Here is a 57,671-nt window from a genome sequence, read left to right on the forward strand (position 1 = left end):
CATACTTTTTCTGAGAAAGTTAGGGCAATTTTTATTACTTTAATAAGAGATGAATTCATAAGATATTCTTTATCAGATGATAAAAGAAAGCATGAAGCATTATATGAAAAAATAAATATGAATATTGATTTGGAGGCAACAATTGGAGATAAATTGTATAAAGGAGGATTATTTAGTAAGTCAATTAAACAATCAGATTTTGAGGACTTAATGTATGAGTTGATAGATTCATTTATTGTTCAGCTAAAAGATGAAATAATAGAGCAAATTAATCTTCAAAAGAGGCATATTAAAGAGGTCAATGATGATTATTTGCGATACAAACAGTGGAAAGTAGAGTCTGAAAGAGATACTATTAATAATACGGAGAGAGTGAACTTAATAGACAAAGAAATCGCGAGCATTAAAGAGAAAATAGTATTGATAGAAGAAAGAAAAGAGGCTGATAAACAAATTATTGATGGCTATCTTCGCATTGCGCATAAGGAATTTTTAAAATATGAAAACAGCTTATTGAAGATGTTTGATTCAGATGAACTTTCAACTGAAGAAAAAGTTATTCTCCTTATATATTTATGTTTGATTGAAAAAGACTTTCAAAGTATAACTGAAATGGGGTGAAGATAAAGATGAAAGACTCAACTACGGGGGAGATTAGTAATTTATTTCAGGAATTGATAGTTTCAAAAATAAAAGACGAAATTGATGTGTTAAAAGGGGAAATAGACGAAATAAAAGAATCAAGTGGAATTTGTGAGGAAAAAGTTGAAAAACTACCAAAATCAAGTTCTATTAGACAAATTGTTGAAGGAGAACAAACAAAGGTACTAGATCTTATAAATAATCTTGCAAAGGATTCAAAGAGTGAAAAATATTTACGAGATATCGTGGCATACCTGAAAAAGCAATACTCATTTTCGGAAGAAAGAACATTATGTTTGGTATTGGATGAAATGCAACGAAAGGAAAATGATATTTTTGACGAAATATTACCTATAAAATCTTTTACTGAAACAAATAACATTGAAAAAAATCTGAATTTATTGATTGAGTATGTTACTAAACAATTCTACTTTGATAATGATAAGTATCTTTGCGATTTTTTGAAACAGTTTTCAGAGGAGACAAAAGATAAAATTGCATATGTTATTGATACTCAAGAGTCTTTTGTTGAGAAATATGATTCTATAATTAAAATATTAAATCAGTATAAAGATTGTATATTGACAAGTATACATGCAAATAATGAGTGTCTGGAGTCAATATCTGAGCAGCTTAGGGAAACTCAAAGAGCAATTAAGAATAATGGAGATAGCATAGAGACTATCATTGATAAAAGTAGAGATGATGAAGATAAATTAAGTTCCATTCAAGATCTACTTGGTAATATTTTAAAGAATACAGAGAATTCAAGTTCACTACTTGATAAGGTTATTCAAGATGTTGGCTCAAAGTCAGAAATAGTAGAATCACTTCATTTTTTGAATAGTAGTATTTATGGTGAAAAAACTAATGCTGAAGTAGAGTGGTCTGTAAAGAATAGTCTTGTCGAGGTAAATAAAAATATAGGGGAATTGGCAATTAAAAGTGAGCATCTTGACGGAATTATTTGTGCTTATAATGAAAAATATGAGTGTCTTGAGAAAAATAAAAAGATGTTGTTTATCTTTCTTGCTGTTGGGAATTTTGTTTCTGCCATAGGTGTGATAATATTATTATTACTTCAAATATTCTAAAAATGTTGGTGAATGTAGTAATGATAAAATTTATGCAATCCTTTATAGGTAAAAATAAAAAAGCAATGCAAAAAGATATGATGTTCTGCAACAGCTGGAATTAAATAAAAATATATATCAGGAGCAACCAACATGACAATAAAACCAATCTACAAAACCTGTCCTATATGTCTGAAACAGTATTCGTGGAATCCTGATATAGGGCAGATGTGGTGTCCTAATTGTGGAAAAAAGGGAATACCGGGTATTAATGAGATACCTATAAACATTTTTAAGAAATCAATCTGGAAAAAGAAAAAATAATATCTGAACTTTATTTTACCCTGCCACATCCTGTCACCCTCCGGCGGTACACTTTAGACATCAAATAAAGTGAACAGCCAAAGGAGGATATGACTATGGGATTTATGGACAAGTTAAAGGAAACAGCAGGAAAGGCTGCAGAGAAAGCTGGTGCGATGAAGGATTCAGCAATGGATACTTATGGCAAGATGAAAGAGGCTAATGAGCAGAAGAAAGCTGAGAAGCAGGCTTATACAGCGGCTATGGAGCAGGAAGTGAATGAATACTCAGCGAAGCTGATTGAGAGTATTACTGCAGAGTATGCTGAAGGAGGTGCGAAGTTCTGGGGCGAAGGCAACAGGGCTGCGATTGACAAGTTTACTAAGGATTATTATGAAATGCTTGTGCTTCCTGGCAGCAGACCTAATATTTCATGCCTTACAATGTCGCCATACATTGATGAAAAGGCAATGAAGAAGTTTGCTGATAAGGGTGGTGTCGATTTGCAGGGTGCAGTTCCACATATTTTTATTAAAGATGGCAATGACGCCGGTATGGTTATCACTGAGGATTTCATCGCATTTAAGTTCAGATACGAGAAGGACAGCAGTTTCTGGGTTAAGGGCAAGATTCCGACAGCCAGTATCAATACATTTGTAATGGAGATTAATGATTCTGCTGCAAATGTGATGGTTAACGGAGTTAAGCTGACTACAATCAGCATTAAAGGCTCTTACAGACAGGATTTTATGTCACTTAATTATTATTTTGAGTGCCTTGGAAAGCAGGATTTCACAATTGACAGGCAGGAGGTCAACGACCAGATAAGAGCCAAGATTGGTGATAAGATATATGCGCAGGTTAAGAAGTACTTTATTGATGATGACGAGCAGCTTCTTTTCTATGCAGGCGGCTTGGATTCACTTGCAGCGGTAGATTATGTTGCGTGTACTGATAATCAGCTGATATTTGTGAATAGGGAAATGCTTGGAGCAACGGCTAATGTCAAGCAGTTTTATTTTGAAGATGTGACAAGCATGTCAACGATTCAGAATTCTACATCAAGTGATTTTCTGACGGCAGTTATTGATACTGCACTTACAGCTGCATTTAAGCTATGCGATTTAGAGGTTTCAGTTGCTGGTTCTAAAGAGGTTATCAATACCCTGTATCTTGCCGAGGCAACACGAATAATTGCAATCTATCATGAGATGAGAAAAAATGCAAAGAAAGCCGCAGCACAGCCTATTCAGGTTCAGGCAGCTCCAGCGCAGCCTGACGCATTGGAGCAGTTGCAGAAGCTTGCACAGTTAAAGGATGCAGGAATTATTTCTGAAGAGGAATTCGCCGCGAAGAAAGCGGATTTGTTAAGTAAGATTTGATGTGAATAATATATGAATAAATAACAACTCCCATAAGCGTTGACTGCTTATGGGGAGTTGTTGTTTAAATATTTTCTTAATAAAGCGACCGCATTTTTTCTATCTCATCTTTGATTTCTTTAACAAATTCATCAGGAGCAATTACTTTAACCCATGAGCCCTGACTTAACAGGAATATTTTGATTCCGTTGCCGTAGACTTCCGCTTCGATGAGATATTTGTTATCATAGCGGTCAATTACTTTGGCGGTTGGCAGACGGTCAAGAATAGCCTGGAGTGATGGTCCGGTGAATTCAAATCTGATTTTTCTGAGTGGTCCCGGCCACATGAACTGGCTTCGTTTGCGGAGCAGTCCCTCATCAAATTCAACATTTTTAGGAAGTTCAAGCTTTTCTCTGTGAACAGTCATATCACAGATTCTGTCGATTCTGAAATATGTAGGTGTATCAGATAATGTGTCTTCACATTTGTATGCAATCAGATAGAAGTAGTATTCACTAAACATTATTGATACTGGTATGATTCTGTGCTTGACTTTGTTACGGTTCATTTTGTAATAATTGATTGTGATTGCACGCTGTTCCTGAATGTAGTTGGAGAGTTTCCATACATTATCAATCACGCTGTCGCAGTCTGAGCCGACTTCCTCATAGTTAAACATTTCTTTGGCAATAAGCTGTTCAAGGTGTTTTTTGTCTGAATAGCTTGTGTGTGTTTTCAGTTTTCCTATTATTGTGAGCAGTTCTTCATGGCTGAACGCCCTGCTTCCGATAAGCACTTTAGCTATGGCGAAAAGTTCTTTATTAGAAAACAGATTGTCCATCTCTAATGTGTAGCAGTGGTCTGAAGCAGAGTATTTTAACTCGGCATTGCCAAGAATATCGCGATAGTCGGCAAGGAATGCTTTCAAATCGTTAATATCTCTTGTTATGCTTCTTGTTGACACATTACTTTCGTCGGCGAGTGCGGCTACCGAGAGTGACTCACCCTTTAAAGCCCGAAACAGCAGCTTAAGGACTCTGTCAGCTTTGTAATTCTTATATTCATTATCCATATCCGATGCCTCCTGATATTGATTATACTATATTTTACAGACAATATGGTACATCAGATTAGCGACAAAGCCTGTCATACTAAATTTATTTATAAATATTTTGCTGTGACATAGCATGTCAGTCCGGATTAATACAATGATTATATAAAAATTGAGGAGGAATGATGGATACAGAGCGAAAAATGCGTTATATCAATGAGCGTAAAAGGCAGCAGCGCAGGGAACATAAGTTAAGAAAATTTACAACCTTATTTCTCATATACTGGGTTGGGGTTAGCCTGACTATTATGATCTTTTTTAAATACAAGATTAATGAATTGTACGAGCTTAACAGGAAGACACAATTACAGATTGAGCTGCTTAAAGAGCAACTTAATAATTACAATGAGAAGGACATCAGGAAAAGCAACGGTGGAAAGTATAATACCTGGACTGATGAGGTGTGTGATAATAAATAGAATATACCCTATGGAATTTTCAATCACATAGTAATATAATATGTAAGCCACCAGTCCTGGGAGGGGTGCTGCGAAAGCGGTACTATCGGAGTCTAGGTCCAATCATATTATTTTTCCCGTAGAACTCGCGATAGCTGGGGGCTTTTTTATTATGATGGAGTACGAATTTAACATGGAATTACTTGATATCGTTGATGAGAATGGAAAGCCAACAGGCGAGACTGTTGAGCGTAAGACTGCACATAGTAAGGGAATCAGGCATAGAACGGCGCATGTGTGGATTGTAAGAAAGTCTGATGAGGGAGCAGAGGTACTGTTGCAGAAAAGGGCTATGAATAAGGACTCATTTCCTGGAAGATATGATACTTCTTCGGCGGGACATATTCAGGCTGGTGATGAACCGGAAGAATCCGCTATAAGAGAATTGCATGAAGAGCTTGGAATTAAGGCTTCTGTTGATGATTTACAGTTTGTTGATACATTTGTAATCCAATATGAAAAAGAATTTTATGGCAAGATGTTTAAGGACAGTGAGATTGCATTTGTCTATGTATACACGAAGCCAGTCAATATAGATGAACTTACATTGCAGAAGGAAGAGTTAGACGGCGTTGAGTGGTTCAACCTTGAATATGTCTATGATGAGTGCAGAAAGCATAATCAGAAATTCTGTGCACCAGTTGGCGGCTTGGAGATTGTAAGAAGGTTTGTCAGAGGTACCGGATTATGATTTCAAGAAATATGTACAAGATAGGTGCTGTGTTAATGGCACTGGTGACAGCATTTACAGTGACAGGATTGTCGGGCTGTAAGAGCAGAACGGTGTCTAATGAAGTGACGACAGAGTATGACACACCAGATGATTATAATGATGAAAGACTGGGTGTAACATATGGAAATGTTGATGAGATAAGCTATTATTCACCGACAACCGGAAGTGAACGTAAGGCTTGTGTATATCTTCCAAGAGATTATGATGAATCACAGAGTTATCCGGTTGTGTATCTTCTGCATGGAATGAGCGGAAGTTATTCTGAATATAACAGAATTGGCGCTTTGTATGTTGCACAGAATGCAGTTGATGATTACAACAGGAATCCTGTGATTATGGTGAGCTTTACTGTATTCACAGATGCTGATGGTGATCAGGAGTCAGACTATGATTTCTCTGAACTTACAGCAAAATATGATGCGTGTGAGTATGATGTTATTAATACTTTGATTCCTTATATTAACGAGCATTATTCTACCAGAACGGGAAGAGAGAATACGGCGATAGCAGGATATTCACTTGGCGGAAGAGAATCGCTTTTCCTGTGTTTTGCACATCCTGATGTGTTTGGATATGTAGGTGCATTTGCCCCGGTAGGGGGAGTGGTTGATACAGGAAGTGGAGAAAGAGTTTATGGAAACAGAGGATTTCTTCTGCCTGAACTTGTTAAGGATGGAGGGCAGCAGCCTTTGGTTACTCTTATTGTAACTGGTGACAGTGATCCTTACTGTAAGCAGTCTGCCATTAATTATTCGGATTATATGACAAGTCATGGGATTAACCACATTTTCTATATAAGACCGGGAGCACATGAGGTCAGTGTATGGAATAATGGATTATACAATTTTATCAGAAGAATATTCTGATGCTTGAAGTTACGGCTGATATGTGAGATAATGTGCCGGGTTAGTCGGGTGAGACATGCTGGCTGCCACACATAAAGACGATTATGGAGGATTACATTATGTCAGATATACATAGCGTAGATGTTGAGGATGATCAGTTTGCATACCGTTATGATACACAGCTTCTGATTGACAGAAGAGATGAGGATTTGGATGAGGATGTTATTGCTGATTATATTACAGAGCATTTTGAAGGAAACTGCCTGATTGCAGCGGGTGATGAGGACCTAATCAAGATTCATTTCCATACTAATGAGCCTTGGAAGGTGCTTGAATACTGCAGTACTATTGGTGAGATATACGATATTGTTGTTGAGGATATGATTCGTCAGTCAGCAGGGCTTCATGGCTGATAAGCCGCTTGTCATCGATAAACTGCCTGTTTGTATAAGGCAGGATTTGACGTGATACCTATAGGTAGTCGTATTGATGATAGATTTATAGGTTGAATTTCATCGATTTTTGATTTTTTAAGAAGATTTTATTATGAAATACCCATAAGATAGCATGTAAATGTTGTTTTATGGGTATTTTTGAATTGTGAAATATTTGTTAATTAATTGACACAGATATGTCTATGAATTAAAATATATACAGCAAAATTTAATATAATAACGACATGAAATTTTGTGAATACATTTGAACAAAGATGATTAAATAGATGCGGCTATTTATTATAATTGCTAAAGACGGGAGGAAGTTATCATGAAACACAATTATAAGAGAATTACTGCACTAGCTGGTATGACAGCGTTGCTTGTTTCAATGCCGGTATCAGTATATGCAGGACAGGTTAAGAATGCTTACACTGATAATCTATCAGGTGTATTGGGGAGTATTGATACATCTTCTTTGAAGCAGAATGTAATTGTTAAAGGAAGTGATATTGTAATCGATTCTGATATTGATGACTGGGATGATATCACTGAGAGAAAGTCAGATGCAGCAGGGGTTAAGTCATGGAAAGTGGCTGTTTCATCTGATTATTCAAGATTATATTTTATGTATCAGGGAACTGTACAGACAGAGTGGGATTATAGTTATATGGGAAATAATCCAGTCAGTATTACTTATACTGATGGAACAACCGGAATGGCTGAGAAGATTCAGTTTACTGGATGGAAAGACAGTGCACAGGCTAAGAATGCGTGGTATGGGGATATAGCGGATTCTGAGACAGTTACTGCTAATAAAGCACATGGCAATACAGCAGGACCATATGTTGTAGAGTCATCTATTCCTATGGATTTCTTCAGTAATTCTGATTTTAAGATAACATTTGCAGGAACTACGGTAGATATTAAGGATATTGAAGTCCTTGATGGCAATAAAGTTGATAAAGACGAGACAGAAGCTGTATATAATGGAATAGTTATAGATGGTGAATTTAAAGACTGGGACGCAGTTAAGAAATATGATGTATCATGTCCTAATGAAGCACATAGAGGATGTCTGTCTGAGACAGCAATGATGTTTGATGGTGATTATGTATATGTGTATGTTAAGGATGGTGCTGATGGAAGTGCATCAGGTGCCGGAACTCATAGCAATGGCAGATACTCTATAACTACAGACCTTGGCAATGAACTTGTATTCCAGCTTGACAGCAAGGGATACGTTAATGGTGTAGATGGAGTTGACTGCAGACATGTTGGGGATGAGTGGGAGATAGCAATTCCTAAGAGTGCACTTCCAGCATATAATAAGACCTTATCATTTGGATTATATCAGGCAGAACCTTTTATAACAGGTATGTCTAATATCAAAGGTGATGATTCAGATGAGGATAAGACAATATATGATATTAAGTATGATGGATTGTATGGCGACTGGGATTATTATCCTCATACAAGAATAGATTATGCAACGGCTGGAACACAGCAGGACAGAGTTGATGCGTCAGGTGCATTATTTAGTGATGGAAGTACAGTCCTTGGACATGTATATTCAACTATGCCTGAACATCTTAATGAAGCAGGTGGAGAATTTACACAGGCTGTAACTTTCAAGTTTAATGATAGTTATAATCAGGTATTATATCCAAGATTCGTAACAGTTGACGAACAGGGTAATATCAACTGGAATGCTAAGCTTGGTGGTCTTAGTGAAGGTACATATGAATTCTATATGTTTGATACAAGTGCCTGGGGAATTTCTAAGAATATTAATGAACTTAATGATGCTGATATATGTTATGGAAAGATGACTGTTACAGTCGGTAGTAACAGAGATGAGTGTGAATTCTATTTTGACCTTGAAAAGGTTGCACAGAAGCTGGGTTGTGATGCAAGTGATTTCAAGCAGATAAGTGCACAGTTTGGAAGACTTGGGCAGCAGTGGATTAATACAGCAGGTGCTTCATCTGGCGCATGGTTTGGACTTTTCATATGTATAGCTGCCACATGTGGTGTAGTTGTACATCAGAAAAAGAAAGGTAGTAAACAGGTATAAGCAATGAATCCTATTATAGCAGTTATTATTATAATAATATGGCTTTATATACTTTCTGTAATGAAAAGGGCAAAACTTCATGCGTGGAGTTTCATGTGGGGAAGTCTTGGATTATTTGTAATAATGATGATAACGATACAGCCAGTGCTTACTATGCCTCTGGCAAGATGTGTTGCGGCAATGGCTGGTATCGTAGGTGATATAACTGGAGCGTTTACGGCATACTTCAAATATGGAATAATATTTATTCACACAGGAGTTTCATCAACGACATTACTTATTGATTTTGAATGTTCGGGAATTATTGAGATTATGGCATTCCTGTCATTACTCATATTCTTTAATGTCTATAACTGGAGCGAGAAGCTTATGATAGGCATAGTTGGATTCTGTTACATTACGTTGTGTAATGTATTAAGAATCATTATGATATGTCTGGCTGTACATTATCTCGGAATGGGAGCATATTATGTTTTCCATACATTTATAGGCAGAATCTTCTTCTATGTGCTTAGTGTTTATCTGTATTTCTATGTGTTTACGAAACCACAGATTGTTAAGATGAAAGTAGGAAACTTCTCATATGGTAAAAATAATTCTTAATTCATTCCTTTTCTGGGGTGGCTGGATAATTATTCCTTTTATTATGGAAATTGTTCCTGCGTTGGGAAGTGTTTTTCTTCTTATCAGAAGGAATTTACGTCACAAAATTCATAAAAAGGAACTTACAGTTTATCCCGAGATTACACTTATAATACCAGTATATAATTCAGCTGATACGTTGTATGGCTGCATTAAGTCAATTAATGACAGTACTTATCCGAATGAAAGGATAAGAATTTTTCTGGTTAATAACAAAGGTAAAGATAATAGTTTTGATATATTTGCAAAGTGTCAGCAGGAATTCCCTGATCTTCTTATGCAGTGGATGAATTCTGAGCAGGGTAAATCAAGAGCTCTCAATCTGGCTCTTTACAATAGTGAAGGTAAATACATTATCAATCTTGACAGTGATGGCATGCTTGAGAAAAGTGCACTTGCCAATATGATTACAAGATTTGAAAATGATACATCAATTAACTGTATGACAGGCTCAATTCTTACAGTGCCTGAACAGATTAAGAAGTATAAGGCAGGTCCATCGCGGCTTCTTCGTGAACTGGAATTTATGGAATATGCGCAGGCTTTCCTGGCAGGAAGGAGTTATGCATCAGAGCTTAATTCAGTATATACATTGTCAGGTGCATTTTCTGCATTTAGAAAATCAGCTGTTTTGAAATCATGGATGTACAATACTGATACTATCTGCGAGGATACACATATTACATTTCAGATGAGATATTTACAGAATGAGCGTGTCGAAGTATGTGAAGATGCATTGTTTTTTGTTGATCCAATAGAGAATGTCAACAAATTATATACACAGAGACAGAGATGGCAGAGAGGAAGTCTGGAAGTTTCCAAGATGTTCATGGACAAGACATTCAAGGTAAAGAATCTCTTTACTAATATAAGTGTCAAAACTCTGTTGTACGACCATACATTTGCATTTCCAAGACTTATATGGTATCTGGCACTTATATGTCTTATTGTTGCAGGATATTCAGGTAAGACAGTACTGATATCTACCGCAATTATATTTGGCTTATATACACTTATCGGTTATCTGTATTTCATTACTGTGGCATATTTTCTAAGAATTAATAAAGATATCAGAAAATACTATGTAAGTCATTGGTGGTGTATATTGCTTCTGCCATTCTTTAATCTGGCTGTTTTCTTTATAAGAATGGCGGGGATTATTAACAGTATTGAGACAGACAGTTCATGGAAAACAATGAATCTGTCAGAAGAATGTAAGGCATTTGCTGATGTAATAAGACATGATTTTATAAAGCCTGTTAATGCTATAAGAAAAGTCAGGGAAACTCTTAATTATGAAGATATTTCTGGTGAAGATGATGAGAAAGCGGGAGAACACAGAAAAGAGGCATAATATGAAGACAAAGAAGAAAGAAAGCGGGAAGCAGATTAAGAAGAATAAGAATGTAATGATTATTACCACAATCTATGTGCTTTGTTTTTCAATTATAGCAGGAATATTTGCTTATACGAGAATTAACCAATATGAGCGTGGAGTGCTTGAGGTATGTGCAACGCAGCAGGATGCGTATGTGCAGCTTGTTCTGGATCAGATTAACCTTAAGAATAACAGAAATGATGAACAGATTATCAATGATATATTAGGAACAATGAATTCTTCATCTAATAAGTACTGGACATTCTCTAAGAACCAGTCAATCCTTTTTATTAAGGATGTATTGGAAACTAACAGATACAAGGGTGTAACAACTGCAACATATTATGATTCTAAGAGTGCGGCACGATTCCTGAATAGTCTTCAGAATGATAAAGTAACACATGATTTTATAGAGATTAACAATAATAAATATGTTGCGTCTGGTGTTGCATTTGAATATAAGAATCAGACATATAAGCTGTGTCTGCTGACTGGCAAGGGAGCTATTCTTGATAATAACAGTTATATGCAGATTAAGATACAGATGCAGACATATGTAATTATATTGCTTTTTGTGCTTATTATTACAGCTATGTATCTTGCACATTCATTAAGAAAAATGCAGAAAAAATACGCAGCTTCACAGAATACAATAGCACAGCTTAACGGAATGGTATCCAAGATGAATAATAAACTTCTTGAGAAAGATTTCTATGACACACGTAATAATGTATGGAGCAGTTCAGCTATTATGCCTTTCCTTGATAAGCTTATTGCAAGGGATGCTTATCCTGTTACATTCATGCATATAGCATGTGTGGATAATAGTGAACGCGAGAAGTTCATAGCAAGAGCTAATTATATTCTTGATAAGAATGTGTTAAGATTCACATATGACGACAGGGATGTTGTGTTAATCTTTGTCGGAATGAACAGAAGACATTCAAGACTGAGCATCCAGCTACTTATGGAAGAGTCAATGCAGATAATGTATGCAATGACTATCAAGAAGAAAGATGATGTAGACAAATTAAGAATCAAATATGATGAAACATAAGAATAATACATGGAGGCAGCATTATGGCGGTTAATATATACAGAGAATACAGACTGAAATTTTATCTTAACATGAGACATTATATCATCATCAATGATGCTAAAGGAGAGACACATCCGCATACATGGGAATTTGCACTTGATATCAAGTTTTCCAGAAACTCATTTGTGGAATTTAATATATTTGAAGATGGAATAAGTAAGTTTCTTGAACAATTTCAGAATAAGATTCTTAATGAAGTTGAACCTTTTGATTCAATGATGCCGACATTAGAGAATGTTACAGATTATTTTGCGGAAGAGTTCTTTAAGATTATATATAAGACAGGTGGAATGCTTACATGTGTTGAAGCAAGTGAGACTCCTACTAGAAGTTATATTGTCAACATATCAGAGCAGGAGAAGAATTCTATTCTGAATAAGAAGGCTGATGCAAGAATAATGTCTGAAGTAATGGATGCGGTTCTGGATGATATTATTAATTAGCTGATGTTGTTAAGACAGATTGGAGAAGAATGTGAAGAAGAAAAATAAGGCGACGTACCTGCTGTTTCTTATGCCATTCGTGTATTTGCTGACAGCATGGCTTGTTATATGGCTTATCAATGCAAATGGAGTATATCCTTCTGGTTCAGATACTATGTATCATGTGTATAGAGGAGATTATGTATATAATTCTATTAAATCAGGAAACCTGTTTCCATTATATGACCCTATGTGGTATAACGGCGTTGAACTGTTAAGGTACTGGTCACCACTGCCAGCTTATGTTATGGCATTATGTCAGTTTATTGCGGGTGGAAGTCAGTTTGGAGCATATCTGGTATTTGTAGGAGTAGTGTGCTTTTTCGGAGCATGTGTATGGCCATTTATAGGAAGAGGCTTTAATAGGCCTTTCCTTGGAGCATTTATAGGACTTTTATGGTTCTTCATGCCTAATAACCTGTATGCGGTATTTATAGAGGGAAATCTTGCCAGGAGTCTCAGTATGATATTCCTGCCTGTATTTATATATGCAGTGTATAAGTATCTTGAGAATCAGAGATTAAGATATGTCTTACTTATGGTATTTACATTTGTACTGATTGCACTGTGCCATCTAGGTTATGCAGGTATGATAGCAATTGCTGTGATATTATATGGAATTGTCTATATGTTCCAGGGTGGTAAAAAGAAAGCTGTACTTGATGTTATAATATCAATGATTATAGGATTCATGCTGCTTGGAATATGGATGGTGGCTTCTTTAAGAGGTGGAATAACATCACTTGATAATTCTGAGAATATGGCTAATTTCTTCCAGAGTATATGGACATCAATTAATCCTGTTGGAAGATTAACAGGTAAGAGTGAAAGCTTTTATTATGGATTTTCAGCTGTATTTGTTATTATATCTGGTATTTTGTTCGGATATAAGAAATCAAGAACCGGATTTATAACAGGTTTGATTATATTATTGCTCACAACCGACACAGCATATATTGTGCTTAAGCATCTGCCAGGAAGTCAGTATTTATGGATGTTAAGATTCATTTCTATTGCATTATGCATGATTCTTATGAGCTTTCTTATGTGGGACAGGCTGAAAAAACTATTTGTGGTAATGCTTTGTGTATTACTTGTGGCAGATACTATTCCATCATTAAGCCTTATTACAGGTGAACAGAATAATGTGTCAGCTGACGAGCGTATGTCGGCTGTCCAGAACAAGACGCTTATAACTAAAGCACAGTCAGTTACCAGACAAAGACTTGCATTGATGGATGAAAGTATACTTGGTGCAACTGGTTCATGGCTTGTTTCGGATTATGGCAATCCTGTTGCTTCAACATTCGGAGCAGGAAGAGAAGCAGCCAACACTTCTAAGAATATTGTTAATCTTAACAAAGCATTTGCACAGGGAGATTTTCTATGTGTGTTTGACAGATGCTTAGAGCTTGGAGATGATTCTGTACTGGTTAAAATGTCGTTGCTTGAACATTACAATAATTCTCTGGATGATGTTGAAAAAGCTGCTAATGCAGTCGGTTACAAGAGAGTAGAGAAGAATGAGCAGTATGTTCTGTATCATATTGATACTCTGGATAGCTGGGGTGTGGTAAGCAGTTACAGGGCTATTGCAATAGGAACAGGGGCAGATATTATATCAATGCAGTTTCCAGCCGTTGAGACGGCTGATTCGGATAATCTTACAGATTATACATATGAAGATCTGTGTGGATATAAAGAAGTGTTCCTTAATGGTTTCACATATGATGATAGAGAAATGGCTGAAGACCTCGTACTTCGCCTTAGTCGCGCAGGTGTTAAGGTGATTATATATGCAGATGGAATTCCACAGGATAAAGCTACACATAGCCAGTCATTCCTTGGAGTGACATGTAGTGCGATAACATTTCATAATGGATATCCGGATATGGATACAAGAATTGGAACGATATATCCTGATATGTTCCCGCAGGGACATACAACATGGAATACTGTATATCTTGACGGACTTGATACAGTATGGGGAACATTCTATGATAATGGTTTCAGCCTTGATTTTTATGGAACAGTTAAGAACGATAATATTATAATGACTGGTCTTAATCTGACGTATTTTTATAGTCTTACAGATGATCAGGCAATAGGGCAGCTCCTTAGTAATATGACGGGTATCTCATCAAATGAGCTTCCTGACAGAAAAATTGTTCCATTAAATGTTGAGTATGGAAAGAACAGAATAACAATAACATCTGATAATGACAATGTTGATACAACACTTGCTTATCATGATATATTTGGCAAATCATCAGGTATAACAAGCAGAAATAATCTTCTGTATGTGAATAAGGGAACAACGGTTATTAAACTTAAGTACCCTTATCTGTGGCAGGGAGCTGCGGTTAGTATAGCTGGAGTTGTATTGCTGGTTGTATGGATGATTGTTAAGAGAAAGTCACAGAAGAAGCAGACAACAGATGTTTAATATAACTAATGAGTCCATAGATATGTAGATTGTGTATACATATCTATGGACTATTTTAATTATGCTAAATGTATCTATCTTATGAAAAGATAAGCTGTATATCCTACATACATAAGGATACATGCAGCACCTTCCCATCTGCTCATAGTCTTCTTGGTAAATGCGAAGAGAAATAATACAATTCCACTGGCAAGAAGTATGATACAGTCAATAAGTGATTCAGAAAGAACGTGAAGAGGCTGTATCGCAGCAGACATTCCTAAGATAAATAATATATTAAATATGTTAGAGCCGATTGCATTGCCAAGCGCAAGTCCGCTGTCTCCTTTCCTTGTGGCAACTATAGAAGTTACAAGCTCGGGCAGGGAGGTTCCGATTGCGACTATTGTAAGACCTATGAAATTCTGGCTTACGCCAAAGTTAGCAGCTATGATACAGGCTTTATCTACAACAAGATTACCACCGAATATTACAGCTATAAGACCACCGGCAATATAAAGCAGACTCTTAGGCAGAGGCATTATTTTACAATCCTCAGCTTCTTCCCTGTTTTTAAGTGCTGATATTATCATGCATGTGATGTAAGCTGCCATTCCGGCAAGGAGAATAATGCCTTCAATTCTTGAAAGTCTGCCATCAATAAACATAAAGCAAAGAATAGCAGTTATTATGATATTAACAGGCATATCACGCTTGAGAATGTCACGGTTAGTAGAAAATCCTGCGATAAATGCACAGATACCTACAACGACAAGACCATTAAAAATGTTAGAACCGACAACATTGCTGATTGCAATGTCATTACTGCCAGAGAGGGCAGCGTTAATACTAACAGATGCCTCAGGGGCACTGGTTCCCATTGCAACAATGGTAAGTCCTATGATAACGCTTGGTACTTTAAGGATTTTGGCAAGGGAAGAACTTCCCTCCACGAAGAAATCCGCGCCTTTTATTAATAGCACGAAACCGATGAGTAGTAACAAATATTCCATAATAAGCTCCTTTCTTGCGATAAAGGAATGGAATAATATAAAAAGAGACCTTTATCGCATCAAAAATGAATTGATAAAAGTCTCGTTAATTGTAATAATAACCGGCTGTTCAGCGTGATGACGATTACTATTGCACCGGATACGATGCTAACTACTCCCTCTTATTAATATTATACTAATATATATATGTAAATGTGTCAATTAATTATTATAATTTGGATTATGAACAGATGAAAACTGACCAAAAAAAATTGTCGAATTATGTCGTACGAAAACTGTCAGTCTGATTAGTAATCAGCAGCTTTTTGTATTATAATAGAACATATTTTAAAAATATGTAGGAGAGGGAAAGTAAGTGCGTAGGATTAAAAGCTTTTTGATTATAATATGTCTGTTGAGCATATATGCAGCTTCTTTTTATGGTTGTGAAAAAAAAGAAAGGTCAGACGGTCACAATAATGAGACAGAATTACCGGAAATAGTCATAGGAAGTGATAACTATCCGCCATATAATTATGTTGATACAGATGGCAATGCTACTGGAATTGATGTTGAGCTTGCTACGGAAGCATTTAAAAGAATGGGTTATAAGGCCAGATTCATATATATTGACTGGGAAGATAAGAAGAATCTTCTTGCTGACAGAACAATTGATTGTGCATGGGGAAGCTTTAGCATGGACGGCAGGGAGAATGAATACAGATGGGCAGGACCTTATATGATCAGCCGTCAGGTTGTTGCTGTGAATATGGAAAGTGATATATATTCTCTTGAGGATCTGGAAGGAAAGACGATTGCAGTACAGACTACAACAAGACCTGAGAAGATATTTCTTAGCAAGACTGATGAGCGTATCCCGGCTATAAGGTCATTAATAGCTTTGCAGAAAAGAGAACTTATATATCCTTTTTTAAGCAAAGGCTATGCAGATGCTCTGGCAGCTCATGAAACTGCAATATGCCAGTACATGGAAGATTATAATATTAAGTTCAGGATTCTTGACGAACCATTAGAGACAGTAGGACTGGGAGTAGCATTTGACAAAAATGATGACCGTGGGATAGAAAAGCAGCTTACAGAAATTCTTAACCAGATGAGGAATGATGGTACAGAGAAGAAGATAATCAGCAGATATATTTCTGATGCTGATAAATATCTGGAGGTGGACAGTTATGGGAAATAATACCATTACCAGAAAGAAAAGAAAAAGAATATGGCCGATTGAGATTATAGCAGGTCTGTTTATAATGATGATTGTGTTTTTTATTGCTGTAAATGTTGATATAAAAACTACACAGGAAACACTTTCAGATACTGCGCATTATATCAATGAACAGTGCAACAGCTTTACAAGACATAATCTTGCGTCAGAAACCAAGAGCCTGCTCAGGGTAATTGAAAGTGCACAGCAGATAAAACATAATATCACATATGAACGCAGCCTTTCAGATAAAGATATATTTACAGAAGAATTTATCAAAAAGAATATGCAGGAATGTTATCTGACGGCAGTTATAATCATGGATTCAAAAGGTAATCTTATAGCACAGGAATATACAGATGAATATGGTGCAAATGAGCTTAACGAATATCTTGACAGTACTTCACTTATTGATGTTGTTGATAATACTGAAAAAACATACGCAATAAGAATTGACTGTGAAGATGGTTCATATGTTGACCTTGCAGCATGTGGTATGGCAGATTCAAGTGGGATAGTTGTTGTTTATTACCACACACCGGCAGAGTATGTTAATAATTACAATCTTTCATTTACACATATATTATCAGGTTATGATGACAGGGAAGATGGAAAGATTGTTGTTACAAAGGGAAATCAGATAATAGCGTCTAATGATGACAGTATGGTTGGTGAAGATGTTGACAAATATAATGTAATTAAGAAGATAAAGGAGACCGGTGCAAGTGGAAAAATAGTACATGCTGATAGTAACAGAAGGTGGGGCTCGCATAATTATGGTCTTATGGAACGTGGCAGAGATTATTATGTGTATGTTTATATGCCGGAAAGAAATGTTTTTAAGACAACACCAAGAAATATGCAGTATACATTTGTTGCCTATATGTTTGCTGTACTTGTGCTTAATATGATGCGCTGGAAAACGGTTCAGGGATATGAGCGTGAACAGTATGAAATGCAGCAGCAGTATGCAAAGACACTGCAGGAAAAAAATGAACAGCTGCAGGAGGCAGTACGCCGAGAGGAAAAGGCTAATGCTGCCAAGACTGATTTCTTATCAAGAATGACACATGATATAAGGACGCCGCTTAATGGCATAATTGGTCTGTTAAGAATTGATGAGAGTCATAAAGAAGATACAGATATGATTAATACTAACAGAAAGAAGATGTCAATAGCTGCTAATCATCTTTTATCACTTATTAATGACATTCTCCAGATGAGTAAGTTAGAGGATGGCCAGATTGAGCTTTCAAGAGAGATTGTGGATCTTAACAAGCTTGCAAAGGATATTATTACTATAGTTGAACAGCGTGCCTCAGATTCAGGTGTCAATCTTAAGTATGACAAGGTGGCAGGAAAAGTTATGTACCCATATGTATACGGAAGTCCTCTGCATTTACGCCAGTTATTTCTAAATATATACGCTAACTGCATCAAATATAATAAAGCAGGAGGAATGGTTTCAACATATTTTAAATGTATTGGAACACAGGATGGAATTGTTACATATGAATGGACTATTACTGATACGGGAATTGGCATGAGTGAAGAATTTCTTGAACATATATTTGAACCATTTGTACAGGAAAAGACTGATGCCAGAAGTGTTTATCAGGGAACAGGACTTGGGATGGCTATTGTTAAGAGTCTGGTTGACAAAATGAATGGAACAATTAGTGTCACAAGCAAGGAAGGGGAAGGCTCAACATTTGTAATCAGAATTCCTTTCGAGATTGCAAGCAAAGTTGAAGAAACGAATGTCGATAAGGAAAAGAGCAGTAATGATATTTCGGGAATTAAGATTCTGTTAGCAGAGGATAATGAACTTAATGCTGAGATTGCACAGACTCTTCTGGTGGATGAAGGCGCTAATGTTACTGTTGTCAGTGATGGTGAGCAGGCTGTCAGGGAATTTACAAGGTGTGCACCACATACGTATGATGTGATTCTTATGGATATTATGATGCCAAAGCGTGACGGAATTGCAGCGACCAAAGCTATAAGAGCTATGGAAAGACCTGATGCTGTGGAGATTCCGATAATTGCAATGACAGCCAATGCATTTGAGGAGGATGCCAGAAAATGTGTTGAAGCCGGAATGAATGCACATCTGTCGAAGCCTTTACAGATGGATGTTGTAGTTGGTACAATTGCAGAGTATTATAAAAGATAATTATGCAGGATAAAGGAGCCTCTGCATAATACAATAACTGATAAAAGGGGATAGCTATGATATGTAGTAATTGTGGAGCAGATATAGGAGATAACGAGACTGCATGCCCATATTGTGGTGCTATGCAGTATGAGAATTCTGAACAGAAGTACATGAAAGACCTGTACAATCTGAATGAAGGAATGGAGAAGCTGGATAAGAATACCAGAAAATACATCATAAAAAGTACAATGAAAAGTGTAGGTATAGTATGTGCGGCAATAGCAGCAGCAGTTCTTGCCGGAAGTATGTTTGGATATGGTTCATATAAGAGCATGTATAATTCTTCACACAACAGGAAAGAGATACACCAGTCATTAGATTGGTACAATAACAATATAGGTGAACTTAATTCATTATATGAAAAGCGGGACTATGCAGGCATTTCAGAACTGACAGATAGTTATAAGGGCAGTTCAAGTGTTTTGGAAAAGTGGAGTCATTACAATTTTATTAATATTTATGATTATTATTATAAAAGGGTGGCAGACATCTACATTATGGTTCATAAAGGCGAAAAACTGAGTGATTATCAGTTTGGAACAGGCTTTGAAGAGTCACTTGACATGATATATTTCATTAATAATAAAAACGGATATAATTACCATAGGTATGAGGGCTGTACGGCAGAAGAAAAAGAAACTGTGGACGGCTGGGTTGCAGAAGCACAGAATTATCTTAAGAATGTTGCAAAGGCGACGGACAAAGAAATTAATGATATGCTTAATGAATTGTATCAGAATGGCTATTATGATTACAAGCTTGGAAAGAGCTACGAAGAGTCATTTTATAAAAAATATAATGAGGGAGGGAACAACTGATGAAATGTAATAATTGCGGCGCACCTATACAGATGAATCAGAAATTCTGTCCTAATTGTGGCTCGCCAAATGTGGAATTTAAGAAGCATATTGATGATATGGAACAATATAATAAAAAGTTTAACAGCACACGTTCCAAAGTAATTGGTAACAGCAAATGGTTTGTGAATTATATTGCACCAATAACAGCTCTTGTTATAACAATGACTGCACTTACACTGGCTATTATTGGTAAAAATTCAATGGTTGGATATGATATAGCAAAAAAAAATCAGCAGAAATATTATTCATCCCATAGTGATGAAATCCAGACAAAACTAAAGCTTCTGTTAGAAGCAGGAGACTATGCAACTCTGTATAGTATGGATTATGTGGGAGATTGTTCAATAAAGGATAATGATGATAAATATGCATGGAATGATTTTTACAATGTCGCAGGTGATTATGTGTATATAAGAAAAGGTATAATAAGTATGATGGAAAGGAATAATTCATCATATTATGGCGACGAATATATGAATACGATTTCAAGGGCTGTTGCCGATATGGAAGATATTGTCAGCAGACGTTTAAATTTATCGTATCATAGTGTATCGAAAGAAAGTATTAAGTATATAAATGATATATATGAAAAATCACATGAACTGTTAAAGGCATACTGCAATCTGACAGATGAGGACATAGCCGGACTTTCTGATATGTCACAGGCAGATATACTTACACTCATTACAAGGAGGAGCTTTGAATGAGAAAAAAGAAGAAATTTAATATATCACTTCTGGCTTATGTACTGTGTGCAATTATGATTATTATTATAATCCCATGTGTTTCAGATATATCAGGTGATGTATTCAGGAGTAAAGGAAGAATGTCGGGCTATGAAGAAGACAGTCTTTATAATGATTTTATAGAAAATAATTATGAAGGGCTTCTTGAAAAGACAGAATATAACACAGGCATAGGCAAAGATATTGATAAAGATACGCAGGACTACTATACATTTGCCATTGCATATAAAAAAGCTGTTGATTACAGGGTGTATGTGAATAATGGAGAAAATGAGAAAGCAGAACAGGTGGTTAAAGATATAGATAATGCACAGTTTAATAATGTGCTGTTTAAGGAAGCACTTGAAAATGTAAAAAATATATATATTAGTAACGGACTGTCACAATAATGTGTTAATGTAATTGACTTTAAAAGAAAGATAACGAAGATAAACAGAGGATGATGAAGATGAGTAACACAGGAAGGAACAATATTATGACCGACAGGGTGTCATATTATTTTAAATCCCAGTGGAATATACTTCTGATAATAACGATATCTGGCCTTATATACAATCTCGGACTTCTTGCAGGTCCGTGGTTTGAAGGACGAATGACTGGCTGTCTTGTTAATATACTTGGTGGGAAATCAACATTTACAGATATGCTTATTCTTGTAATATTTTATGTGATTGCAATTGCAGTAGTGCAGATATCAAGGTATATCAAGAGATTCTATGTAAGAAGATTCGCTAATAATGTTAATAAGAACATGAAAGAGGTTCTATATAACAGCCTTGTACATAAGAGCAGACCGCAGCTGCAGGAAGAAGGAGCTGGAGACATTCTTACCAAAGCTATCCTGGATGTTGATGATTGTGCTGAAGGGATGAGAAAGTTCACAACTGAGATATTTGATACGGGTGTTGCACTGGCAGCATATGCTGGAATGCTTCTTTTCTATGACTGGAGACTTGGGCTTATATGTATGATATTTCCACCAATATCTTATATTATTGCAGAGAAGATGAAGACTGTTGTACAGAAGACAGGTGCAGAATATAAGGTACAGTCAGGAATGCTTAGTGAAGCAACGCTTGAAAGAGCAGAAAATGCAGTTACATACCGCGTATATGGCTGTGAGCAGGAAAGAAAACAGGCGTATGAAGATAATCTTACAGCCTATGAAAAGTCGGCAGTAAGGGCTAATATATGGGGAACAGCATTTCCTCCGATATACAAGGTTATAGCACTTGCCGGAGTTATATTTATATTATATTTTGGAAGCAGAAATGTTCTGGGAACAGGCTGGAAAAACTGGGATATTGCTATTTTAGCTACATATGTATCATGCTTTGCAAAGCTTTCTAAGAAGTCCTCACATGCAGCAAAGCTGTTTAATGCAGTACATAAGGCACAGGTGTCGTGGAAGAGAATTAAACCGCTTATGAAGTATGAGAATTATGAAAATGAGGATAACAGTGTAAAGTGTGACTCACTTGAAGTAAAAGGACTTACATTTGCTTATCCGGGAGGCCATGATATATTCGAAAATGTAACATTTGAAGCAGAAAAAGGTGACATAATCGGAGTAACGGGATCTGTTGCATGTGGTAAGTCAACTCTTGGAAAGGTGTTTTTATGCGAATATCCATATAAGGGAAGCATTAAGATTGCAGGCAATGAACTTTCAGAACTTGATGATGCGAAAAAGGCAGGGCTTGTAGCATATCTGGGCCATGACCCGGAATTGTTTAACGATACAGTTAAGAATAATATTATGATGGGTGATGATAAGGATGTGGCTAAGCTTCTTAAGGCGGTATGCTTTGATGAAGAAGTAAATGAGATGGAAAACGGACAGGAAACATATGTTGGTAATACAGGCGTGAGACTGTCAGGAGGACAGGCACAGAGACTTGCACTTGCCAGAACACTCTGTCATAAGAAGCCGTTAATTATATTAGATGATCCATTTTCAGCACTTGATAAGGACACTGAAAGAGAGATATTTGCTAATATTAAAGAATACACAAAGGATTGTATTGTGATTCTTATTTCACACAGATTATATCTGTTCCCACAGATGGATAAGGTTATATGGTTGGAGAACGGAAAAACCATAGCCGGTACACATGATGAGATTATGAATAAATGCCCACAGTATGCGGTTCTTTATAATGAACAGAAGGGAGGCGCATCTGATGAAGAATAAAAGTGTTGGCAGAGTTATATTGAACACAATAAAAGAAAAGTGGATGCTTACAGCAGGAATTGCAATTACTGTTGTTGGCGCAATTGTAATGGCACTGTTTCCACCACTTATTCTTGCAAAGATTATTGATACAGTTGCATCAGGTACAATGCCCACATTTTATATGCTTCTTATGTATTTCGGATTTCTTCTTGTAACCGGTTTTATGGAGAGTGCAAGAGAAACTTTTCTTACAGTATTCGGACAGAAGATTACACATTCATTAAGGAGTGCGTTGATGTATAAGTATAGCTGTCTTACAACAAGCGGTCTTACAAGTCAGGAGCCGGGAACTGTTGTTTCAAGATTCGTTGGTGATGCTGATACAGTTGAGAATCTGTTTACATCAGGAATTATCAGTATGTTTGCTGATGCCTGTAAGATAATAAGTATAGTTGCTGTTATATGGTTTAAGAATAAGGGACTTGCCATTGTGCTTCTTGTTATTCTTCCATTCCTGTTCGTATTCACAAGAATTGTACAGAAGAATACGCTGGCAGCACAGATTGAGAACAGAAGAGCTGTAGGAAGAGCATCAGGACATGTGCCGGAAACTCTTCACAACATAAGAACAATACATACACTTGGCAAGGAAAATTATATGGCAGAAAGATACGATAAATATATATGTGAAAGTTACGCAGCAGTTGAGAAAACTAATTTCTATGATGCAGTATATTCACCTGTGATTCTTACTCTCAATGCAATTGTTGTTGCTGTGGTAATGCTTTTTTCAGCATCAGGTAACCAGACAGTGCTTGCATTTTTTGGCATGTCAGCAGGTACAGCAGTTGCGGTAATTAATTATATTTCACAGATATTTGCTCCTGTTGAGAGCCTTGGTATGGAGATTCAGACTATACAGTCAGCAATAGCCGGAGTACATAGAATAAATGAATTTTTCGAGATGGATGAATTATCAGTTAAGATGGATTCATACATTGCAGAGAATACAGCCATGGAAGCTGACAGTGATGTGATTGTCGATTTCAATAATGTAACATTTGCATATGATGATAAAAATGTTGTGGAGAACTTAAGTTTTTCTGTTAAGGAGGGCGAGCAGGTTACTCTGTCGGGAAGAACAGGTACAGGAAAGAGTACAATATTCAAGCTTCTTCTTGGGCTTTACGAGCCGGATAAAGGAAGCGTATCAATTGCAGGTCAGAAGGCTACGGCTATTCCGGATAGTGAAAAGAGGAGAATATATGGATATGTTGAGCAGACTTTTCATATGGTTCCAGGAACTGTCAAAGACCAGATAACACTGTATGATGTATCAATTACTGATGAAGATGTAATTGAAGCAGCTAAGGCAACAGGTATTCATGATGCAATCATGGAGCTTGAGAAGGGCTATGATACTATATGCAAGCCGGAAGATTTCTCACAGGGACAGTGGCAGTTATTGTCAATTGCAAGGGCTGCAGCAGCAAAGCCTGAACTGCTTCTGCTAGATGAGATAACAGCTAATCTTGATGCTGATACTGAGAAAAATGTACTTGAAGCATTGAACAGGGTAAGTGAGAACAGAACAGTTATATCAATTTCCCACAGATCCAATGCGAGAACCGGAAGAATTATCGAAATAGCTTGATTTTCTTAATGATTTTACTGGCTTATTATGCATTAAAGAAGTATAATACCCATACAATGTTATGTTCAAATGAGAAAGCTGGTAATTGATATGAAGAAAAGATGGGCAAAAGGTCTGATTACAGGTCTTGTTATGATTTTTATTATACTGACTATAGTTTTTATAGTGAAATCAGTCAGGGATAGTAAGATTGAGATAAGATGCCCCGATACTATAGTTGTTGAATATGGAAGCGATTTTGATGAATCAGTTATTAAGACAGCAACTAAGAGACATTTATTTGATGAGAAGGACAAAACAGATATTGAAATCGAAGGAGATGTAGATGTTACAAAGCTTGGAAAGTATGAGATAAAGGTTGTCGCTTCAAGAAAGAAGAAACATGTTTCTAAAAATGTGGTTGTAGATGTTGTGGATACACAGGCGCCAGTTATCAGTCTTGCATGTGACAGTGACGTTACTATCGAAGCTGGTGAATCTTATGAAGATGCTGGCTTTAGTGCTAATGATAACTATGATGGAGATATAACTGATAAGGTTGAGGCTGATATACAGATAGATACAAGAATAGTCGGTGATACTACGATTGTATATTCAGTAAAGGATTCGTCAGGTAATGAAGCATTTGCAGAAAGAATAGTACATGTGGTAGATACGACAGCACCAGGTATATTTCTTGATGGTGGAGATGTTTACTATGTAAAGAAAGGATCTGAATATAAAGAACCTGGATATTCTGCGGTTGATATATGTGATGGGGATGTTACGGATAAGGTGTGTGTATCTGGAGATGTTGATACTGAGAATACAGGCAGATATACTATAACATACACAGTGTCTGACAGTTCAGGTAATGAAGCGAGAGCAGAAAGAACGATTAAGGTATATATGCCTATGCCGGATAATGTTGTTAATCCGGGTGATAAGGTTGTTTATCTGACATTCGATGATGGTCCGGGACCATATACAGATAAGCTTCTGGATATTCTTGACAGATATAATGTGAAAGTAACATTCTTTGTAACTAATGGAAAACCGGATTATCAGAATCTTATTGCAAAGGAAGCGCAGAGAGGGCATACTGTAGCCATACATTCAGCATCACATGATTATGCGAGAATATATCAAAGTATTGATGCGTATTTTGATGACCTGAATGAGATGAATGATATAATAATTGCACAGACAGGAAAGAGTGCTGATATTGTGAGATTTCCGGGTGGTTCATCTAATACTATAAGTAGAAGATATTGCAGAGGAATAATGAGTCAGCTTGTATGTGCTGTGCAGGAGCACGGATTCAGATACTGTGACTGGAATGTCTCAAGTGGAGATGCCGGAGCAACAACAAGCACTTCACAGGTAGTAAACAATGTTATTGATGGAATTAAGAGCAATAATGTATCAATAGTTTTACAGCATGATATTAAGAATTTCAGTGTTGACGCTGTTGAACAGATAATTGAATGGGGATTATCGGAAGGATATACATTTTTACCGATAACATCAACAACGCCGATGTCTCATCATGGCGTTAATAATTGACATTAAGCAGGAGAATGTACATGGGATATAATACGAAGATTAGTGATGCAGAGCAGTTACAGTACATTTTTAACGATTATAAGAATGGTATAGAGCATGGTGTTCTTGTGGCTAATTTGACATATCAGCTTGCTAAGCGCATGGGGCTTAATGAAGAGGAATGTTATGAGCTTAAAATTGCCGGAATGATGCATGATATTGGAAAACTTAAATTATCAGAATACTTATATGGCAGAAATTCAGTCGAATTATCGGTTGAAGAGATGAAATATATGAGAATGCACTCTAAAATCAGCTTTGATGTATTGAAAAATTATGAGTATTCGGATAATATAATGAAAGTTGTTCTTTGGCACCATGAATGTTATGATGGAAGTGGTTATCCTGATAATCTTAAGGGAACAGGTATTCCATTGGGAGCAAGGATTCTTAAGGTGGCAGACGAATTTGCAGCGCTGATATCAGACAGACCGTATAGAAAGGCTTTTGATGTTGATACGGCTGTGAACATTCTTATTGAAGAGATTAAGAATCTTGATATGAAGGTGTTTATTGAGTTTCAGCGAATGATTCACGAGGAAGAAACATTTGAGATAATAAGAAATAGTAAGATAGATTTAGATAGTCTTACTCTCGAAGATATTCTATCCTCGCAGATTAGTAATTAATTACAGGAAAGAGGTAAAGTAAGATGGCAGAGTCAATGGTTGGCTTAAAGAGATCGCACAGATGTACAGAGGTTTCATCGGCTGATATTGGTAAGAAGGTTACTGTTATGGGTTGGGTTGCCAAGAGAAGAAATCTTGGTGCACTTATTTTCGTTGATTTAAGAGACAGAAGCGGTATTCTTCAGATTCTTTTTGACGAGAATATAATTGGTAAGGAAGGTTTTGATAAGGCATATACACTTCGTAATGAATTCGTAATCGCTGTTGAGGGTGAAGTTGTTAAGAGAAGTGGTGCTATTAATGAGAATTTAAAGACAGGTGATATTGAGATTGCTGCTAAGACTTTAAGAATTCTTTCTGAGTCAGAGACACCTCCATTCCCAATTGAGGAGAATATCCAGACAAAGGAAGATATCAGACTTAAGTACAGATGTCTTGATCTTAGAAGACCTGATATCCAGTCTAATATTATTATGAGAAGTAAGGTTGCAACTCTTACAAGAGCATTCCTTGCAAAGGAAGGGTTCTTAGAGATTGAAACACCTATGCTTACTAAGTCTACACCAGAGGGAGCAAGAGATTACCTTGTACCAAGCCGTATTCATCCAGGCAAGTTCTATGCACTTCCACAGTCACCACAGCTTTTTAAGCAGATGCTTATGTGCTCTGGCTATGACAGATATATGCAGATTGCAAGATGCTTCAGAGATGAAGATTTAAGAGCAGACAGACAGCCTGAATTTACACAGATTGATATGGAATTATCATTCGTTGATGTTGATGATGTAATCGATGTTAATGAAAGACTTCTTGCATACCTTTTTAAGGAAGTTCTTGATGTTGATGTAAAGCTTCCAATACAGAGAATGACATGGCAGGAAGCTATGGACAGATTTGGTTCTGATAAGCCTGATTTAAGATTTGGTATGGAATTACAGAATGTATCAGATATTGTTAAGGATTGTGGCTTTGGAGTATTTACGGGAGCACTTGAGAATGGCGGTTCTGTAAGAGGAATCAACGCAAAGGGACAGGGAAGCATGCCTCGTAAGAAGATTGATGCACTTGTTGATTTTGCTAAGGGATATGGTGCAAAAGGTCTTGCTTATATTGCAATTCACGAAGATGGTTCATATAAGTCATCATTTGCAAAGTTTATGACAGAGGATCAGATGAATGCCCTTGTTAAGGCTATGGATGGTGAAGCAGGGGATCTTCTTTTATTCGCTGCTGACAGAAATAAGATTGTATGGAATGTACTAGGTGCTTTAAGAGTAGAACTTGCAGGTCAGATGGGACTTCTTGATAAGTCTGATTATAAGTTCTTATGGGTAACAGAGTTCCCACAGTTTGAATGGTCAGATGAAGAAGAAAGATATGTTGCAATGCATCACCCATTCACAATGCCTATGGATGAGGATCTTGATATGCTTGAGACTAATCCTGGTGCAGTTCGTGCAAAGGCTTATGATATTGTTCTTAACGGAACAGAAATCGGTGGTGGTTCAGTAAGAATCCATCAGGCTGATGTTCAGCAGAGAATGTTTAAGGCACTTGGACTTACAGATGAAGTTGCTAATGAAAAGTTTGGATTCCTGCTTGACGCATTCAAGTATGGTGTTCCTCCACATGCAGGACTTGCTTATGGCCTTGACAGACTTGTAATGCTTATGGCTAAGAGAGATTCAATCAGAGATGTTATTGCCTTCCCTAAGGTAAAGGATGCAACTTGTCTCCTTACTAATGCACCTGATGTTGTAGATGCTAAGCAGCTTGATGAACTTTCAATTAAGATTGAAGAAGAGAAAACTGAAGAGTAAGATATATTTATTCCCGCACGATTGTGCGGGAATTTTTGTGCATATCGGAATCAGATTTATTGCATATCATTAAAAATGTGATACAATAAAAGCAATACATCGCTTTAAAGAGGAGAAGTATATGTTAGATCTGAATGAGATACGAAATAATATTGACAAAATCGACAGCCAGCTTGTTGAGTTGTTTGAAGAGAGAATGAAACTGACAACTGAGGTTGCAGAATATAAGATTGAGACAGGTAAGAAGGTTCTTGATCCGGCAAGAGAGAAAGCTAAGTTGGAATCAGTTAAGAAACTTGTTAAGAATCCTGATAATGTTCATGCTATTGATGATTTGTTTGCACAGATTATGGCTAACTCAAGAAAGAATCAGTATATGCTTCTTGAAAAGATGGGACAGACATTAAGAGAGCCATATGAGGCTATTGATGAGATTAATAAGAAAGATTGCAAGGTAGTATATCAGGGGGTTCCGGGTGCATATTCATACGCTGCCATGATTAATTTCTTTGGCAAGGATGTTGATAATTTCAATGTTCCTACATGGAGAGAGTGCATGGAAGCAGTTAAGCAGGGGAAAGCTGATTATGCAGTTCTTCCTATTGAGAATTCCAACGCAGGAATTGTTGCGGATGTGTATGATCTGTTACAGGAATATGATAATTACATAATTGCAGAGACTTATGTTAAGATTGAACATTTGTTATTAGGGCTTCCGGGAACTGACCTTGAAAATGTAACTGCTGTATATTCTCATCCACAGGGACTTATGCAGTGTGACAGATTCTTAGATACTCACAAGGACTGGCAGAGAATCAGTCAGGCTAATACAGCACTTGCAGCAAAGATGATTTTTCAGGAGCATAATAAGACTCATGTTGCTATTGCAAGTAAGGAAGCTGCAGAGCTTTATGGTCTTGATATCTTAAAGTCTGGAATTACAGATCAGGAAGGCAATACAACAAGATTTGTTATTGTTACTAATACAAGAAAGTTTGTTAAGAATGCACAAAAGATGAGTGTTGTGTTTGAAACAGCTAATGAAGCCGGAACTCTTTATAATCTGTTAAGCCATATTATATATAATGGGCTTAATATGAATAAGATTGAATCAAGACCAATTGAGGGTAATGTAGAGGGAAAGAGATGGAATTTCCGTTTCTTTGTTGATTTTGCCGGTAATATTGATGATCCAAGAGTTATGAATGCATTAAGAGGCATTGAAGAAGAAGCTGAATCTATTAAGTTGCTAGGAAACTATTAATGTGTTAGAATTATAAAGATGTCGTCAGACAATAAGCTATTAGATAAGTGAGGAAATTAAAGTGAATTTAGAAGAAGCAAAGCTTAAGCTTTCAAAGTACGGTCAGGAACAGATATTAAGATATTATGATGAATTATCAGATGATGAGAAGACAGCACTTCTTGAGCAGATTGATAAGACTGATATGGAAGTTTTATCGGCAATTGAACATAAGTCTGAGCTTGTTAAGAAAGGTGAGATTACACCTCTTGATGCAATGGAACTGGATGAGATAGAAGCTAATTATGATACATTTAAGAATACAGGTGTAGAGGCAATTAAAGCTGGAAAAGTTGGAGCAATTCTTCTTGCAGGTGGAATGGGAACAAGACTTGGTTCTGATAATCCTAAGGGAATGTATAATGTAGGTGTTAACAAGGAACTTTATATATTTGAGTGTCTTATTAACAATCTTATGGATGTTGTTAAAGAGACAGCAACATATATACATTTATTTGTTATGACAAGTGAGAAGAATAATGATGCTACAGTTTCTTTCTTTGAAGAAAAGGATTTCTTCGGATATAAGAGTGAATATGTACATTTCTTCAAGCAGGAGATGGCAGCAGCTACTGATTATGAAGGTAAGATATACCTTGAAGAGAAGGGAAGAATGGCTACATCACCTAATGGTAATGGCGGCTGGTATATCTCTTTAAAGAAGGCTGGATTAACAGAGGTTCTTGAGAATAATGGAATTGAGTGGCTTAATGTATTTGCTGTTGATAATGTTCTTCAGAGAATTGCAGACCCTGTATTTATCGGTGCTACAATTGAAAAGCACTGTGCAGTTGGTTCTAAGGTTGTAAGAAAGGCAGCTCCTGATGAGAAGGTTGGCGTTATGTGTCTTGAAGATGGCAAGCCTTCTATTGTTGAGTATTATGAACTTACTAAAGAGATGATGGATGCCAAGAATTCAAAGGGCGACCCAGCATATAATTTCGGTGTTATTCTTAACTATCTGTTCAGGGTTTCTGATCTTGAAAGAATTGTTGGAAAGAATCTTCCATTACATATTGTTGAGAAGAAGATTCCATATATTGATGCCAATGGTAATTTAATCAAGCCTGAAAAGCCTAACGGATATAAGTTCGAGGGTCTTGTGCTTGATATGATTCATGAGCTTGACAGTTGTCTGCCATTCGAGGTAGTAAGAGAAAAAGAATTTGCACCAATTAAGAATGCAACAGGTGTTGATTCAGTTGAATCAGCAAGAGAACTTCTAAAAAAGAATGGTGTTGCAATTTAGTTCTTTTTGTTGTATGTTATTAATAAGAGCTGTACAACTGGCGGAAGATGCATAAAGTGCATTGTGGGATAACCCACAGGGAGTACAGTATATATTAAGAAAAGCCGACCGCCTGGGCAACGTTAAGCTATAAGCTGCGTTCCCAGACGGTCTTTTGAATTTGCCGCATGCGGCAAATTAGTAGCGATGAGAATAGCACAAAAGAGCAATGAATAGCGAACGCAGTCAAAACATTTTAACAGGAGGTCAGTTATGACAATTAAGAACCTTTCAGAGGAATTATCAGGATGCGCTTATCCGGGCAGAGGAATTATTGCTGGTATGTCAGAGGATGGTAAGAAGGCAGTTTCAGCTTATTTTATTATGGGAAGAAGCGAGAGCAGCCGTAACCGTGTATTTGTACAGGACGGAGAGGGAATCAGAACAGAAGCTTTTGACCCATCAACACTTTTAGTTGCACCAGAGCTTATTATCTATGCCCCTGTAAGAGTACTTGGCAATAATACTATTGTTACTAATGGAGACCAGACTGATACGGTTTATGACGGTCTTTCAGAAGGTAAGACATTTGAAGAATCTTTAAGAGTAAGAAAATATGAGCATGATGCTCCTAACTATACACCAAGAATCTCAAGTGTGCTTCATATTGAGAATGATGAATATTCATATGCAATGTCTATATTAAAGAGCCACAATGGCAATCCTGACATCTGTGAAAGACACACATATACATATGATGCAGCATTTGCAGGAGAAGGACATTATATCCATACATATATGGGTGATGGCAATCCACTTCCAAGCTATGAGGGAGAACCTACATGGGTTAAGATATCAGGTGATATTGAAGAATTCACACAGATGATCTGGGATAATCTTAATGCAGATAACAAGGTTTCACTTTTTGTAAGATATATTGATATTGCTACAGGTGAATACGAAACAAGAATTATTAACAAGAATGTAAAGTAATTAAGGAGAAAGAATATGAACGAATTTCAGTTAAAATACGGATGTAACCCTAATCAGAAGCCTTCAAGAATATTTATGGAAGACGGAAGTGACCTTCCTGTAGAGATTCTTAACGGCAGACCAGGATATATTAATTTCCTTGATGCATTTAACGGATACCAGCTTGTTAAGGAGTTAAAGAAGGCTACAGGACTTCCAGCAGCTACATCTTTCAAGCATGTATCTCCAGCAGGTGCTGCAGTAGGACTACCTCTTACAGATGTTGAGAAGAAGATTTACTGGGTTGATGAAGCAATCGGAGAATTAAGCCCAATCGCATGTGCATATGCAAGAGCAAGAGGTGCGGACAGAATGTCATCTTTCGGTGATTTCATATCATTATCAGATGTATGTGATGTTGCTACAGCAAAGCTTATCCAGCATGAGGTTTCAGATGGTATTGTTGCTCCTGGATATGAGCCGGAGGCACTTGAGATATTAAAGGCTAAGAAGAAGGGTAACTATAATATCATTAAGATTGACCCTGAGTATAAGCCTGAACCAATTGAGAGAAAGCAGGTATTTGGAGTAACATTTGAGCAGGGAAGAAATGAGTTCGTTATTGATAAGGAGCTTTTATCAAATGTTGTAACAGAGAACAAGGAAATCCCTGAATCAGCTAAGATTGATATGATTATTGCTCTTATCACACTTAAGTATACACAGTCTAATTCTGTATGCTATGTTAAGAATGGACAGGCAATCGGTATCGGAGCAGGACAGCAGTCAAGAATCCATTGTACAAGGCTTGCAGGTCAGAAGGCTGATAACTGGTATCTGCGTCAGAATCCAAAGGTTCTCAATCTTCCATTTAAGGAAGGTGTGGGCCGTGCTGACAGAGATAATGCAATTGACCTCTATATTGGTGATGAATATGAAGATATTCTCAATGACTGGGAGAGAGTATTCACAGAGAAACCATCTGTATTCACTGTTGAGGAAAAGAAAGAATGGCTTGCAGGTAATACTGATGTAACAATCGGTTCGGATGCATTCTTCCCATTCGGAGATAATATTGAGAGAGCATACAAGTCAGGTGTTAAGTATGTAGCACAGCCTGGTGGCTCTGTAAGAGATGATCAGGTTATTGAAACAGCCAATAAGCGTGGAATGGCTATGTGCTTTACTGGAATGAGACTGTTCCATCATTAATAATGATTTTGGCGAATGTCAACTTATGAGAATGACAAGGTTGACATTCGTTTTTTTCAGTTCTATAATCTAATAAATATTTTTCAAAAGAGGTATGTATATATGACACCATTAGAACTGGCAGAAGAGATTATTAACGGAAGAAGAATTAAAAGACAGGATGATTTGACATTTTTCCTTAACTGTGACTTAGATGAGCTTTGCGAGGGTGCGGACAGAATAAGAAAGCATTTTGTTGGAGATAAGGTTGACTTATGTTCTATAATTAATGGGAGAAGCGGCAAATGTCCAGAAGACTGCAAGTATTGCGCCCAATCTGCACACAATCATACTTACTGCGAAGTATATGATTTTCTTCCAGAAGAGGATATTGTAAAGGCATGTAAGCTGAATGAGTCAGAAGGTGTTGACCGTTTCTCAATTGTTACGGCTGGAAAAGCTCTTACTGGTGAGGAATTTGAAAAGGCTGTTCATGCTTATGAGACTATGAATAAAGAATGTGATATTGAGCTGTGCGCTTCTATGGGATTTCTTAATGCTGAGCAGCTTCACAGACTTCATGAAGCAGGTGTTACAAGTTATCACCATAATATTGAGACTTCAAGAAGAAATTTTCCTAATATATGCACTACACATACATATGACATGAAGATTGAGACTTTGAAGCTTGTAAAAGCGGAAGGCATGTGGGCATGTTCAGGTGGTATAATAGGAATGGGCGAAGACTGGGAAGACAGACTTGATATGGCAATAAGTCTTGCGGAAGTCGGAGTTGACTCTATTCCTCTTAATGCACTTATGCCAATTAAGGGGACACCTCTTGAGAATGAGAGAAGACTTACTGAGCCTGAGATATTAAGAACAATTGCATTCTTTAGATATATTAACCCAGAGGCTGATATAAGACTTGGTGCAGGAAGAGCACTTCTTACAGGAGACGGAATCAAGGCATTTCAGTCTGGTGCGTCTGCTACTATTACAGGTAATATGCTTACTACTGTTGCATGTGCTACAATTAGAAGCGATAAGAATATGTTAAAGGACATTGGAAGAGAGACAAAATAATGAAATTAACAAAATATTTAAAAAAAGGAATGGCTGTGTTACTTACAGCGACATTTTGCATGGGATTATCAGCAGGGCTGACAGGTTGTGGAAAAGATACAACTAAAGAAGATTCTAAGGATATTGATACATTCAGAATAATGATTGCACCGTATCAGGATGCTGATACGCTGCTTACAGGACTTGAGCCTCTTGGCGGCATGATTAAAGATGAACTTGCTGCACAGGGCTATAATGTAGGCAATGTTGAGATTACAGTAGGAACATCTTACAGTGCAGTAGGAGAAGCTTTAAGTGCCGGAACAGCGGATGCAGGATTTATCTCTGGCGGAACTTATGTTACATATGATGATGATTGTGATGTTTTGCTTACTGCACAGAGAAAAGCTATTAACAAGGATTCTCTTAATGCCAAGGACTGGAATGATGGAACGGAGGAGACATTTACAGATAATCTTACAACATATTACCGTTCAATAATTCTTGCAGGACCAAGTACTAAGGGACAGGAGCTTGCTGCCAAGGTCAATGCAGGACAGAAGCTTACATGGGATGATTTGAATGGTGCAACATGGGCTGTAATGGGTGCTTCATCAGCATCAGGTTATATATACCCAAGTCTGTGGCTTTACAATAATTATGGGAAGCAGATAAGTGACCTTGCCAATGTCGTACAGTCTGATTCATATACAACATCTATGTCAAGACTTGCAGCAGGACAGGTTGATGTTATTGTCGGATTTGCACATATGAGAGCAAAATATGCAGCTAACTGGATGAGCAAATTCGGTGGTACAGATGACTGTTATAAACAGACTGCAGTTTTGGCAGTGACAGATCAGATAATGGATGATACAATATGTGTTAGTAAGAATTCAGATATTATGTCAGAAGGCTTTAAGAAAGCATTTGCAGATGCTTGTATTAATATAGGAAAAAGTGAAGACGGACTTAAAGTTTTGAATGTATTAAGCCATATTGGATATCAGTATGCCCAAAGCTCTGATTATGATGCAGAGCGTGCGGCGCAGAATATGTTAAAGAAATAATTCACCTTTAAGCTGTCTGGGAGGACAATATACATGTTACAGATAGACAGTGTGAGTAAATTATATAAAGGTGGAGACAAAGCCCTTGATAACATTAGTTTTTCAGTAGAACAGGGCGAATTCATATCAGTAATTGGAAAGAGTGGTGCTGGAAAGACCACTCTTTTTCGCTTGCTTAATGGAATGATTAAGCCAACTGCAGGCCGTATTATTATTAATAACCAGGATTTTACAAAGCTTAAGGGAAGAAAGAAAAGAGATATTCAGAAAACAATAGGCACTATATATCAGGATTTCTGCCTTGTTGATACAATTACCTGCTTAGACAATGTGCTTAATGGGGCATTGGCAGATAGAAATGTTTTTCAGGCACTTTTTGGTATATTTACTAAGGAACAGAAGGAATATGCAAGGAAGCAGCTTGAAGCAGTGGGATTATCTGAAAAAATGTATTCATATGCGGGAAAACTTTCGGGAGGACAGAAACAGAGAGTTGCAATTGCAAGGGCACTAATGCAGAAGCCTGATATCATTCTTGCGGATGAACCGGTTGCTTCTCTAGACCCATATAGTGCAGAACAGATTACTGATATTCTTGTACAGCTTAACAGGCAGTACAATATAACGGTTATTATGAACAGTCATTCAGTGGAACTTGCATTGAAGAAATCGGACAGAATTATAGGAATTGCTGATGGCAGACTTGTACTTGATAAAAAGTCGTCAGAGGTAACAAATGAGGATGTTGAATTCATATATGGTGGTGTGTATGAAAAGTATGAATAGAATCAAGGTTATCAGAAGAATTACGGCACTGGTAATGCTTTTTATAATAATATTCTGTTTTGCGGTAACAGGTTTTGATATGAATGTAATTATAAAGAGAGGTGGTCAGGCTGTATTATTCATAAAAAGAATGTTTCCACCAGACACAGGATATTGTGGTAAGATTATTGAACCACTTATTAAGACTGTGCAGATGTCGATTGCGGGTACATTTATCGGTGCTGTGTTTGGACTTTTTACAGCATTTTTATATGCAGGCAATCTTATTAAGAAGCCTTATGTCAGGATAGCTGTAAGAGTTGCTGTACAATGCGTAAGAACAATTCCTGTACTTATACTTGCACTTGTAGCAACATTTATATGGGGACTTGGCGCAGCAGCAGGAACTATTGCAATAGCTGTATCAACATGGGCTGTAATGGCAAGAATTGGCGGTGAGGATATTGAAGGCTTGTCGATGAAACCATATGAGGCAGTCAGTGCTACGGGAGCAGGAAAGTTTAAGGCATTTTCACGGACGGTTATTGTTGAACTGCTGCCAGGATATCTTAGTAATTTGCTTTATGTACTGGAAGCTAATATAAGACATGCGGCAATACTTGGTTATGTCGGCGCAGGTGGAATAGGACTTCTTCTTAACGAGAAAATAAGCTGGCGTGAATATGGCAGGGTTGGAATGATTCTTGTTATGCTTTTTGGAGCAGTGTTTGTGATTGAGGGAATAAGCACATTTCTGAACGCATATCTTGATGGACAGATTAAGAGAAATACAACTACAAATGTAATTATAAGTGTATGTATCATGGCACTTTTTGTATACAGTCTCAGTGCAGTTAAAGACGTATCGGCATCAAAGACAGGCATTAAGGTTGTTGGTGCAATTATTCACGGAATTACGCATCCGGACTGGGAATACATGTTTATGACCGGAAAGAGTGGCGTTATGTATCTGATGCTTGAAACTATTGCAATTGCAGTTGCTGGAACATGTGCCGGTGCGGTATTTGCAGGACTGCTTACACTTATTAATTCAAGAAAATTCGTTCCGGCACCTGTGGCTTTTATTGGCAGATTTGTTGTTATGGCAATAAGAACTGTACCTGTATATGTGTATGGACTTATATTCATAAGAGTTACGGGACCCGGCAGCTTTGCCGGAGTACTTACAATGATGATGTGCAGTATAGGACTTCTGGCTAAGAGATTCACTGTTGCAGTTGATAACTGGAATATGGCGGCGTGGAATGCGTGCAAATGTGCAGGAACGGGATTCATAGCAAGACTACGTCATGTGGCACTGCCTGAGCTTAAGTTCCAGTTTAAGGATGCTGTGATGTACAGACTGGATGTGAATGTGCGGTCGGCAAGTACATTAGGACTTGTTGGAGCAGGCGGAATCGGCGCCCCACTGATTGTCTACATGAACAATTACAGATGGGACGCCGTTGGCTCAATTCTTATTGTATTGTTTGTTGTAGTTCTTCTTATAGAACTACTTTCAAAATGTTTAAAGAGAATCCACTAAGCTTTCTTTAAACGGCTGTAGTCAATAAGATATATAAAAATATAAAGAACGATATAAAGAATTATTGCACCGATTACATCGACAACAGAATGCTGCTTTAAAAACACGGTTGCAAGGCATATAAGGACGCAAAGGATTGAAGATAATGTCTTTGTTATTATATGTCCCTTTAAAGCTTTGCAACGCAGTAATGCAAAATTAACTGCAAGCGAGTTGTATACATGTATACTTGGAAATACATTTGTTGAAGTATCTATTGTATATAGTGCATTGATTATCTTTCCACAGAAGTTATCGGGAATATAATCAGGCCTTAATGTAAGACCATTAGGATATATCATGCATATTGTAAGAGCAAGTGACATACCGATTACAAGCGATAATGCAAACTGTATGAATTCTTTATTATCTGCCTTAAAATACATATATATGCATGCTGCAACCACATACAAAAACCATAATACATATGGAATTATAAAATACTCACAGAAAGGTATCATATCATCAAAAGGAATATTGATGATATGAAGCCCGGGATAATCACTGTTAATAACTTTTTCAAGAGTTGAAAACCATGGAAGGTATATAAATATATATGCTGCAAAGCATATTCTCCAGCCTTTTCTTTTAAAAAAATCTTTCAATATTGTACACCTCTACATTTTTTAATATTATTAGCAAAATATTTCAAGATTATATCATTGTTGCTGAATAAATGCAATATAATAAGATTTTGAAGGTTTACAAACCAAATAAATATGTAATATAATGATATGACACATTGGATGCAGGAGATTTATAAATGTTACATTTGAATCATTTGAAGAAAAGCTTTGGTAGGAATGAAATTCTTACTGATGTTGAATATACATTTGAAGAAGGAAATATATATCCGGTTCTTGGCGGTGCAGGAGCAGGAAGAACAACTCTGTTTGAGTGTATCGCAGGAGATATTTCGGTAGACTCAGGCACTGTTGAGACTAAGGAGAAGTGCACGCTTTTCTTTGCTGCAAAGCAGAGTGTTCTGCCTATGCTTATTACAGGATATCAGTTTATCAGTATGCTCTGTGATATGAATAAGAACAGCGAAAAGCCTGAATATTATCTTGATAAAGTGAAGCTTACAGGGTTGATAAGAGACAGACATATTGGAGATTACAGCTTTGAAGAGAAAAAGAGACTCCAGCTTGCAGCATTTCTTATACAGAAGCCATATGTCATGATGTTTGATGAGGCACTTGATTATTGTACTGATGAATATGTTGATGATATGCTTAGCATTCTTAATGAGGTTAAGAATGAGCACATAATCCTTATATCTACGGGTCTGCTTGATGTTGCACACAGAATATCTCAGGATGTAGTTGTCCTTAATAACGGTGAACTTAATCAGATATCATACGAAACTATGCAGATTCCAGAGATTAAAGGCGCAGTATTAGATATACTTGGGGAGGCAGACAATGAAATTATTTAGAAAGCTGTTTGCTGAGAAAATATTAAGATATTACGAAGGAACAGAGGCGGGAATTAAGATTATTAAGAAGCTTCCTATACTTAAGAAACTGGTAAAAGAAGAATCTTTTGGTGAGAAATCAAAGAGCAGGGCATTTATTGGAGCATTGGCGCAGGCGTTTATGCTTGCATGGGAATTTATAAGAAAATTCTTATATGTTGTGCTTCTTATATATGGTCCGTATATTATACTGGCTCATTTCTTCCCTTTAATAAGAATTCATCAGGATATATCAATAATATATCTGTTTATAATGCTTTCAACAATATGTGGAAGCCTTGCCAATACTACTATTTTTGCAATGGGTGACAGGGATTATCTTATGATTCGTGTAATGCTTGTAAGTCCATATATGAACTTTTTAGGAAAGTTTATATATAAATTAATTACAGAATTTATATTTTATTTCATTATACTTACAATACTTGGAGAACCAGTGTTTAATGCACTTATGTTGTGTATAATTACAGCATGTGCAAGACCGATAGGTGAAATGCTTGCAATTATAACATTTGACCATTTCAGAGGTGTGTATGAGAATAGAAGCGTCCTTAACGGTACAGTAATGGCTATATGCGTTATACTTGCATATGGACTGCCTGTACTTAATGGAAGAGTCACAGCAAGCTGGATATATGCAATTCATCCATTTGTTGTGTGTGTTATGTTTCTTCTTGGAGCAGGGGCAATGTATTTCTTATGGTGGTATAAGTACTATCGTGTAATTATAAGAGAGGCTATGCATAATAAGAGAGAATTCTAATTAAATCAGGAGGTGGGCTATGTACCAGATGAGCAAGAAATTTCATACCAGGATTCTTACATATGCGGCACTGGTTATATTCTGCCTTATGGTTATTGGAATGTTTGCATACAGCTATGTAAGTAAATATATGTCTGATAAGCTTGATATTAAGTCAAGATATACATTTTCAATAAGAATTGATGATGACTGGAATGTTATCAGAGATGATGCTGTAAGTGATTATGATACAGATAATGTGTTTAATTTTACCAATCCCAATATGGTAGGGCTTGGAACCAAATGGATAGAAAATTATATTGCACAGTACAAACAGAAATATGTATCATATGCAAAATATATTACCAAATCAGGTGTTGATTCTGTAAGTTTGCTGGATTTGTCTAATAATACGGTATTAATTTCTTTCTGGATTATACCGCAGGATCTTAATTCGGATTATTTCTCGTCTTGGGAAGGAATCCAGGATGATGGGAAAATCAAATGCGAATGGGTAGTCTCATTTTATCTTGATAACAATTATGATAATACAGCAAGATTGTATGTTACATCAGTTATGAGTTCGGAAGATTATGGGCTTAAGCAATATTACGCAAAACAGGGTGTAGATTCAGGTGGTGATACAGAAGTTACAAGCAACTCTAATAAAGATCAGCTTGCCAATTATTCAATTAAGGATAATTCACTTCTTGTTACTTATGACGGAGAGAAATATGTTTCGGTTCCAGTGTCATACTCATATCTTATGTATGAAGATAACAACAGTGCAACAACGCTTAAAGAAGGCAGTTATATGATAACAACAGAAAAGACGGCCTTCGTATATGGTGGTAAGACAGCAAATAATACCAGGATACCTGTGACTGTTGTATATTCGGATGATAAGGGCGAAAACTGGACAACATGTGAGCTTGATAATATATATACAGCTGATTACTATTATGTAAGATTCTTTGATGCTGATCATGGTGTTATTGTCTGTGGATATGGAAAGAGCAATGATACAAATGAATCATCAAGAATATATAGTACTAGTAACGGAGGAGAAAGCTGGGAGACTGTTGGAAGCGGACCAGCTACTAATATAATTAAAGGTGTCGTTTATCTTTCAACCGATATAGGATTCTTCTGTTACAATTATGTTGATGGTATGGACAGTAATCTTTATAAAACAGATGATGGTGGCAAAACATTTTCAAAAGTGATACTTGAGGAGCAGGAACTTGACAGTTCGGCAGCTAATCCTCAGGGACAGGAGACAGAAACCAAGACGGATTCTGGTAAGACAGGTACGGATTCATTTGAACAGCTCAAATGGAGTGATGTATATAAGGAAGCTCTTATACCGGTTGTTGATTCAACAGGAATTGTAACAATATATCTTACACAGGGGAAGAATGCAGTGTACAATGATGGTAAGACAGCAGCAAAGTATCAGTCTTCTGATAAGGGAAGTTCATGGAAATATATTGGCCAGGTTGAGATTAAAGATTAAAACACTATTAAAAAACTAAAAAGTATTTGAATAATATAAACATGCGTGGTATTATAATTTTGCAAAAGGGATTTTAATACTGCGCATGTTTTTTGTATATTTCGGGAATTTTCTTATGGAGTTTATGGACGTGATGAATTTATACATAAGGAGATTGTTTATGAAATGTAGAATAATAAAAGACAAGCGAATTCTGGCTGGCATTGTGCTATTAGGAATACTGCTTATTGGTGGCGTTGTTATATCGCAGGCAGCAGAAGATGAATACAGGGTTCATCACAATATAACAATAGATTTGGACGGAGGAGTGTGTGATGGAATATATTATCAGTCACAGATAGACCACGGACCGAATCAGGGCCAATGGAGGGATGACCTGGGAACTGGTCTGTATCTGCCAGACCGTAATGAAGTATATCATACGATATTGGATTACCATGCATCCATACCGAAAGAGGATGCTACAACTTCTAATTATTATGATTGTGTTGGTATCACCCCATATGTAAGAGTAGGCACAGTAAGTAAGGATGGCTATATACTTACTGGCTGGAAAGTTACAGGCGGAGATGGCGATTATGATGATTACGGTGTAGATGGAGTAAGGGTCAACATAGGAGCATTTGCAGACGAAAATATTGTTATTAAGGCAATATGGGAAAGATATTCATTTGTTGTGCATTATGATGCCGGAGTGGCCAAAGATAGAGGGATAAGTACAATATATATTCCAGAAGATGAAAAGGCATATTACGACAGAGGAGATGAACTGAAAGGATTTAATGAACAGGCAGAGGCTTCTAATGGGCTTATGTTCGTAGGGTGGTCTTTTGACAGATATGGAGACTCCGGTATAATTAAGTCTGAAGATATCAGGGAATACAATGAAGATGTCACTATATATGCTATATGGAATTATGTCATTACATTTGATAATAACACGGTTACAGAGGTTAATGGCCACATGGATGATATAACAGCAAGGCTTGGAAGCCGATTAAGGCTTACAGGAAGTGATCTTTCAAGAATAGGTTATTATCTTTCAGGATGGAATACGAAAAGTGATGACAGTGGGCAGTTCTATACAACTATGTCAGTTGTTGATCTGACACCTGACGAGAGTGGCAAAGCTGTTCTGTATGCGATATGGCAGCCGGTATTTTATGAGGTTCATCTGTATAATAACAGACCAGATGAAGCCAGTGAAGACATACATGTTGTTGATAATGGTGAATGGGACTGGTATGAAGACGAAGGATTCTACAGCAGATTCTATACATATGATGAGATTGATCATCTGCCAGCGGTTAAAGATGTATATACACTTACCGGATGGACAGGTTATGTATGGGAGATGGAAGATGGTACATATATTGAAGGTGGTGTTGACGGAAAACTTAATCTTGCTGACAAGTTAGGAAAGATAGTTGATGTGTATGCTGTATGGAAAGAGAATATATACAATATTAATATTGATTCTAATGGCGGATATGAATCTGATACGACAATTATAACTGGATATGAAAAAGAAAATGAGCTTCCGGAAGCTCCAGAAAGACCAGGGTATGATTTTGATTCGTGGAATACAGCGGAAGACGGAAGTGGGAAGAACTATAAAGACAAAGATACTGTTTCAAAGCTTGTAGAGGAAGATGGTGGCAATGTGACAATATATGCACAATGGAAGAAAAAAAAGAAATTGTGTCTTAAAGTGTCATCAAATGTTTATCAGAAATCTTTCGTTAATCCGCTTGCAGCTACATTTGCAAAAAGCTGGTTCGGTAATAATCAGGATAAAAGTGTAGGGCATATGATGGCTATTCAGAATAAAGACTGTGTTCAGGTATGGAATGTGAACAGGACAGGAATTACAAGGACAAGATAACGAATAATAGGATACTGACAGCCCTCTGTTTTGGAGGGCTGTTTTTAAGGTATGTATTTTTATGCAATATATAGATAAATATTTGCTTGAAAATTACATTTAATTATGGTAACATATTGTAAAGTTTGAGAGAAAAAAGGCATTTTTGTGTCTTTTTTTTTGCGCAAAAGTCATTTTAGCGCCTCTTGGCATATGATTAAATTAAATAAACGAAAGGAATTAAGGTGGCATTCATGAAAGCATTTTTGATACTTGAAGATGGAACGGTCTTTGAAGGAACCAGCATAGGTTCGACCCGTGAAGTTATTAGTGAGATTGTCTTTAACACATCTATGACAGGATATCTGGAGGTGCTGACTGATCCTTCATACGCAGGACAGGCAGTAACAATGACATATCCTCTTATCGGTAATTACGGAGTGTGCTATAAGGATATGGAATCCCAGAAAGCATGGCCAGATGGATATATTGTACGTGAGCTTTCCAGAATGGCAAGCAACTTCAGAAATGAAGATCCTATCCAGAAATTCCTTCTTGATAATGATATCCCAGGTATTTGTGGGATTGACACAAGAGCCCTTACTAAGATATTAAGAGAAAAGGGTACTATGAACGGTATGATTACAACTAATGAGAATTATAATCTTGATGAGGTACTTCCTAAGATTAAGGAGTACAGTGTTAAGGGCGTTGTAAGAAAGGTTACATGTTCAGAAAAGTATGTTCTTCCAGGAAAAGGACCTAAGGTTGCTCTTATGGACTTTGGCGCAAAGAAGAATATTGCAAGATCACTTAATAACAGAGGCTGTGAAGTTACAGTATATCCTGCATATACTAAGGCAGAAGAGATTCTTGCAACTAATCCTGATGGAATTATGTTATCTAATGGTCCTGGAGATCCTAAGGAATGTGTAGAGATAATTGAAGAGATTAAGAAACTGTATAACAGCAATGTACCAATATTTGCAATCTGTCTTGGACATCAGCTTATGGCACTTGCTACTGGAGCTGATACTCACAGACTTAAGTACGGACACAGAGGTGCTAACCATCCTGTTAAGGATTTAAAGACTGGCAAATGTTATATATCATCACAGAACCATGGTTATGTTGTAGATGAAAGCACATTAGACAGTAAGGTTGCAGTACCTGCATTTGAGAATGTTAATGATAAGACTAATGAGGGACTTGAATATGTTGGTAAGAATATATTCACAGTACAGTTCCATCCAGAAGCCTGCGCAGGTCCACAGGATACAGCGTACCTGTTTGACAGATTTATGGATATGATGAAGAAGGAGGACTAAGAACATGCCAAAGATTGAGAGTATTAAGAAAGTATTAGTTATAGGTTCTGGTCCAATCGTTATTGGTCAGGCAGCAGAATTTGACTATGCCGGAACACAGGCATGCCGTTCTCTTAAAGAGGAAGGAATTGAGGTAGTACTGGTTAACTCTAACCCTGCTACTATCATGACAGATAAAGATATTGCTGATGAGGTATATATTGAGCCTCTTACAGTTGAAGCATTAAAGCAGATTATCTTAAAGGAAAAGCCAGACAGCATCTTACCTACACTTGGTGGACAGGCCGGACTTAACCTTGCAATGGAAATCGCAGAGACAGGCTTTCTTGAGGAGCATAATGTAAAGCTTATCGGTACAACTGCACTTACAATCAAGAAGGCAGAAGACCGTCTTATGTTCAAGGAAACTATGGAAAAGATTGGTGAGCCATGTGCGCCATCACTTGTTGTTAACAACGTTGAGGATGGCGAAGCATTCGCAGCCAAGATTGGATATCCTGTAGTATTACGTCCTGCTTACACACTTGGTGGTAGCGGCGGCGGTATCGCTAAGAATGTGCAGGAATTAAGAGAAATCCTTGAGAATGGTTTAAGACTTTCAAGAGTTGGTGAAGTTTTAGTTGAGCGTTGTATCGCTGGCTGGAAGGAAATTGAATACGAAGTAATGCGTGATAGCAATGGAACATGTATTACTATCTGTAATATGGAGAATATCGACCCTGTTGGTGTTCATACAGGTGATAGTATTGTAGTAGCTCCTTCACAGACACTTTCAGATAAGGAATACCAGATGTTAAGAACATCTGCATTAAGAATTATTGATGAATTAGGAATCACAGGTGGATGTAATGTACAGTATGCACTTCATCCAGACAGCTTTGAGTACTGTGTAATCGAGGTTAACCCTCGTGTAAGCCGTTCATCAGCATTAGCTTCTAAGGCAACAGGTTATCCTATTGCTAAGGTTGCAGCTAAGATTGCACTTGGTTACACACTTGATGAGATTAAGAATGCAGTTACAGGAAAGACATATGCAAGCTTCGAGCCAGCACTTGATTACTGTGTAGTTAAGATTCCAAGACTTCCATTTGATAAATTCATCTCAGCTAAGAGAACACTTACAACACAGATGAAGGCTACAGGTGAGGTTATGAGTATTTCTGATAACTTCGAGGGTGGTCTTATGAAGGCTATACGTTCTCTTGAGCAGCATGTTGACAGTCTTATGTCATATGACTTTACAGGACTTACAGATGAAGAGCTTCTTGAAGAACTTGCAATTGTAGATGACAGAAGAATCTGGAAGATAGCTGAAGGTTTAAGAAGACACATTTCTGCAGCCAAGATGCATGATATTACTAAGATAGACTTATGGTTTATTGATAAGCTCCAGATTATTGTTGATATGGAGAATGCTCTTAAGAGAGGACCTCTTACAGAGAGCCTTTTAAGAGAAGCTAAGAGAATTGAATTCCCTGACAATGTTATCGGCGATTTAACAGGTCACACAGAAAGAGAAATCAAGGAATTAAGAGACAAGTATAATATACATGCAGCATTTAAGATGGTTGATACATGTGCTGCAGAGTTCGCAGCTACAACACCATACTATTATTCAGTATATGGCAGTGAGAACGAAGCTGTAGAGACTAAGGATAAGAAGAAGGTTCTTGTACTTGGTTCTGGTCCAATCAGAATCGGACAGGGTATCGAGTTCGACTTCTGTTCAGTTCATTGTACATGGGCATTCAAAAAAGAAGGTTTCGAGACAGTTATTGTAAATAATAACCCAGAGACAGTTTCTACTGACTTTGATATTGCTGATAAGCTTTACTTTGAACCACTTACAGCAGAAGATGTTGAATCAATTGTAGAATTTGAGAAGCCGGATGGTGCAGTTGTACAGTTTGGTGGACAGACAGCTATCAAGCTTACAGAAGCACTTATGAAGATGGGAGTTCCTATTCTTGGAACTAAGGCAGAAGATGTAGATGCTGCTGAGGATAGAGAGCTTTTTGATGAGATTCTTGAGCAGACACAGATTCCAAGAGCTAAGGGACAGACTGTATTTACAGTTGATGAAGCTCTTAAGGCTGCCAATGAGCTTGGATATCCTGTGCTTGTAAGACCTTCATATGTACTTGGTGGACAGGGGATGCAGATTGCTGTATCTGATGAAGATGTAGTTGAATTCATGAACATCATCAACAGAATTAAGCAGGATCACCCAATCCTTGTTGATAAGTACCTTATGGGTAAGGAAATCGAAGTTGATGCTGTATGCGATGGTCAGGATATTCTTATTCCTGGTATCATGGAGCATATTGAGAGAGCCGGTATCCACTCAGGAGACAGTATTTCAGTATATCCAGCTAAGTCTATATCACCTAAGATTGTAGACATGATTGAAGATTATACAGGAAGACTTGCAAGAGCTCTTCATGTAAAGGGTATGATTAACATTCAGTTTATCGTATATAATGACCAGGTATATGTAATTGAGGTTAACCCTCGTTCAAGCCGTACAGTACCATACATCAGTAAGGTTACAGGTATTCCTATTGTTAAGCTTGCAACACAGGTTATTATCGGTAAGACAATTAAGGAATTAGGATATGAGCCGGGACTTCAGAAGGCAGCAGATTACTATGCAATTAAGATGCCTGTATTTTCATTTGAGAAGATCAGAGGAGCCGATATCAGTCTCGGACCAGAGATGAAGTCTACTGGTGAGTGTCTTGGTATATCTAAGAGCTTTGATGAGGCACTTTATAAGGCATTCGAGGGAGCTGGAATCAGACTTCCAAAACATAAACAGATTATCATGACTCTGGCAGATAAGGATAAGCAGGATGGTATTGATATTGCACAAAGATTCGAAGCATTAGGTTATAAGATATATGCTTCAAGAGGAACAGCCAAGGTTCTTAAGGAAAATGGCGTACATGCAATTCAGGTTAATAAGATTGGACAGGAAGCACCTACACTTCTTGACCTTATCTTAGAACATAAGATTGACCTTGTAATTGATACACCAGAGAATGGAATTGAGAGAGCCAAGGACGGATTCCTTATCAGAAGATATGCTATCGAGACAGGCGTTCACTGCCTTACAAGTCTTGATACAGCCCATGCACTTATATCAAGTCTTGAGCATGCATTCAATAATCAGGAATTATCTATAGTTGATATTGCCCAGATTGATAATCGTGGTAATAACTAATCTGATAATAATTAAATAATGTAATGAAAATAAGGGGTATCATATCATTTTGATATGATATCTCTTATTTTTTATGGGAATAATATAGCATGTTATTTGCATTAGTTGCAGAGTTATCTGTTATCATGCTCTTACTTTACAAAGATATTTCAACAACAAGATAAGTGAATCAAACGGGTGTATTTTAATAAAAACATAGGAAAAAGGTATGGTGTTTTTATTGACAGATAAAAAGAGGATGATATAATTCTATCTGCGAAGTTAGCAGATACTAACCTATTGACACATTAAACAGGAGATTTTTGATTATGCCACTAAATCTTGCAGATAAAAACAATATATATATAATTCAGAGAATTGTTGGAAACAAAGATATGGTACACAGGCTTCAAAGGCTTAGATTTGTTGTGGGTAGTAAGATAAGTGTACTATCTGAAATCAATGGAAATTATGTAGTAGTTATTAAGGATATTAAAATAGGGCTTGCTAAGGAGTATGTTAAGCGTATTATAGTTGCCTGATGTAAAGGAGAGAATTATGTCTAATAGGAAATATATTAAAAGCTTACTCCTTGGAATGAGTGTCATGATGACTATATTGAGAGCTTTTCAGCTATACTTGCAGGCGTGCAGAATGAACGTATTAGTGCGTACCGTATAGGTGGTGATGAATTCTGCGTTATTCTGGAGAAGACAAATGCAGTAGAGATACACCAGATTCTGGATAGTCTTGAAAGAAAAATAAATGATATGATTCTATCTATGATGATGGAGATTATGACTGGAACAGATATCAGAAAGATAAGGACTATGCTGATGGTGTAGATGATGCGATGGAAGAGCTTGATGAGGACTGGTAATATGGCAGGTAACTGGAAAGAACCGGAGTTTGATTTTTCAGAGCGTTCAGATAGAGTGACATTAAAACTGGAAGTTGGACAGGTTGTTTATATTCCGGGTGCGGCAGATATTAGAAATGAAAATACAGACCAAGCGGAACTAAAGTCAATGTCGAAAGAAGAAAGAATATTAGAGTATATCAGACAGAATGGAAATATTTCAACGCAGAAGGTTATGGATTTGTGCAATTACAAGTCTAGAACAGGTGCAAGAAATTTATTAGAGAAATTAATAAAATCCGGCAAGATTGAAAAAGTTGGAGAGAATACAAATACCATTTATACAATATTGGAATAGAGATAGTGGTCAGTGCTGGTCATTTTTATTTAAAAGTGACCAGTAGGTGGTCACTAATATATGATAAGTGACCAGTAGTGACCAGTAAATGACCAATAGTATCCGATAAGTGTCCGATTAGTGACCACCTATCGGACACTCGTAATCACTAGATTAAATAAAATGAATTTATGCAGACCGATGTTATTTTCTGTACTCTCTGGGTATAAGATGATTTCGGTCAAAGGTGCAGTTAAGAAAAGTGAAGAAGTAGAAAAAAATTAGAATATTTATGCAATTTGGTAACATATGTTACGGAATATGGTTTGCCTAAATACTATAATACATACATAAGATAAATAAAACAGAATCTGAAAGGAGATTTTTATTATGAAGAAATATGTATGTGGACCATGTGGTTATGTGTACGATCCAGAGGTAGGAGATCCAGATGGAGGAATTGCACCTGGAACACCATTTGAAGATATTCCAGATGATTGGGTATGTCCAATCTGTGGATTGGGTAAAGATGTTTTTGAAGAACTAAGCGAATAAGAAGACTGGTTTATTCGATATAGAGTAAAGCCTCAGCATCAAGAATTTTGATTGATTTCCTTGAAGACAGATGAATAAATCCGTCCTCCTGAAGTGATAAAAGCGTCCTTGAAAGGGAAGGTCTGGTTGTATTCAGATACAGAGCCAGTTCTTCTCTATTCATGGATAATGATACAAGATTGTTGTTATCTGCATGCTCTAATAGGTATGTGGCAATGCGCTGTTTGAGATTACCGCTGGTAAGGACTTCAAGCTGTTGGTTATTTTCATCAGTTCTTTTGGCAAAGAGTTCCAGCATATTAAAAACTACTTTGCTGTGATGAGAGCAGTTTTTTTCACATCTGCCACCAAAGAAGTCCTTTGCAATCTCAAGAAGCTTTACATCAGTTTTTGCTTTTGCATATCCGCTATAGCGGTCTTTATTAAGAAAAAGTTCAACTTCGCCAAAATCTTCCCCTTCGGAAATGTTGGTAATACGAAGAACTTTACCATTAACATTGATGGAGCCAAGTTCTACTTCACCATTGAGAATGAGGTAGAGCTTATTGGGAACATCACCCTGAAAGAATATATAATCGTTTTTCTTATATTCATGAATGACGGACTGAGTACAAACGAGACTTTTCTTAAATTCAGCGTCATCCAGATTATGGAAAATAGACAGGTCTTTGATTTGCATATAAGTACCAGCTTTCTATTATAGTAACATTTATTTTAACATATATGAGGTGGATTGTAAGGAGGTTTTTATGACAGTAATTACATTTGATGATAATTTAATAACAGGCAATAAGACAATAGACGAGCAGCATAAGGAGCTGATTGATCGTATTCAGCAGTTTGTGAGTGCATGTGAATCAGAAGATGCAAGAGTAAAGGCAATTAAAATGCTTGATTATCTTGATGAATATACAGAATTTCATTTCAAAGAAGAAGAAAAACTGCAGAAAGACGTTGATTACCCAGGCTTGGAGGAACATATAAAGAAGCATGAGGAGTTCAGGCATACTGTTAAGGAACTCTATGATTATCTGGATGAAAATGAGGGACCAGATGAAAAGTTTATGGAGCAGGTAAAAATCAATGTTATTGACTGGCTGTTTGGTCATATCAAGACATTTGACAGATCTGTAGCTGAATATATAAATATATATGATAATCCTGAAAGATTATAGAACTGTTTGTTACGCAATTATATTTTAATAAAGTATGCCCCAGTCAGACAAAATAACTGGCTGGGGCAATCAATAATCTTTAACTTAAAAAAGATATTTCATTATTGATGAAAATTATAGTATCACCAGCACAGAACATAGCGAGAATTAATTCTATGAATCTGTATAAACTACTTACACCTACTGTTTTGGTTATGTATTCAGAGACGAAATTTCGTCAGGTAATGAATACATATTTGAAAGAATTGTAGAATAACAAAAGGAAGGGATGAGTGAATGAATAAGAAAAAATCAAATTCAAAAAAGGCAGTTATGATAGGCTGCGGATTCGTAGGCTCAGCATCTGTATTTGCGCTTATGCAGAGTGGATTATTCACTGAAATTGCCTTGATAGATGCGGATAAGAATAAGGCAGAGGGAGAGGCTATGGATATCAGTCATGGAATACCATTTGCCAGCCCAATGAAAATATATGCTGGTGATTATGATGATGTGGCAGATGCTGCAATTGTAATTATATCAGCAGGTGCAGGACAAAAGCCAGGAGAAACAAGACTTGATCTGGTAAATAAGAATGTGGCAATATTTAAGTCCATTATTCCGGAAATTACCAAAAGAGATTTTGGAGGAATCCTTCTGGTTGTAGCAAATCCTGTGGATATTCTGACACAGGTTGCAATCAAACTGTCAGGACTTCCGGAGGAAAGAGTTATCGGCTCAGGAACAGTTCTTGACAGTGCAAGACTTAGGAGCAAGCTTGGACAGCATTTATCAGTGGACAGCCGAAGCGTGCATGCATTTATAGTAGGAGAGCATGGAGACAGTGAAGTTGTGGCATGGTCATCTGCCAATGTATCCGGTGTTCCGCTTAGTGACATGTGTGAGATGAGAGGACATTATAACCATAAGGAAAACACGAAGGAAATCGCAGATGCTGTCAAAAACAGTGCCTATGAGATTATCAATAAGAAGCATGCGACATATTATGGAATTGCAATGTCAGTAAAACGTATCTGTGAAGTAATTATGCGTGACGAAAAATCAATACTTCCTGTATCGCACATGATACATGGAGTATATGAGATTGATGATGTTGTATTAAGTATGCCTGTTATTGTTGGTGCAGACGGAATTGAATCTGATATACCGATTAATCTTAGTGGAGAAGAAGCATTGAAGCTAAAAGAATCAGCAGACGCATTAAAGAATATAATTGAAACATTAGAGCTGTAGTAAGAGTAGATAATATACCAGCTTATGTTTAGATTGGAGGAAACGTTATGTTAGAAGTAGGAACAAAGGCACCGGATTTTGAATTACCAGATCAGAATGGAGAATTGCATAAATTAAGCGAATATCTTGGAAAGAAGGTAATTCTGTATTTTTATCCAAAGGATAATACATCTGGATGTACAAAGCAGGCTTGTGGTTTCTCAGAAAGATATCCGCAGATTTGCGAAAAGGGAGCTGTTGTACTCGGGGTGAGCAAGGATTCTGTTGCATCCCACAAGAAGTTTGAGGAAAAATATGGACTTGCATTTACACTTTTATCTGACACTGAGCGCAAAGTGATTGAGGCTTATGATGTATGGAAAGAAAAGAAGAATTATGGAAAAGTGTCAATGGGAGTTGTCAGAACAACATATCTTATTGATGAGAATGGTATCATAATAAAGGCAAATGACAAAGTAAAAGCTGCAGATGATCCGGAAAAAATGTTACAGGAATTAAGCTGATGAAGATAATATTATCACCTGCAAAGAAGATGAAAGTGGATACTGACAGCATAGATACCATGAGTAGTCCGGTATTTTTAGAGAAAACAGAAGAAATTCTTGGGTGGATGCAGGGAAGAACGGAAGAAGAATTAAAGAAATTGTGGAAATGCAATGATAAAATTACGACAGAGAATATTGAACGGATTAAGACAATGAATTTTCAAAAGCAGCTTACTCCGGCAGTATTGGCATATGAAGGGATTGCTTATCAATATATGGCACCAGCTGTATTTGAAGATGGGCATTTTGATTATGTGCAGGAACACCTGAGGATATTATCAGCATTTTATGGAGTATTAAAACCTATGGATGGTATCACACCATATAGGCTTGAAATGCAGGCAAAGGCAGCGATAGGTGATTTCACGAATCTGTATGATTTCTGGGGAGATAATTTGTATCGGGAAGTTATAGATGACAGCAGGATTATTATTAATCTGGCTTCAAAAGAATACTCTAAATGTATTGAAAAATATCTGACACCTGATGACAGGTATATAACTATTTCATTTTGTGAGCAGTCTGGTGGCAGGCTTATCACAAAAGGCACATATGCCAAGATGGCTCGTGGTGAAATGGTACGATATATGGCAGAAAATCATATTGAAAATCCAGATGACATTAAGGAATTTGACCATCTTGGATATGTGTTCAGAGATGATATATCATCGGATAGAGAATATATATTTGAAAGAAAAACTGTAAAATAAAAACATGGTTGATTACTGGATAAGATAATTGCGAAGGATAGAACAGGAGCAATAAGGGTAAGAAAAATTTTTGAAGTATAAAGTTACGGAGAAAACAGAAATTGAATACAAAGAAAAAATGGCTGATTCCACTTGGAATGTGGCTTGTATTTGAAATTGTTGCAGTTACATTATGGCTGAACAAGGATAATCTGTTTTATCTTCTGAATTTCAGTTATATAGGCTCGGCAATAGCGTTAGGGCTGTTACTTTTTCAGTTAAACTATAGACATGCCAGAAGAATCGGTTTTATCCGATATATCACCTTTACTGCATCATTTGTTTTTGTGGGAGCACTGTTTTTATGCCACGTGGAGAATATCGAGCAAATTATGTTCTGGGCATTTCTTGTTGGCAATATCCTGTATTATGCCATTGGAATCATTTTGGCATTTGCGTTTCGGGATAATAGGGCATTCTGTAAATATATCTGCCCAATTACCGTATTCTTAAAGCCTATGAGTTATTTTAGCCTACTTCATGTGAAGTGTGATAAGGAAAGATGTGTTTCCTGTGGAAAGTGCAAGCGAGTATGTCCGATGAATGTTGATGTAACAGATAATTCCCGTAAAAGAGAAAATGGAACAGAGTGTATTCTGTGTATGGAATTATATTGATAGTTATCGGTATAATATTGGCTGCTCTTCATTTTATTGTGGCTGTAGATGGTATCAGAGATTTATCCTGATAGTGTTCGGCCACTTCCGACCACCACGCAACAACCTTTTCTATATTTTTATCACTTGGGTCATTTTTGAATGCATCCGCCTGATAAGCTATAATGGGAATAATCCCATTATCAAGCAGTCCCGAATCTGCCGATCAAGTCCCTCCAACAGTTCTTGGTCCACTTTGTCCGCAATACGGATTCTTACATGCGAAATCCCCGCCGCCGCAAAATCTACAGCCGACTGTGTGTTATAGTATTTGCGCCCCTGATTTGTTTTTGACCAATCCACATCCATTCCCTTTCCCAGAAGGGTTTTATACCCTCAAAGAGAAGGTGTTTTTCTTGTAAGAGAGTACACCTTCTTTTTGTAATTTACTCAATTCACTAGATAGAGCACTACGGTCTGCATTCAGATAATCTGCCAGCCCTTGTCTATCGTAAGGGATTGTAAATGTGTTAGAGCCAGCGTGCATAGATTCGCTAGACAAGTAATTAAGTATCTTGTCACGTAAATTTTTCTTAGAAACATGATCTATTTTGTTCATCAATCTTACATTTTTTCGTGCTATTATCTCTAAAAGGTTATGAATCAATCTTGTATGGAAACTACAAGATGAAGAACAGGTTGTAATAATATGATTTATATTGAAAAGCATGACGGTGAGATTTTCATTAGCAATAACACTGATTTGAGCAGGAACACTACTGATGCAGGCATAGCTTTCGCCATAGAGCATTCCTGATGACAGCTCTGTAATAATATTGCGATTTCCCCAAACATCATCATTTATTATGAGAGCCTGACCAGATAGAATCATGCCGATAGTTTGTACCTTATCTCCACTTCTTAGCAGATATTCGCCTTTTGAATAATTTTTAATGCTGACAGATAGACATTTAAGCATTGGAAGAATTTCTGCTTCTGAAATTCCTTGAAACAAAGGTGTATTCTTTAAAATGTTAATATATTTTTCCATGAGATTTTTCATCCTTCTTTTAATCTTTTCCTTAGTATATCAAAAAAGTTGAAAATAATACATAAATGTTGCCTAGACAACGGAATGATTAATGTGAGTTTGATATAGTTCCATTAAGCAACAAAAGATGATGAATAAAGCAATAGAAAAGGAGAAGAACATGGAAAATAAGATGTTTTGTTATCAATGTGAACAGACAGCAGGATGCACAGGATGTACCGGAAATACAGGAGTATGCGGAAAGTCTGCCAATACTGCAAGATTACAGGATGAGCTTACAGGAGCATTAATTGGACTTGCTCGTGCAACTGAGGGTAATGAGCAGCTTGTAACTGAAGAGATGAATCAATTAGTTCTTGAGGGATTATTTACAACTATTACAAATGTAAACTTTAATGATGAAACATTAAAGCTTTTAATTGATAAGATAGAAGATACAAAAAAGAAATTAGTACCAAATTGCTTTACATGCTCTGACTCATGTGGAAGAAACAATAATTTTGATATGAGTACTCTCTGGACTACTGATGAAGATATTCGTTCATTAAAATCCTTAATACTTTTTGGAATTCGTGGAATGGCTGCATATGCATATCATGCAAGTGTGCTTGGATATACCGATGAAACAATCAGCAAATTCTTCTATAAGGCACTTTTTGCAATCGGAATGAAAGATTGGGGAATGGATAAACTACTTCCTATCGTATTAGAGGTTGGAAAAGTTAATTTAAGATGTATGGAGCTTTTAGATCAAGCAAATACTACAACTTATGGAACTCCTGTACCAACAACGGTACCTCTTACAATTGAAAAAGGACCATTTATTATTATTACAGGTCATGATTTAAAAGATTTACAACTTTTATTAGAGCAGACAAAAGATAAGGGAATCAATATCTATACACATGGTGAAATGCTTCCAGCACATGCATATCCAGAACTCAAGAAGTACTCTCATCTAAAGGGAAACTTTGGTACAGCATGGCAGAATCAGCAGAAAGAGTTTGATAATATTCCTGGAGCAATTCTGTATACAACGAACTGTCTTATGCCTGTAAAACCAAGCTATGCAGACAGAGTATTTACAACAGAAGTTGTATCTTATCCAGAAATTGTACACATAGGAGAAGAAAAGGATTTTACACCAGTTATTGAAAAGGCACTCGCCTTAGGTGGATATACCAAAGATCAGCATATGACTGGAATTAATGGTGGAATACAGGTAACAACTGGTTTCTCACATGGAACTGTATTATCTGTAGCAGATCAGGTGATTGAAGCGGTAAAGAATGGAGATATTAAACATTTCTTCTTGGTTGGTGGATGTGATGGAGCCAGAGTAGGAAGAAATTACTATACAGAGTTTGTAAAACAGTCTCCTGCAGACAGCATTATTTTGACGCTTGCATGTGGAAAATACAGATTCAATGATTTAGATTTAGGAACAATCGGAGGACTTCCAAGAATCATGGATATGGGACAGTGTAATGATGCTTATAGTGCAATCAAGGTCGCAATCGCTTTAGCAGAAGCATTTGAATGTGATGTGAATGAACTTCCGCTATCGATGGTACTTTCATGGTACGAGCAGAAGGCTGTATGTATTTTACTTACGCTTCTTTATCTTGGAATAAAGAACATTCACATAGGACCAACATTACCAGCATTCATTTCGCCAAATGTGCTGAATTTCCTGGTAGAGAATTATGGGCTTTCTCCAATTGGTACACCTGAAGAGGATATAAAAAAGTTATTAAATAAATAATCATGAGGGAACCAAACAAAATAGGTGAAAGGTGGTAAAATACATAGTGCATTGTTTCATGGCTTAACTAAAGAAGAAAAAATAGCAAATGCTGAAAAGGCAGTCGAAGAATCTTTAAAAAAAGAAGAAAGATCCGAAATGAAAATTATGCCGGATGCGTATGTCAGAAAACATGAGCTTGCAAAAGTACTCAGAGAAACAAAGGGGCATCCTCTTTATTCTTTTACAGAAGAAAATGAGAAGTTTGGTAAAGAAATATCAGATATTAGAGGTGCACTAGAAAAGGGCGAAGATGTAAGCAAAAAAATATCAGATTTTAGACAAATAGCAATACACTATGCAAAAAAGGGTGATTTGATTTATCCACTCCTTAAAGTTCGCTATGAAATTTCAGGGCCATCGGATGTTATGTGGACTGTTGATGATGAAATCAGAGATGAATTAGCAGCAATAGATAAAGAAAGCAATCATGACGAAGAATGGATTAATAGAGTACAGGCTGTTTTAACAAGAGCGGATGAAATGATTTAT

At 36.8% G+C, this 57,671-nt stretch carries 54 protein-coding genes and 1 riboswitch (1 of these 55 running past the window's edge); of the genes, 49 read left to right on the forward strand and 5 right to left on the reverse strand.

Translation table 11 applies throughout. The features are described 5' to 3' along the window. From DW963_RS13290 to DW963_RS06720, 4 genes are all read left to right on the forward strand, one after another. The coding region (locus DW963_RS13290; protein ID WP_158568645.1) for a hypothetical protein at positions 1-621 on the forward strand (621 nt) is incomplete at its 5' end. Between the two features lie 8 nt (positions 622-629). Further along, positions 630-1,736, forward strand: coding sequence for a hypothetical protein (locus DW963_RS06715; protein WP_117914500.1), 1,107 nt, complete (start codon positions 630-632; stop codon positions 1,734-1,736). Positions 1,737-1,868: 132 nt separating this feature from the next. Then, positions 1,869-2,039 carry a hypothetical protein gene (locus DW963_RS13295; protein ID WP_158568647.1) on the forward strand — a complete coding sequence of 57 codons (171 nt, stop codon included), beginning with the start codon at positions 1,869-1,871 and terminating at the stop codon, positions 2,037-2,039. Positions 2,040-2,134: 95 nt separating this feature from the next. Further along, positions 2,135-3,400, forward strand: a complete 1,266-nt coding sequence (locus tag DW963_RS06720) for an SHOCT domain-containing protein (protein ID WP_199669365.1) — start codon at positions 2,135-2,137, stop codon at positions 3,398-3,400. A gap of 76 nt (positions 3,401-3,476) precedes the next feature. On the opposite strand, the gene DW963_RS06725 is transcribed toward DW963_RS06720, so the two are convergent. Beyond that, positions 3,477-4,454 (reverse strand): helix-turn-helix transcriptional regulator, encoded by a 978-nt coding sequence (locus DW963_RS06725; protein WP_117914502.1) that lies wholly within the window; start codon positions 4,452-4,454, stop codon positions 3,477-3,479. A 161-nt stretch (positions 4,455-4,615) separates the two neighbouring features. Here DW963_RS06725 and DW963_RS06730 point away from each other — a divergent pair, with 161 nt between their 5' ends. From DW963_RS06730 to DW963_RS06775, 10 genes are all read left to right on the forward strand, one after another. Next, positions 4,616-4,912 (forward strand): PilN family protein, encoded by a 297-nt coding sequence (locus DW963_RS06730; protein WP_158568649.1) that lies wholly within the window; start codon positions 4,616-4,618, stop codon positions 4,910-4,912. A 151-nt stretch (positions 4,913-5,063) separates the two neighbouring features. Beyond that, positions 5,064-5,642 carry an NUDIX hydrolase gene (locus DW963_RS06735; protein WP_353652786.1) on the forward strand — a complete coding sequence of 193 codons (579 nt, stop codon included), beginning with the start codon at positions 5,064-5,066 and terminating at the stop codon, positions 5,640-5,642. After that, positions 5,639-6,550, forward strand: coding sequence for an alpha/beta hydrolase (locus DW963_RS06740; RefSeq protein ID WP_117914505.1), 912 nt, complete (start codon positions 5,639-5,641; stop codon positions 6,548-6,550). The genes DW963_RS06735 and DW963_RS06740 overlap by 4 nt, the downstream gene beginning before the upstream one ends. Positions 6,551-6,648: 98 nt before the next feature. Beyond that, positions 6,649-6,942 (forward strand): fatty acid kinase subunit FakA-related protein, encoded by a 294-nt coding sequence (locus tag DW963_RS06745; RefSeq protein ID WP_022098168.1) that lies wholly within the window; start codon positions 6,649-6,651, stop codon positions 6,940-6,942. Positions 6,943-7,294: 352 nt separating this feature from the next. After that, positions 7,295-9,040: a Firmicu-CTERM sorting domain-containing protein gene (locus DW963_RS06750; protein WP_117914509.1), complete on the forward strand. Its 1,746-nt coding sequence runs from the start codon at positions 7,295-7,297 to the stop codon at positions 9,038-9,040. A 3-nt stretch (positions 9,041-9,043) separates the two neighbouring features. Next, the gene (gene xrtG / locus DW963_RS06755) at positions 9,044-9,643 is read left to right on the forward strand and encodes an exosortase XrtG (RefSeq protein WP_117914511.1); all 600 of its coding nucleotides are present in this window, start codon (positions 9,044-9,046) and stop codon (positions 9,641-9,643) included. After that, positions 9,624-11,036, forward strand: a complete 1,413-nt coding sequence (locus DW963_RS06760) for a TIGR03111 family XrtG-associated glycosyltransferase (RefSeq protein ID WP_117914513.1) — start codon at positions 9,624-9,626, stop codon at positions 11,034-11,036. The genes xrtG and DW963_RS06760 overlap by 20 nt, the downstream gene beginning before the upstream one ends. Before the next feature lies 1 nt (position 11,037). Next, a complete protein-coding gene (locus tag DW963_RS06765; protein WP_117914515.1) occupies positions 11,038-12,117 on the forward strand; it encodes a hypothetical protein in 1,080 nt (359 codons plus the stop codon). 23 nt (positions 12,118-12,140) lie between these two features. Then, complete coding sequence (locus DW963_RS06770) at positions 12,141-12,602, forward strand: 6-carboxytetrahydropterin synthase (RefSeq protein WP_117914517.1); 462 nt, start codon at positions 12,141-12,143, stop codon at positions 12,600-12,602. Between the two features lie 31 nt (positions 12,603-12,633). After that, positions 12,634-15,087: a 6-pyruvoyl-tetrahydropterin synthase-related protein gene (locus tag DW963_RS06775; RefSeq protein WP_286169132.1), complete on the forward strand. Its 2,454-nt coding sequence runs from the start codon at positions 12,634-12,636 to the stop codon at positions 15,085-15,087. Positions 15,088-15,161: 74 nt separating this feature from the next. On the opposite strand, the gene DW963_RS06780 is transcribed toward DW963_RS06775, so the two are convergent. Next, a complete protein-coding gene (locus DW963_RS06780; RefSeq protein ID WP_117914521.1) occupies positions 15,162-16,079 on the reverse strand; it encodes a calcium/sodium antiporter in 918 nt (305 codons plus the stop codon). 355 nt (positions 16,080-16,434) lie between these two features. On the opposite strand from DW963_RS06780, the gene DW963_RS06785 reads away from it, so the two are divergent. The 18 genes from DW963_RS06785 (at position 16,435) to DW963_RS06870 (ending at position 38,107) form a co-directional block, all read left to right on the forward strand. After that, complete coding sequence (locus DW963_RS06785) at positions 16,435-17,262, forward strand: substrate-binding periplasmic protein (protein ID WP_117914523.1); 828 nt, start codon at positions 16,435-16,437, stop codon at positions 17,260-17,262. Beyond that, positions 17,252-19,456, forward strand: coding sequence for a hybrid sensor histidine kinase/response regulator (locus tag DW963_RS06790; protein WP_117914525.1), 2,205 nt, complete (start codon positions 17,252-17,254; stop codon positions 19,454-19,456). Before DW963_RS06785 ends, DW963_RS06790 begins: the two co-directional genes overlap by 11 nt. Before the next feature lie 56 nt (positions 19,457-19,512). Beyond that, complete coding sequence (locus DW963_RS06795; RefSeq protein ID WP_117914527.1) at positions 19,513-20,316, forward strand: zinc ribbon domain-containing protein; 804 nt, start codon at positions 19,513-19,515, stop codon at positions 20,314-20,316. Beyond that, positions 20,316-21,065 carry a zinc ribbon domain-containing protein gene (locus DW963_RS06800; RefSeq protein WP_117914528.1) on the forward strand — a complete coding sequence of 250 codons (750 nt, stop codon included), beginning with the start codon at positions 20,316-20,318 and terminating at the stop codon, positions 21,063-21,065. The genes DW963_RS06795 and DW963_RS06800 overlap by 1 nt, the downstream gene beginning before the upstream one ends. Further along, complete coding sequence (locus tag DW963_RS06805) at positions 21,062-21,493, forward strand: hypothetical protein (protein WP_055214270.1); 432 nt, start codon at positions 21,062-21,064, stop codon at positions 21,491-21,493. The genes DW963_RS06800 and DW963_RS06805 overlap by 4 nt, the downstream gene beginning before the upstream one ends. A gap of 59 nt (positions 21,494-21,552) precedes the next feature. Further along, positions 21,553-23,298, forward strand: a complete 1,746-nt coding sequence (locus DW963_RS06810) for an ABC transporter ATP-binding protein (protein WP_286169133.1) — start codon at positions 21,553-21,555, stop codon at positions 23,296-23,298. Further along, positions 23,288-24,934: an ABC transporter ATP-binding protein gene (locus DW963_RS06815; RefSeq protein WP_117914532.1), complete on the forward strand. Its 1,647-nt coding sequence runs from the start codon at positions 23,288-23,290 to the stop codon at positions 24,932-24,934. Before DW963_RS06810 ends, DW963_RS06815 begins: the two co-directional genes overlap by 11 nt. A gap of 90 nt (positions 24,935-25,024) precedes the next feature. Next, positions 25,025-26,479 (forward strand): polysaccharide deacetylase family protein, encoded by a 1,455-nt coding sequence (locus DW963_RS06820; protein ID WP_117914695.1) that lies wholly within the window; start codon positions 25,025-25,027, stop codon positions 26,477-26,479. Positions 26,480-26,499: 20 nt separating this feature from the next. Beyond that, positions 26,500-27,147 carry an HD domain-containing phosphohydrolase gene (locus DW963_RS06825; RefSeq protein ID WP_117914534.1) on the forward strand — a complete coding sequence of 216 codons (648 nt, stop codon included), beginning with the start codon at positions 26,500-26,502 and terminating at the stop codon, positions 27,145-27,147. Between the two features lie 23 nt (positions 27,148-27,170). Beyond that, positions 27,171-28,967, forward strand: coding sequence for an aspartate--tRNA ligase (aspS, locus tag DW963_RS06830; protein WP_117914536.1), 1,797 nt, complete (start codon positions 27,171-27,173; stop codon positions 28,965-28,967). A gap of 121 nt (positions 28,968-29,088) precedes the next feature. Next, on the forward strand, positions 29,089-30,231 hold the full coding sequence (locus DW963_RS06835) for a bifunctional chorismate mutase/prephenate dehydratase (RefSeq protein ID WP_117914537.1): 1,143 nt from the start codon (positions 29,089-29,091) through the stop codon (positions 30,229-30,231). Positions 30,232-30,292: 61 nt separating this feature from the next. Beyond that, positions 30,293-31,519 (forward strand): UTP--glucose-1-phosphate uridylyltransferase, encoded by a 1,227-nt coding sequence (locus DW963_RS06840; protein WP_117914539.1) that lies wholly within the window; start codon positions 30,293-30,295, stop codon positions 31,517-31,519. Between the two features lie 23 nt (positions 31,520-31,542). Beyond that, positions 31,543-31,644: riboswitch (ZMP/ZTP riboswitch) on the forward strand. A 127-nt stretch (positions 31,645-31,771) separates the two neighbouring features. Further along, entirely contained in the window at positions 31,772-32,491 is a 720-nt protein-coding gene (locus tag DW963_RS06845; protein WP_117914541.1) for an IMP cyclohydrolase, read from the forward strand. Between the two features lie 15 nt (positions 32,492-32,506). After that, complete coding sequence (locus tag DW963_RS06850; RefSeq protein ID WP_117914543.1) at positions 32,507-33,682, forward strand: phosphoribosylaminoimidazolecarboxamide formyltransferase; 1,176 nt, start codon at positions 32,507-32,509, stop codon at positions 33,680-33,682. 102 nt (positions 33,683-33,784) lie between these two features. After that, positions 33,785-34,747 (forward strand): biotin synthase BioB, encoded by a 963-nt coding sequence (bioB, locus tag DW963_RS06855; protein WP_117914545.1) that lies wholly within the window; start codon positions 33,785-33,787, stop codon positions 34,745-34,747. Then, positions 34,747-35,796, forward strand: a complete 1,050-nt coding sequence (locus tag DW963_RS06860; RefSeq protein ID WP_117914546.1) for a phosphate/phosphite/phosphonate ABC transporter substrate-binding protein — start codon at positions 34,747-34,749, stop codon at positions 35,794-35,796. The genes bioB and DW963_RS06860 overlap by 1 nt, the downstream gene beginning before the upstream one ends. A 33-nt stretch (positions 35,797-35,829) precedes the next feature. Beyond that, positions 35,830-36,582: a phosphonate ABC transporter ATP-binding protein gene (gene phnC / locus DW963_RS06865; RefSeq protein ID WP_117914548.1), complete on the forward strand. Its 753-nt coding sequence runs from the start codon at positions 35,830-35,832 to the stop codon at positions 36,580-36,582. Beyond that, complete coding sequence (locus DW963_RS06870; RefSeq protein WP_117914550.1) at positions 36,566-38,107, forward strand: PhnE/PtxC family ABC transporter permease; 1,542 nt, start codon at positions 36,566-36,568, stop codon at positions 38,105-38,107. Before phnC ends, DW963_RS06870 begins: the two co-directional genes overlap by 17 nt. Here DW963_RS06870 and DW963_RS06875 read toward each other — a convergent pair. Then, positions 38,104-38,751: a phosphatase PAP2 family protein gene (locus tag DW963_RS06875; protein WP_117914552.1), complete on the reverse strand. Its 648-nt coding sequence runs from the start codon at positions 38,749-38,751 to the stop codon at positions 38,104-38,106. The two genes, DW963_RS06870 and DW963_RS06875, sit on opposite strands and share 4 nt — an antisense overlap. Before the next feature lie 158 nt (positions 38,752-38,909). Here DW963_RS06875 and DW963_RS06880 point away from each other — a divergent pair, with 158 nt between their 5' ends. From DW963_RS06880 to rd, 10 genes are all read left to right on the forward strand, one after another. Beyond that, positions 38,910-39,584 (forward strand): ATP-binding cassette domain-containing protein, encoded by a 675-nt coding sequence (locus DW963_RS06880; RefSeq protein WP_117914554.1) that lies wholly within the window; start codon positions 38,910-38,912, stop codon positions 39,582-39,584. Further along, on the forward strand, positions 39,571-40,386 hold the full coding sequence (locus DW963_RS06885) for a hypothetical protein (protein ID WP_117914556.1): 816 nt from the start codon (positions 39,571-39,573) through the stop codon (positions 40,384-40,386). The genes DW963_RS06880 and DW963_RS06885 overlap by 14 nt, the downstream gene beginning before the upstream one ends. 19 nt (positions 40,387-40,405) lie before the next feature. Further along, the gene (locus tag DW963_RS06890) at positions 40,406-41,881 is read left to right on the forward strand and encodes a WD40/YVTN/BNR-like repeat-containing protein (RefSeq protein ID WP_117914558.1); all 1,476 of its coding nucleotides are present in this window, start codon (positions 40,406-40,408) and stop codon (positions 41,879-41,881) included. 160 nt (positions 41,882-42,041) lie between these two features. Continuing rightward, positions 42,042-43,766, forward strand: coding sequence for an InlB B-repeat-containing protein (locus tag DW963_RS06895; RefSeq protein ID WP_158568651.1), 1,725 nt, complete (start codon positions 42,042-42,044; stop codon positions 43,764-43,766). A gap of 233 nt (positions 43,767-43,999) precedes the next feature. Beyond that, on the forward strand, positions 44,000-45,073 hold the full coding sequence (locus tag DW963_RS06900; RefSeq protein ID WP_117914562.1) for a carbamoyl phosphate synthase small subunit: 1,074 nt from the start codon (positions 44,000-44,002) through the stop codon (positions 45,071-45,073). A 4-nt stretch (positions 45,074-45,077) separates the two neighbouring features. Then, complete coding sequence (carB, locus tag DW963_RS06905; RefSeq protein ID WP_117914564.1) at positions 45,078-48,296, forward strand: carbamoyl-phosphate synthase large subunit; 3,219 nt, start codon at positions 45,078-45,080, stop codon at positions 48,294-48,296. A 308-nt stretch (positions 48,297-48,604) separates the two neighbouring features. Further along, on the forward strand, positions 48,605-48,817 hold the full coding sequence (locus DW963_RS06910) for a FeoA family protein (protein ID WP_117914566.1): 213 nt from the start codon (positions 48,605-48,607) through the stop codon (positions 48,815-48,817). Between the two features lie 75 nt (positions 48,818-48,892). Next, on the forward strand, positions 48,893-49,120 hold the full coding sequence (locus tag DW963_RS06915; protein WP_117914567.1) for a nucleotidyl cyclase domain-containing protein: 228 nt from the start codon (positions 48,893-48,895) through the stop codon (positions 49,118-49,120). A gap of 21 nt (positions 49,121-49,141) precedes the next feature. Continuing rightward, positions 49,142-49,492: a DeoR family transcriptional regulator gene (locus DW963_RS06920; protein ID WP_158568653.1), complete on the forward strand. Its 351-nt coding sequence runs from the start codon at positions 49,142-49,144 to the stop codon at positions 49,490-49,492. Between the two features lie 369 nt (positions 49,493-49,861). Continuing rightward, on the forward strand, positions 49,862-50,026 hold the full coding sequence (gene rd / locus DW963_RS06925; protein ID WP_022098132.1) for a rubredoxin: 165 nt from the start codon (positions 49,862-49,864) through the stop codon (positions 50,024-50,026). 10 nt (positions 50,027-50,036) lie between these two features. Here rd and DW963_RS06930 read toward each other — a convergent pair whose 3' ends face one another. Beyond that, positions 50,037-50,705: a Crp/Fnr family transcriptional regulator gene (locus tag DW963_RS06930; RefSeq protein WP_022098131.1), complete on the reverse strand. Its 669-nt coding sequence runs from the start codon at positions 50,703-50,705 to the stop codon at positions 50,037-50,039. Between the two features lie 70 nt (positions 50,706-50,775). Between DW963_RS06930 and DW963_RS06935 the strand changes: the two genes are divergently transcribed. The 5 genes from DW963_RS06935 to DW963_RS06955 all read left to right on the forward strand — a co-directional run bounded on the left by DW963_RS06935 (position 50,776) and on the right by DW963_RS06955 (position 54,345). Then, complete coding sequence (locus tag DW963_RS06935; RefSeq protein ID WP_022098130.1) at positions 50,776-51,201, forward strand: bacteriohemerythrin; 426 nt, start codon at positions 50,776-50,778, stop codon at positions 51,199-51,201. Between the two features lie 276 nt (positions 51,202-51,477). After that, positions 51,478-52,434, forward strand: coding sequence for an L-lactate dehydrogenase (locus DW963_RS06940; RefSeq protein WP_022098129.1), 957 nt, complete (start codon positions 51,478-51,480; stop codon positions 52,432-52,434). A gap of 47 nt (positions 52,435-52,481) precedes the next feature. Then, the gene (gene bcp, locus DW963_RS06945; RefSeq protein ID WP_022098128.1) at positions 52,482-52,937 is read left to right on the forward strand and encodes a thioredoxin-dependent thiol peroxidase; all 456 of its coding nucleotides are present in this window, start codon (positions 52,482-52,484) and stop codon (positions 52,935-52,937) included. Further along, entirely contained in the window at positions 52,937-53,689 is a 753-nt protein-coding gene (gene yaaA, locus DW963_RS06950) for a peroxide stress protein YaaA (protein WP_117914571.1), read from the forward strand. The genes bcp and yaaA overlap by 1 nt, the downstream gene beginning before the upstream one ends. Before the next feature lie 101 nt (positions 53,690-53,790). Beyond that, the gene (locus DW963_RS06955) at positions 53,791-54,345 is read left to right on the forward strand and encodes a 4Fe-4S binding protein (protein WP_502694409.1); all 555 of its coding nucleotides are present in this window, start codon (positions 53,791-53,793) and stop codon (positions 54,343-54,345) included. A 367-nt stretch (positions 54,346-54,712) separates the two neighbouring features. Here the strand turns inward: DW963_RS06955 and DW963_RS06965 are convergent, their stop codons facing one another. Then, positions 54,713-55,375, reverse strand: coding sequence for a Crp/Fnr family transcriptional regulator (locus DW963_RS06965; RefSeq protein WP_117914574.1), 663 nt, complete (start codon positions 55,373-55,375; stop codon positions 54,713-54,715). Positions 55,376-55,535: 160 nt separating this feature from the next. Between DW963_RS06965 and hcp the strand changes: the two genes are divergently transcribed. Beyond that, positions 55,536-57,140, forward strand: coding sequence for a hydroxylamine reductase (hcp, locus tag DW963_RS06970; RefSeq protein ID WP_181990407.1), 1,605 nt, complete (start codon positions 55,536-55,538; stop codon positions 57,138-57,140). A 24-nt stretch (positions 57,141-57,164) separates the two neighbouring features. Then, a protein-coding gene (locus tag DW963_RS06975; protein ID WP_117914576.1) for a PAS domain-containing protein crosses the window boundary here: on the forward strand, positions 57,165-57,671 show its 5' portion. 564 nt of this gene lie beyond the right edge of the window; the window shows 507 of its 1,071 coding nt (coding positions 1-507); the start codon lies at positions 57,165-57,167; the stop codon falls past the right edge of the window.

The sequence above is a fragment of the Eubacterium sp. AM46-8 genome (assembly GCF_003466705.1).
Lineage (GTDB): Bacteria > Bacillota > Clostridia > Lachnospirales > Lachnospiraceae > Lachnospira.

Coding starts and splice junctions, on each gene's coding strand:
- DW963_RS06715 (WP_117914500.1), top strand. CDS start 630: ATGAAAGACTCAACTACGGGGGAGATTAGTAATTTATTTCAGGAATTG.
- DW963_RS13295 (WP_158568647.1), top strand. CDS start 1,869: ATGACAATAAAACCAATCTACAAAACCTGTCCTATATGTCTGAAACAG.
- DW963_RS06720 (WP_199669365.1), top strand. CDS start 2,135: ATGGGATTTATGGACAAGTTAAAGGAAACAGCAGGAAAGGCTGCAGAG.
- DW963_RS06725 (WP_117914502.1), bottom strand. CDS start 4,454: ATGGATAATGAATATAAGAATTACAAAGCTGACAGAGTCCTTAAGCTG.
- DW963_RS06730 (WP_158568649.1), top strand. CDS start 4,616: ATGATGGATACAGAGCGAAAAATGCGTTATATCAATGAGCGTAAAAGG.
- DW963_RS06735 (WP_353652786.1), top strand. CDS start 5,064: ATGATGGAGTACGAATTTAACATGGAATTACTTGATATCGTTGATGAG.
- DW963_RS06740 (WP_117914505.1), top strand. CDS start 5,639: ATGATTTCAAGAAATATGTACAAGATAGGTGCTGTGTTAATGGCACTG.
- DW963_RS06745 (WP_022098168.1), top strand. CDS start 6,649: ATGTCAGATATACATAGCGTAGATGTTGAGGATGATCAGTTTGCATAC.
- DW963_RS06750 (WP_117914509.1), top strand. CDS start 7,295: ATGAAACACAATTATAAGAGAATTACTGCACTAGCTGGTATGACAGCG.
- xrtG (WP_117914511.1), top strand. CDS start 9,044: ATGAATCCTATTATAGCAGTTATTATTATAATAATATGGCTTTATATA.
- DW963_RS06760 (WP_117914513.1), top strand. CDS start 9,624: ATGGTAAAAATAATTCTTAATTCATTCCTTTTCTGGGGTGGCTGGATA.
- DW963_RS06765 (WP_117914515.1), top strand. CDS start 11,038: ATGAAGACAAAGAAGAAAGAAAGCGGGAAGCAGATTAAGAAGAATAAG.
- DW963_RS06770 (WP_117914517.1), top strand. CDS start 12,141: ATGGCGGTTAATATATACAGAGAATACAGACTGAAATTTTATCTTAAC.
- DW963_RS06780 (WP_117914521.1), bottom strand. CDS start 16,079: ATGGAATATTTGTTACTACTCATCGGTTTCGTGCTATTAATAAAAGGC.
- DW963_RS06790 (WP_117914525.1), top strand. CDS start 17,252: ATGGGAAATAATACCATTACCAGAAAGAAAAGAAAAAGAATATGGCCG.
- DW963_RS06795 (WP_117914527.1), top strand. CDS start 19,513: ATGATATGTAGTAATTGTGGAGCAGATATAGGAGATAACGAGACTGCA.
- DW963_RS06800 (WP_117914528.1), top strand. CDS start 20,316: ATGAAATGTAATAATTGCGGCGCACCTATACAGATGAATCAGAAATTC.
- DW963_RS06805 (WP_055214270.1), top strand. CDS start 21,062: ATGAGAAAAAAGAAGAAATTTAATATATCACTTCTGGCTTATGTACTG.
- DW963_RS06810 (WP_286169133.1), top strand. CDS start 21,553: ATGAGTAACACAGGAAGGAACAATATTATGACCGACAGGGTGTCATAT.
- DW963_RS06815 (WP_117914532.1), top strand. CDS start 23,288: ATGAAGAATAAAAGTGTTGGCAGAGTTATATTGAACACAATAAAAGAA.
- DW963_RS06820 (WP_117914695.1), top strand. CDS start 25,025: ATGAAGAAAAGATGGGCAAAAGGTCTGATTACAGGTCTTGTTATGATT.
- DW963_RS06825 (WP_117914534.1), top strand. CDS start 26,500: ATGGGATATAATACGAAGATTAGTGATGCAGAGCAGTTACAGTACATT.
- aspS (WP_117914536.1), top strand. CDS start 27,171: ATGGCAGAGTCAATGGTTGGCTTAAAGAGATCGCACAGATGTACAGAG.
- DW963_RS06835 (WP_117914537.1), top strand. CDS start 29,089: ATGTTAGATCTGAATGAGATACGAAATAATATTGACAAAATCGACAGC.
- DW963_RS06845 (WP_117914541.1), top strand. CDS start 31,772: ATGACAATTAAGAACCTTTCAGAGGAATTATCAGGATGCGCTTATCCG.
- DW963_RS06850 (WP_117914543.1), top strand. CDS start 32,507: ATGAACGAATTTCAGTTAAAATACGGATGTAACCCTAATCAGAAGCCT.
- bioB (WP_117914545.1), top strand. CDS start 33,785: ATGACACCATTAGAACTGGCAGAAGAGATTATTAACGGAAGAAGAATT.
- DW963_RS06860 (WP_117914546.1), top strand. CDS start 34,747: ATGAAATTAACAAAATATTTAAAAAAAGGAATGGCTGTGTTACTTACA.
- phnC (WP_117914548.1), top strand. CDS start 35,830: ATGTTACAGATAGACAGTGTGAGTAAATTATATAAAGGTGGAGACAAA.
- DW963_RS06870 (WP_117914550.1), top strand. CDS start 36,566: ATGAAAAGTATGAATAGAATCAAGGTTATCAGAAGAATTACGGCACTG.
- DW963_RS06880 (WP_117914554.1), top strand. CDS start 38,910: ATGTTACATTTGAATCATTTGAAGAAAAGCTTTGGTAGGAATGAAATT.
- DW963_RS06885 (WP_117914556.1), top strand. CDS start 39,571: ATGAAATTATTTAGAAAGCTGTTTGCTGAGAAAATATTAAGATATTAC.
- DW963_RS06890 (WP_117914558.1), top strand. CDS start 40,406: ATGTACCAGATGAGCAAGAAATTTCATACCAGGATTCTTACATATGCG.
- DW963_RS06895 (WP_158568651.1), top strand. CDS start 42,042: ATGAAATGTAGAATAATAAAAGACAAGCGAATTCTGGCTGGCATTGTG.
- DW963_RS06900 (WP_117914562.1), top strand. CDS start 44,000: ATGAAAGCATTTTTGATACTTGAAGATGGAACGGTCTTTGAAGGAACC.
- carB (WP_117914564.1), top strand. CDS start 45,078: ATGCCAAAGATTGAGAGTATTAAGAAAGTATTAGTTATAGGTTCTGGT.
- DW963_RS06910 (WP_117914566.1), top strand. CDS start 48,605: ATGCCACTAAATCTTGCAGATAAAAACAATATATATATAATTCAGAGA.
- DW963_RS06920 (WP_158568653.1), top strand. CDS start 49,142: ATGAGGACTGGTAATATGGCAGGTAACTGGAAAGAACCGGAGTTTGAT.
- rd (WP_022098132.1), top strand. CDS start 49,862: ATGAAGAAATATGTATGTGGACCATGTGGTTATGTGTACGATCCAGAG.
- DW963_RS06930 (WP_022098131.1), bottom strand. CDS start 50,705: ATGCAAATCAAAGACCTGTCTATTTTCCATAATCTGGATGACGCTGAA.
- DW963_RS06935 (WP_022098130.1), top strand. CDS start 50,776: ATGACAGTAATTACATTTGATGATAATTTAATAACAGGCAATAAGACA.
- DW963_RS06940 (WP_022098129.1), top strand. CDS start 51,478: ATGAATAAGAAAAAATCAAATTCAAAAAAGGCAGTTATGATAGGCTGC.
- bcp (WP_022098128.1), top strand. CDS start 52,482: ATGTTAGAAGTAGGAACAAAGGCACCGGATTTTGAATTACCAGATCAG.
- yaaA (WP_117914571.1), top strand. CDS start 52,937: ATGAAGATAATATTATCACCTGCAAAGAAGATGAAAGTGGATACTGAC.
- DW963_RS06965 (WP_117914574.1), bottom strand. CDS start 55,375: ATGGAAAAATATATTAACATTTTAAAGAATACACCTTTGTTTCAAGGA.
- hcp (WP_181990407.1), top strand. CDS start 55,536: ATGGAAAATAAGATGTTTTGTTATCAATGTGAACAGACAGCAGGATGC.